At 43.9% G+C, this 56,467-nt stretch carries 61 protein-coding genes (2 of these 61 cut by a window edge); 19 read left to right on the forward strand and 42 right to left on the reverse strand.

Annotation, left to right across the window (positions count from 1 at the left end; translation table 11 throughout):
• The 7 genes from HYN59_RS06180 to HYN59_RS06210 all read right to left on the reverse strand — a co-directional run.
• A protein-coding gene (locus HYN59_RS06180) for a glycoside hydrolase family 130 protein (RefSeq protein WP_108777439.1) crosses the window boundary here: on the reverse strand, positions 1-31 show its 5' end (the start). 857 nt of this gene lie to the left of the window's left edge; only the first 31 of its 888 coding nucleotides appear in the window; the start codon lies at positions 29-31; its stop codon lies off the left edge, out of view.
• A complete protein-coding gene (locus HYN59_RS06185) occupies positions 28-816 on the reverse strand; it encodes an SDR family NAD(P)-dependent oxidoreductase (protein WP_108777440.1) in 789 nt (262 codons plus the stop codon). Before HYN59_RS06185 ends, HYN59_RS06180 begins: the two co-directional genes overlap by 4 nt.
• 138 nt (positions 817-954) lie before the next feature.
• Positions 955-2,034, reverse strand: a complete 1,080-nt coding sequence (locus HYN59_RS06190) for a DUF6438 domain-containing protein (protein WP_146185875.1) — start codon at positions 2,032-2,034, stop codon at positions 955-957.
• Between the two features lie 80 nt (positions 2,035-2,114).
• A complete protein-coding gene (locus HYN59_RS06195; protein ID WP_108777442.1) occupies positions 2,115-2,699 on the reverse strand; it encodes an alpha-ketoglutarate-dependent dioxygenase AlkB in 585 nt (194 codons plus the stop codon).
• Between the two features lie 219 nt (positions 2,700-2,918).
• Complete coding sequence (locus HYN59_RS06200; RefSeq protein ID WP_108777443.1) at positions 2,919-3,575, reverse strand: hypothetical protein; 657 nt, start codon at positions 3,573-3,575, stop codon at positions 2,919-2,921.
• A gap of 120 nt (positions 3,576-3,695) precedes the next feature.
• Positions 3,696-5,252, reverse strand: coding sequence for an Rne/Rng family ribonuclease (locus tag HYN59_RS06205; protein WP_245895711.1), 1,557 nt, complete (start codon positions 5,250-5,252; stop codon positions 3,696-3,698).
• A 375-nt stretch (positions 5,253-5,627) separates the two neighbouring features.
• Complete coding sequence (locus HYN59_RS06210) at positions 5,628-5,918, reverse strand: HU family DNA-binding protein (protein WP_108777444.1); 291 nt, start codon at positions 5,916-5,918, stop codon at positions 5,628-5,630.
• Positions 5,919-6,050: 132 nt separating this feature from the next.
• On the opposite strand from HYN59_RS06210, the gene mutY reads away from it, so the two are divergent.
• The 4 genes from mutY (at position 6,051) to gldD (ending at position 9,818) form a co-directional block, all read left to right on the forward strand.
• Positions 6,051-7,184 carry an A/G-specific adenine glycosylase gene (gene mutY, locus HYN59_RS06215; RefSeq protein WP_108777445.1) on the forward strand — a complete coding sequence of 378 codons (1,134 nt, stop codon included), beginning with the start codon at positions 6,051-6,053 and terminating at the stop codon, positions 7,182-7,184.
• Positions 7,185-7,498: 314 nt separating this feature from the next.
• A complete protein-coding gene (locus HYN59_RS06220; protein WP_108777446.1) occupies positions 7,499-7,942 on the forward strand; it encodes a single-stranded DNA-binding protein in 444 nt (147 codons plus the stop codon).
• A gap of 23 nt (positions 7,943-7,965) precedes the next feature.
• Complete coding sequence (gldE, locus tag HYN59_RS06225; RefSeq protein ID WP_108777447.1) at positions 7,966-9,249, forward strand: gliding motility-associated protein GldE; 1,284 nt, start codon at positions 7,966-7,968, stop codon at positions 9,247-9,249.
• Complete coding sequence (gldD, locus tag HYN59_RS06230) at positions 9,246-9,818, forward strand: gliding motility lipoprotein GldD (protein ID WP_108777448.1); 573 nt, start codon at positions 9,246-9,248, stop codon at positions 9,816-9,818. The genes gldE and gldD overlap by 4 nt, the downstream gene beginning before the upstream one ends.
• A 173-nt stretch (positions 9,819-9,991) precedes the next feature.
• Here gldD and HYN59_RS06235 read toward each other — a convergent pair whose 3' ends face one another.
• The 4 genes from HYN59_RS06235 to HYN59_RS06250 all read right to left on the reverse strand — a co-directional run bounded on the left by HYN59_RS06235 (position 9,992) and on the right by HYN59_RS06250 (position 14,641).
• The gene (locus tag HYN59_RS06235; RefSeq protein WP_108777449.1) at positions 9,992-10,546 is read right to left on the reverse strand and encodes a heavy-metal-associated domain-containing protein; all 555 of its coding nucleotides are present in this window, start codon (positions 10,544-10,546) and stop codon (positions 9,992-9,994) included.
• Positions 10,547-10,789: 243 nt separating this feature from the next.
• The gene (locus tag HYN59_RS06240) at positions 10,790-11,167 is read right to left on the reverse strand and encodes a hypothetical protein (protein WP_108777450.1); all 378 of its coding nucleotides are present in this window, start codon (positions 11,165-11,167) and stop codon (positions 10,790-10,792) included.
• An 80-nt stretch (positions 11,168-11,247) separates the two neighbouring features.
• The gene (locus HYN59_RS06245; protein WP_108777451.1) at positions 11,248-13,299 is read right to left on the reverse strand and encodes a M16 family metallopeptidase; all 2,052 of its coding nucleotides are present in this window, start codon (positions 13,297-13,299) and stop codon (positions 11,248-11,250) included.
• A 16-nt stretch (positions 13,300-13,315) separates the two neighbouring features.
• Positions 13,316-14,641 carry a M16 family metallopeptidase gene (locus HYN59_RS06250; RefSeq protein WP_108777452.1) on the reverse strand — a complete coding sequence of 442 codons (1,326 nt, stop codon included), beginning with the start codon at positions 14,639-14,641 and terminating at the stop codon, positions 13,316-13,318.
• A 135-nt stretch (positions 14,642-14,776) separates the two neighbouring features.
• Between HYN59_RS06250 and HYN59_RS18020 the strand changes: the two genes are divergently transcribed.
• The 3 genes from HYN59_RS18020 to rpmA all read left to right on the forward strand — a co-directional run bounded on the left by HYN59_RS18020 (position 14,777) and on the right by rpmA (position 15,717).
• Entirely contained in the window at positions 14,777-14,929 is a 153-nt protein-coding gene (locus HYN59_RS18020; RefSeq protein WP_181369518.1) for a hypothetical protein, read from the forward strand.
• Between the two features lie 127 nt (positions 14,930-15,056).
• Entirely contained in the window at positions 15,057-15,431 is a 375-nt protein-coding gene (rplU, locus tag HYN59_RS06255) for a 50S ribosomal protein L21 (RefSeq protein ID WP_108777453.1), read from the forward strand.
• A 25-nt stretch (positions 15,432-15,456) separates the two neighbouring features.
• Positions 15,457-15,717 carry a 50S ribosomal protein L27 gene (gene rpmA, locus HYN59_RS06260; RefSeq protein WP_108777454.1) on the forward strand — a complete coding sequence of 87 codons (261 nt, stop codon included), beginning with the start codon at positions 15,457-15,459 and terminating at the stop codon, positions 15,715-15,717.
• A 56-nt stretch (positions 15,718-15,773) separates the two neighbouring features.
• Here the strand turns inward: rpmA and HYN59_RS06265 are convergent, their stop codons facing one another.
• The 3 genes from HYN59_RS06265 to aat form a co-directional block, all read right to left on the reverse strand.
• Complete coding sequence (locus tag HYN59_RS06265) at positions 15,774-16,235, reverse strand: hypothetical protein (RefSeq protein ID WP_146185876.1); 462 nt, start codon at positions 16,233-16,235, stop codon at positions 15,774-15,776.
• Between the two features lie 86 nt (positions 16,236-16,321).
• Complete coding sequence (locus HYN59_RS06270) at positions 16,322-16,693, reverse strand: hypothetical protein (protein ID WP_108777456.1); 372 nt, start codon at positions 16,691-16,693, stop codon at positions 16,322-16,324.
• Between the two features lie 79 nt (positions 16,694-16,772).
• Positions 16,773-17,408 (reverse strand): leucyl/phenylalanyl-tRNA--protein transferase, encoded by a 636-nt coding sequence (gene aat, locus HYN59_RS06275; RefSeq protein ID WP_108777457.1) that lies wholly within the window; start codon positions 17,406-17,408, stop codon positions 16,773-16,775.
• A gap of 116 nt (positions 17,409-17,524) precedes the next feature.
• Here aat and HYN59_RS06280 point away from each other — a divergent pair, with 116 nt between their 5' ends.
• Together HYN59_RS06280 and HYN59_RS06285 are read left to right on the forward strand one after the other, a co-directional pair.
• The gene (locus HYN59_RS06280; RefSeq protein WP_146185877.1) at positions 17,525-18,148 is read left to right on the forward strand and encodes a hypothetical protein; all 624 of its coding nucleotides are present in this window, start codon (positions 17,525-17,527) and stop codon (positions 18,146-18,148) included.
• Between the two features lie 70 nt (positions 18,149-18,218).
• Positions 18,219-19,169 (forward strand): hypothetical protein, encoded by a 951-nt coding sequence (locus tag HYN59_RS06285; RefSeq protein ID WP_108777459.1) that lies wholly within the window; start codon positions 18,219-18,221, stop codon positions 19,167-19,169.
• An 88-nt stretch (positions 19,170-19,257) separates the two neighbouring features.
• Here the strand turns inward: HYN59_RS06285 and HYN59_RS06290 are convergent, their stop codons facing one another.
• Together HYN59_RS06290 and HYN59_RS06295 are read right to left on the reverse strand one after the other, a co-directional pair.
• The gene (locus HYN59_RS06290) at positions 19,258-19,653 is read right to left on the reverse strand and encodes a DUF3127 domain-containing protein (protein ID WP_108777460.1); all 396 of its coding nucleotides are present in this window, start codon (positions 19,651-19,653) and stop codon (positions 19,258-19,260) included.
• Positions 19,654-19,703: 50 nt separating this feature from the next.
• Positions 19,704-20,588 (reverse strand): flavin reductase family protein, encoded by an 885-nt coding sequence (locus HYN59_RS06295; RefSeq protein WP_108777461.1) that lies wholly within the window; start codon positions 20,586-20,588, stop codon positions 19,704-19,706.
• A 156-nt stretch (positions 20,589-20,744) separates the two neighbouring features.
• On the opposite strand from HYN59_RS06295, the gene HYN59_RS06300 reads away from it, so the two are divergent.
• Positions 20,745-21,902, forward strand: a complete 1,158-nt coding sequence (locus tag HYN59_RS06300) for a sensor histidine kinase (protein WP_108777462.1) — start codon at positions 20,745-20,747, stop codon at positions 21,900-21,902.
• 58 nt (positions 21,903-21,960) lie between these two features.
• Here the strand turns inward: HYN59_RS06300 and HYN59_RS06305 are convergent, their stop codons facing one another.
• The 5 genes from HYN59_RS06305 to greA all read right to left on the reverse strand — a co-directional run bounded on the left by HYN59_RS06305 (position 21,961) and on the right by greA (position 24,498).
• Positions 21,961-22,368, reverse strand: a complete 408-nt coding sequence (locus HYN59_RS06305) for a lipocalin-like domain-containing protein (RefSeq protein WP_108777463.1) — start codon at positions 22,366-22,368, stop codon at positions 21,961-21,963.
• 173 nt (positions 22,369-22,541) lie between these two features.
• On the reverse strand, positions 22,542-22,952 hold the full coding sequence (locus tag HYN59_RS06310) for a hypothetical protein (RefSeq protein WP_108777464.1): 411 nt from the start codon (positions 22,950-22,952) through the stop codon (positions 22,542-22,544).
• Positions 22,953-23,055: 103 nt separating this feature from the next.
• Positions 23,056-23,481 (reverse strand): lipocalin family protein, encoded by a 426-nt coding sequence (locus HYN59_RS06315; protein ID WP_108777465.1) that lies wholly within the window; start codon positions 23,479-23,481, stop codon positions 23,056-23,058.
• A gap of 134 nt (positions 23,482-23,615) precedes the next feature.
• The gene (locus tag HYN59_RS06320; protein ID WP_108777466.1) at positions 23,616-24,005 is read right to left on the reverse strand and encodes an HIT family protein; all 390 of its coding nucleotides are present in this window, start codon (positions 24,003-24,005) and stop codon (positions 23,616-23,618) included.
• A 16-nt stretch (positions 24,006-24,021) separates the two neighbouring features.
• The gene (gene greA / locus HYN59_RS06325; protein WP_108777467.1) at positions 24,022-24,498 is read right to left on the reverse strand and encodes a transcription elongation factor GreA; all 477 of its coding nucleotides are present in this window, start codon (positions 24,496-24,498) and stop codon (positions 24,022-24,024) included.
• A 161-nt stretch (positions 24,499-24,659) separates the two neighbouring features.
• Here greA and HYN59_RS06330 point away from each other — a divergent pair, with 161 nt between their 5' ends.
• From HYN59_RS06330 to HYN59_RS06345, 4 genes are all read left to right on the forward strand, one after another.
• On the forward strand, positions 24,660-25,088 hold the full coding sequence (locus HYN59_RS06330) for a Rieske (2Fe-2S) protein (RefSeq protein WP_108777468.1): 429 nt from the start codon (positions 24,660-24,662) through the stop codon (positions 25,086-25,088).
• A complete protein-coding gene (locus HYN59_RS06335; RefSeq protein WP_108777469.1) occupies positions 25,089-25,565 on the forward strand; it encodes an SRPBCC family protein in 477 nt (158 codons plus the stop codon).
• Between the two features lie 292 nt (positions 25,566-25,857).
• On the forward strand, positions 25,858-26,382 hold the full coding sequence (locus HYN59_RS06340) for a hypothetical protein (RefSeq protein WP_146185878.1): 525 nt from the start codon (positions 25,858-25,860) through the stop codon (positions 26,380-26,382).
• Positions 26,383-26,430: 48 nt separating this feature from the next.
• On the forward strand, positions 26,431-27,048 hold the full coding sequence (locus HYN59_RS06345) for a hypothetical protein (RefSeq protein WP_108777471.1): 618 nt from the start codon (positions 26,431-26,433) through the stop codon (positions 27,046-27,048).
• A gap of 241 nt (positions 27,049-27,289) precedes the next feature.
• Here HYN59_RS06345 and HYN59_RS06350 read toward each other — a convergent pair whose 3' ends face one another.
• The 5 genes from HYN59_RS06350 to HYN59_RS06370 form a co-directional block, all read right to left on the reverse strand.
• Positions 27,290-29,479, reverse strand: a complete 2,190-nt coding sequence (locus HYN59_RS06350) for a TonB-dependent receptor (protein WP_108777472.1) — start codon at positions 29,477-29,479, stop codon at positions 27,290-27,292.
• A gap of 289 nt (positions 29,480-29,768) precedes the next feature.
• Complete coding sequence (arfB, locus tag HYN59_RS06355) at positions 29,769-30,170, reverse strand: alternative ribosome rescue aminoacyl-tRNA hydrolase ArfB (RefSeq protein ID WP_108777473.1); 402 nt, start codon at positions 30,168-30,170, stop codon at positions 29,769-29,771.
• Between the two features lie 123 nt (positions 30,171-30,293).
• A complete protein-coding gene (locus HYN59_RS06360; RefSeq protein ID WP_108777474.1) occupies positions 30,294-32,195 on the reverse strand; it encodes a DUF4301 family protein in 1,902 nt (633 codons plus the stop codon).
• On the reverse strand, positions 32,156-32,791 hold the full coding sequence (gene pnuC, locus HYN59_RS06365; RefSeq protein WP_108777475.1) for a nicotinamide riboside transporter PnuC: 636 nt from the start codon (positions 32,789-32,791) through the stop codon (positions 32,156-32,158). Before pnuC ends, HYN59_RS06360 begins: the two co-directional genes overlap by 40 nt.
• Entirely contained in the window at positions 32,791-33,435 is a 645-nt protein-coding gene (locus HYN59_RS06370) for a 4'-phosphopantetheinyl transferase family protein (RefSeq protein ID WP_108777476.1), read from the reverse strand. The genes pnuC and HYN59_RS06370 overlap by 1 nt, the downstream gene beginning before the upstream one ends.
• A 132-nt stretch (positions 33,436-33,567) precedes the next feature.
• Here HYN59_RS06370 and ahcY point away from each other — a divergent pair, with 132 nt between their 5' ends.
• The 3 genes from ahcY (at position 33,568) to HYN59_RS06385 (ending at position 36,571) form a co-directional block, all read left to right on the forward strand.
• Positions 33,568-34,884: an adenosylhomocysteinase gene (ahcY, locus tag HYN59_RS06375; RefSeq protein ID WP_108777477.1), complete on the forward strand. Its 1,317-nt coding sequence runs from the start codon at positions 33,568-33,570 to the stop codon at positions 34,882-34,884.
• Positions 34,885-34,979: 95 nt separating this feature from the next.
• Entirely contained in the window at positions 34,980-35,231 is a 252-nt protein-coding gene (locus HYN59_RS06380) for a hypothetical protein (protein ID WP_108777478.1), read from the forward strand.
• A gap of 188 nt (positions 35,232-35,419) precedes the next feature.
• Positions 35,420-36,571 (forward strand): WG repeat-containing protein, encoded by a 1,152-nt coding sequence (locus HYN59_RS06385; RefSeq protein ID WP_108777479.1) that lies wholly within the window; start codon positions 35,420-35,422, stop codon positions 36,569-36,571.
• A gap of 293 nt (positions 36,572-36,864) precedes the next feature.
• Here the strand turns inward: HYN59_RS06385 and HYN59_RS06390 are convergent, their stop codons facing one another.
• The 4 genes from HYN59_RS06390 to HYN59_RS06405 all read right to left on the reverse strand — a co-directional run bounded on the left by HYN59_RS06390 (position 36,865) and on the right by HYN59_RS06405 (position 39,185).
• A complete protein-coding gene (locus HYN59_RS06390; RefSeq protein WP_108777480.1) occupies positions 36,865-37,425 on the reverse strand; it encodes a DNA-3-methyladenine glycosylase I in 561 nt (186 codons plus the stop codon).
• Positions 37,415-38,083, reverse strand: coding sequence for a queuosine precursor transporter (locus HYN59_RS06395; RefSeq protein ID WP_108777481.1), 669 nt, complete (start codon positions 38,081-38,083; stop codon positions 37,415-37,417). The genes HYN59_RS06390 and HYN59_RS06395 overlap by 11 nt, the downstream gene beginning before the upstream one ends.
• Positions 38,084-38,188: 105 nt before the next feature.
• Entirely contained in the window at positions 38,189-38,758 is a 570-nt protein-coding gene (locus HYN59_RS06400) for a hypothetical protein (protein WP_108777482.1), read from the reverse strand.
• Positions 38,759-38,765: 7 nt separating this feature from the next.
• A complete protein-coding gene (locus HYN59_RS06405; protein WP_108777483.1) occupies positions 38,766-39,185 on the reverse strand; it encodes a hypothetical protein in 420 nt (139 codons plus the stop codon).
• Positions 39,186-39,330: 145 nt separating this feature from the next.
• On the opposite strand from HYN59_RS06405, the gene ald reads away from it, so the two are divergent.
• On the forward strand, positions 39,331-40,425 hold the full coding sequence (gene ald, locus HYN59_RS06410) for an alanine dehydrogenase (protein ID WP_108777484.1): 1,095 nt from the start codon (positions 39,331-39,333) through the stop codon (positions 40,423-40,425).
• An 85-nt stretch (positions 40,426-40,510) separates the two neighbouring features.
• Here ald and tsf read toward each other — a convergent pair whose 3' ends face one another.
• The 12 genes from tsf to HYN59_RS06470 all read right to left on the reverse strand — a co-directional run bounded on the left by tsf (position 40,511) and on the right by HYN59_RS06470 (position 55,828).
• On the reverse strand, positions 40,511-41,335 hold the full coding sequence (gene tsf, locus HYN59_RS06415; protein ID WP_108777485.1) for a translation elongation factor Ts: 825 nt from the start codon (positions 41,333-41,335) through the stop codon (positions 40,511-40,513).
• A 109-nt stretch (positions 41,336-41,444) separates the two neighbouring features.
• On the reverse strand, positions 41,445-42,257 hold the full coding sequence (gene rpsB / locus HYN59_RS06420) for a 30S ribosomal protein S2 (RefSeq protein WP_108777486.1): 813 nt from the start codon (positions 42,255-42,257) through the stop codon (positions 41,445-41,447).
• Positions 42,258-42,424: 167 nt separating this feature from the next.
• Complete coding sequence (rpsI, locus tag HYN59_RS06425) at positions 42,425-42,811, reverse strand: 30S ribosomal protein S9 (protein ID WP_108777487.1); 387 nt, start codon at positions 42,809-42,811, stop codon at positions 42,425-42,427.
• The gene (gene rplM, locus HYN59_RS06430; protein ID WP_108777488.1) at positions 42,812-43,267 is read right to left on the reverse strand and encodes a 50S ribosomal protein L13; all 456 of its coding nucleotides are present in this window, start codon (positions 43,265-43,267) and stop codon (positions 42,812-42,814) included.
• A gap of 470 nt (positions 43,268-43,737) precedes the next feature.
• Positions 43,738-44,226 carry a hypothetical protein gene (locus HYN59_RS06435; RefSeq protein WP_108777489.1) on the reverse strand — a complete coding sequence of 163 codons (489 nt, stop codon included), beginning with the start codon at positions 44,224-44,226 and terminating at the stop codon, positions 43,738-43,740.
• Positions 44,227-44,351: 125 nt separating this feature from the next.
• On the reverse strand, positions 44,352-44,642 hold the full coding sequence (locus tag HYN59_RS06440) for a helix-turn-helix domain-containing protein (RefSeq protein WP_108777490.1): 291 nt from the start codon (positions 44,640-44,642) through the stop codon (positions 44,352-44,354).
• A gap of 20 nt (positions 44,643-44,662) precedes the next feature.
• Positions 44,663-44,794: a T9SS type A sorting domain-containing protein gene (locus HYN59_RS18440; protein ID WP_181369519.1), complete on the reverse strand. Its 132-nt coding sequence runs from the start codon at positions 44,792-44,794 to the stop codon at positions 44,663-44,665.
• Positions 44,795-44,802: 8 nt separating this feature from the next.
• A complete protein-coding gene (locus HYN59_RS06450) occupies positions 44,803-47,085 on the reverse strand; it encodes an alpha-amylase family glycosyl hydrolase (RefSeq protein WP_181369520.1) in 2,283 nt (760 codons plus the stop codon).
• A gap of 85 nt (positions 47,086-47,170) precedes the next feature.
• Positions 47,171-49,993, reverse strand: a complete 2,823-nt coding sequence (locus tag HYN59_RS06455; RefSeq protein ID WP_108777493.1) for an alpha-amylase family glycosyl hydrolase — start codon at positions 49,991-49,993, stop codon at positions 47,171-47,173.
• A 53-nt stretch (positions 49,994-50,046) separates the two neighbouring features.
• Entirely contained in the window at positions 50,047-51,177 is a 1,131-nt protein-coding gene (locus HYN59_RS06460) for a SusE domain-containing protein (RefSeq protein ID WP_108777494.1), read from the reverse strand.
• 17 nt (positions 51,178-51,194) lie between these two features.
• Positions 51,195-52,739, reverse strand: a complete 1,545-nt coding sequence (locus tag HYN59_RS06465; protein ID WP_108777495.1) for a RagB/SusD family nutrient uptake outer membrane protein — start codon at positions 52,737-52,739, stop codon at positions 51,195-51,197.
• 17 nt (positions 52,740-52,756) lie between these two features.
• Entirely contained in the window at positions 52,757-55,828 is a 3,072-nt protein-coding gene (locus HYN59_RS06470; protein WP_245895673.1) for a SusC/RagA family TonB-linked outer membrane protein, read from the reverse strand.
• Positions 55,829-56,054: 226 nt separating this feature from the next.
• Here HYN59_RS06470 and HYN59_RS06475 point away from each other — a divergent pair, with 226 nt between their 5' ends.
• Positions 56,055-56,467 carry the 5' end (the start) of a LacI family DNA-binding transcriptional regulator gene (locus tag HYN59_RS06475; protein ID WP_108777497.1) on the forward strand. It continues 619 nt past the right edge of the window, so 413 of the gene's 1,032 nt are visible here — the first part of the coding sequence; it begins with the start codon at positions 56,055-56,057; the stop codon falls past the right edge of the window.

Consider the following 56,467-nt stretch of genomic DNA (forward strand, 5'->3'; position numbering starts at 1 on the left):
GCTCGATCTTTTTTACGGTATACCTGCTCATGCTCCCTGTCCTAAATTTAAGCTCAGTCCGCCGTCGAGCGTGAAGGTTTGCCCTGCCGCATACGATGCATCATCCGAAACCAGATACGCCACAAGCTTTGCTACTTCCCAGGGTTCTGCTGCCCTGCGATATGGGATGTTCTGCTCGGCATTTTTAAGGTATTCCGGGTCGTCAAGGGCCTTTTGGTTCATAGGGGTAAGCACCATTCCGGGCGCTACGTTGTTTACGTTGATGCCGAACGGGCCAAGCTCCAGTGCAAGGGAACGCGTCAGGTTACGCACTGCACCTTTGCTGGCACAATAATCGGCACCACCTGCACGGGCCACTTCTTCGTGTATCGAGGAGATATTGACGATCTTGCCGCCGTTGCCATCGGCTTTACGGGCTTTTATAAACTCCCTGCAGGTGTAAAACGTCCCATACAAATTGGTACGCAGCGTGCGGTCGAACATTTCGATTTCCATGTCATCCACAAATATGCCCGATTCGTTCAGGCCTGCGCTGTTAACCAGTATCCACGGACTGCCGAATTGCTCTTTTGCCGTAGCGAACATTTCTACAATTTGTTTATAGTCGCCCACATCGGCTTTGTAGGTCAGCGCCCTGCTGCCGTTGTTTTTGACCTGTGAGGCGGTTTCGTTAGCGCCTTCTTCATCGCTATGGTAATTGATCACGATATTCGCACCGCGTTCGCTGAGTTCTATGGCACAGGCTCTGCCGATGCCCGAATCGCCACCGGTTATAATGGCTGTTTTACCTTGTAAAGGTTTGAAAGATTGTTCCATGCTTTTTTCATTAAGGCCTTTAAATTACTGAGAAATTTAAGGTTAATGATTTAAAGAAAGGATAATTGGCTTTGTGTTAACAGAAGACACCTGCACGGGTAGTATTCGAATGGGCGTAAGAAAGTTTTATAATGAATATTAATACTCTTTCAGGCGCGGTACTATATGGCCAACATTTTCAATTTTTATACCGAATATTTTTTCAACTTTAGTCCATTTTTGATTAAATCTAAGGTTACGAAACAGGTTGTAGGCAGCCATCAGGCCATATGTTCCTTTCATGCCATAATCATTAATATATTTTATTTTTCCGTTATCATATGTGATCTTTATTATACCGGTTGGAGCATCCGTATGCCCTACAGAATAGCTCTTGTCTAAATTTTTAAAATCGATGTAATTAAGGAGTTCCATTATTTGGTCATATTCGTTATCTTTAATCGTGGCGGTATAAACTCCTTCCATTTCAATATAATTATCAGGAAGGTCATTCCTGTTGTATGCAATTGCGATAAGTGTTGCAAACCTGTTTTTATTAATGGTCAATAGGAAATAAGGACAACTTCCAAAACAAGGATCTGATTCAAATTCTATCTTTTCTATTTTACTGTCAACGGGACTTTCATTGTATTCTGTAAACAAACCGAATTTTCCTGTAAGCTTAATTTCTTTGATGTCGTTGCCTCTTATAAGTCGATTTATAAGATATGGCTCTCCATTAGCGTAATGAATCTCAGGCATTAAAAAACTTCGAAGGTCATATATATTTTCTGGTTTATTGCCAAAATTCATTACAGCATAGGAGTGATACTCTAATCGCTCTCCTTCGTAGGCTGTTGATGTTGAGCCCCAACCTCCGAGTACTACAAGATCAGTATAGCTGTTATTATCAAGATCTGCTTTATAAAAGCTTTTTTTTATACCTGAACTTTTTATCCTTGCTTTCGTGATACTGTCCATTTCGGGATTTTTTAATGCATCCGAATAAGGTGATCTTTCTAATTTAAAATTGGTAAAGCCGCTGTCGATTGTTATTAAAAATTTCGACACATCTTTGTCTGTGGCTAAGCTGTCGACTTTTGACAGCCTTATTTGCGCTTTTACATATTTCTCTTGTTTCAGAGGTTTATAGTGTATAGTCGGCTCAGTGACCTTTATGGTATTTTCGTCTTTACAGGCAACAAATAACAATAGCAGGGGAATAATCAAAAGTCTCATAGGCTTGGATTAATTGGTTATTATTATAACTGCCGATGCGTAAAATTATTACGCCAAAGTAATACAATGCAACTTTTGACCTATCGCTCTAAAATGGTTTTCCTGAAAGTGAGCGAAATCCTCCTGCCCCTTTGATAGGCATTGCCGTCAAATTTATCTGTTTTCCGTGCGGCAATACCATGCATCCAACCGTACCTGCTATCACCTTTCAGGACGACCATGCTGCGTGGGGCGAGCAGCATCGGTATCTTTTCACCGGTTACTTTATTCGTAAAATCCATGACGCAGGGAGAACCTAAAGAAATGGAAACAATAGTGCCCTCAAAGCATGGCTCACAGTCGATGTGCGGAGTGATACCCTGCCCGGGCAAATATTCATTGATGATGAGCTGGTCGGGCACCACATCAAAATATCCTTCCGAATGCAGCCTGTCCGCAATGGCTTTCGCCCAGTCCGGCAGCGCGCCGATGTGCATGCCCAGGTCGATTCTCCTGGCTTTGTAATCGTACTTAAAGCCATAATGCTGCACCCTGCGTTTCAGGTCGCCAAGCCATTGCTGTTTATCAATAGTTGCTATTAAGCCCTCCTGTTCCTGTGCCGTAAAATAGTTCTCTATATATTGGAGGCCTGGGATGATTTGGGATTGTTGCGTAAATAGTTCCATAATGCCGTGAAGGTAGGATATTATCGGAATAACTAAACAGTAAATGAAAATATGGAGTGTATAGTTGTATAAGCGGGTATGTTATGATGAAATTCGTTTTATTCGGAAGCATAAATGATTGCTAAACAACAGCTATACTTTACTTCTGTAAGAATTTATTGTTATTTTTTGAGGAAGTAACGTAAACTAAATGGTAGTGTTAATTTTACTATACTCGGTCTAAATTGTTTTGAAAGTGCTATTAATTGGTTGCTTCGGTTTGTGTTTAAATGAAGTCACCAATGAATTTAATTCTTCTTGAGATAAAGACTGATTCTTATCGAAGGCATACATAAGCATAATAAACTCTTCAAATTTCAATGTTACAATTCTCAATCGCCAAAATTCACTAACTAAGTTATTTATGAAATTACAATCAAATAAAATATCACTCGACTGACAATATTCATAAAACTCATGCTTTACTATTTTAGGTTCGTTAATAGGAGCACTCGTATAGTTTATGAAATATCGTATATCCATTTGTTCAAATTTATTTATACTTCTGAGGTGCAACAAAGTGTTACCTGTTAAAAGTTCCTTTGGATATAAAGCTAAGGCAACCCGAACATTATGGTCTTGTTCCACTTTTGTTAAAAGTACTTGGGGTTTAGGGAAGTTATTTCTTACCCGATCCTTATCTTTTTGTTTGAACTCTTTATGATTTGGAAAGTTATAGTGTGAAATGAAATTATCGAATTCATCTAAATTACAGATTTGCCACTCATTAAGAAATAGAACAGCATTTATATCTTGAAAAACAATACACTCTTTACGAATATCAACATTTTTAGATTGTCCAAATTTTTTATGAATAAGTAAATCAGTTAATCTCATTTCGTTATTATTGATGGCTTGAGGAACTAAAGATTAATTTGATTAAAGATATAAAATTCTACTCATTCAGCACTGATGCAAACAAAAAAACCGCCCCTACATCTGTAGAAGCGGTTCATGTTATTCTGCGATAGCATTTCCTTCGCTATCAAAAAAATGGTATTCTAAATACGTGTAAGCGTCACGTGGTATAACTTTTACCCATTTCCGGTGCTCTAAAAACCATTTGGAGCGTATGGATGGGAAGCCTTTTGTTAAATAGGCTGCCACAAAAGGGTGTGCATTAAGCACAATCTTTTTGTGGGTCTTCATAATTCTTTCAAGGTCGGCCGTAATCCGGTCAATCACCAGTATCGGCGCTTCTATTTCCCCGCCGGTAGCATTGGGGTTGTCTTCGCGCGTCTTGATGTTCACCTCGGGCCTTACCCGTTGACGAGTGATCTGGATAAGTCCAAACTTACTCGGAGGCAGGATCTTGTGTTTTGCTTTATCGTCGCTCATTTCGTCCCTTAGGAAGTCGAATAGCTTTTTGCGGTTATCAGGGTTAGACATGTCTATGAAGTCCACCACGATGATGCCGCCCATATCCCTGAGGCGCAGCTGGCGCGCAATCTCTGCGGCAGCAATCATGTTCACCTCCAGGGCGGTATCTTCCTGGCTAAGGGCCTTGTTAGAGCGGTTACCGCTGTTCACGTCGATAACGTGCAGGGCTTCCGTATGCTCAATGATAAGGTAGGCGCCTTTGCTCATGGATACCGTTTTACCGAATGAGGTCTTTATCTGCCTTTCGATATTGTATTTCTCGAAGAGCGGCAGGTCCCTGTTCTGGTAGTACTTTACGATATTCGCTTTTTGAGGGGCTATCTCCTGCAGATAGTCCTTCGTTTGGTAGAAGAGGTCCTCATCGTCCACATAAATTCCCGTAAACGTGTCGTTGAACACGTCGCGCAAAATGGAGGAAGCCTTGTTGACCTCTCCCAAAACCTTGCTCGGGTGGTGTGCGCTTGGGAGGCGTTTACACATTCCTGTCCATTTGTCCAGTAAATTCTGCAAATCGCGGTCCAGCTCTGCTACCTTTTTCCCTTCGGCTACCGTTCGCACGATAACGCCGAAACCTTTTGGCCTGATCGACTGTACAAGCCGTTTCAGGCGGTCCTTTTCTTCTTTGGATTCTATCTTTTGTGAGATGGAGATCCTGTCGGAGAACGGTACCAGTACCACATACCTGCCGGCCAGCGAAAGCTCAGAGCTTATCCTTGGGCCTTTGGTCGATATGGGTTCCTTGACTACCTGCACAAGCACGGATTGGTTGGCGCTCAGCACATCGGCTATGGCCCCGTCTTTGTTGATCTCTTTTTCGAAAGGGAAGTTCTTAAGGGAATAATCTTTTAATTTACCTGCGCTTACAAGTTTCATGAATTTCAGCAGGGAAGGGAGGTTAGGCCCGAGGTCGTGGTAATGCAGGAATGCATCCTTCTCGAAGCCTACGTTGACAAAGGCGGCGTTGAGGCCGGCAACTGGCTTCCGTATCTTGGCAATGAATATATCGCCTACAGAGAACTTGTCCTTGTCTTCCTTTTCCTTGTGTAATTCAATTAGTTTTCCATCTTTTAATAAGGCAAAATCTACTGCGTCAGAACCTGATCGAATAATAAGTTCTTTATTCACACTGTACATTTTTATCCATACCAGTTGTTGGTTGTCGGTTGTCGGTTGTCGGAAGCTTCCATCAACCATCAACTATCAACTATCAACCAAAGTACAGATGGATTAAACAAAATTTAAACAGGTATTTTGTGTACCCGGAATTCAGTTGTCAGTCGCAGTCGCAGTATTTAGCGCAGTGCAGCTAAATCTGAAATCTACAATCTAAAATCTGAAATCATTTTTCAATGAACGTTTTGAAAAAAGAAAAAGTAGTATTACACTACTTTTTCTTTTTGTGACGGTTAGCTCTCGCTCTTTTTTTACGTTTGTGAGTTGCTACCTTATGTCTTTTTCTTTTTTTACCACTTGGCATAGTGTCTAAGGGTTAGGGTGGTTAATAATTAATTACTTAGCTTCTGTGTTTGTTTTTACACCGTCAACAAATATTTTTGCAGGTTTGAATGCAGGGATATTGTGTGCAGGTATTTTGATAGTAGTATTCTTAGATATGTTCCTGCCTGTTTTTTCAGCACGCGTTTTGATAATGAAGCTTCCGAAACCCCTTAGGTAAACGTTGTCACCTGTTTCAAGAGAATTTTTCACTTCTTCCATAAAAGACTCAACTGTTGCCTGTACATCTCCTTTTTCCAGTCCTAGTTTTTCGGAGATTTTCGCTACGATGTCTGCTTTCGTCATTTTCTTTCTAATTTATTATTGTGTGTATTTTTTTAAGTGTGCAAATATAACAATTAAAAAAACAATAATTCAAGGTTAATCTATTAAAATTTAATAACATAAACTTTACTTTTGCCTGACTGCATAATTATGATGGAATTTTCTAAGTCTTTAATTCAATGGTATTTACAGAATAAGCGCGATTTGCCCTGGCGTAAAACTATTGCACCTTACCGGATATGGCTCTCCGAGATCATGCTCCAGCAAACGCGCGTAGCGCAGGGTTTGCCGTATTTTTTGAAGTTTACCGAAGCGTTTCCGACCGTGCAGGATATGGCCGCCGCGCCCGAAGAGCAGGTGCTCAAGCTATGGCAGGGACTGGGCTACTACTCCCGCGCCCGCAACCTGCATGCCACGGCCAAACAGGTAGCTTTTGAGATGGATGGGAAGTTTCCCGATAGCTACAAGGGGCTCCTTACATTAAAAGGTGTGGGCGATTATACCGCCGCTGCCATTGCCTCCATTGCCTATGGTGAACCCGTGCCTGTGGTAGACGGAAATGTGTACCGTGTACTGGCGCGGTATTTCGGTATTGAAACCGATATCTCCTCATCCGGCGCTAAAAAGCAGTTTACGGAGGTTGCTGCGTCCCTGCTGCCTAAAGATGATGCTGCCACATTCAACCAGGCGATGATGGAATTCGGTGCGCTGCAATGCGTGCCAAAAAACCCAGACTGCGGCGTATGTATTTTTAATAAAGATTGTGTTGCCTTTAATACCGGCCGTGTGAACCAGCTTCCGGTAAAGCTAAAGAAGACAAAGGTGACCGACAGGTTTTTTAATTACCTTATTGTTAAGGACGCTGCCGGGAATACGGCCGTAAATAAACGGACAGCCAAAGGTATCTGGCATAATTTATATGAATTTCCGCTGATCGAGACGGAAGGGGAGCTTTCTGTTGAAGAGATGAAACAAATGATCATAGCATACTTTAAACCACCCCGCCATAGCGGGACAGGCTCTCCAGAGGAGGGGAAGGCCACTCAGCCGGATACTGGTTTTGTTCCTGCAGATATAACACTCCTTAATCGTGAGCGCATACTGCACAAGCTGTCGCATCAGCATCTCAGCATCCGGTTCTGGGAGATAGAGGCAGATGTTGCACTGCCTGACGCAATCAGTAGAGAAGAAGCCATGAAATATCCATTCCCGATAGTGATCTATAATTTCATGGAACGCTACTGGGCATTAAATGCAAACGACCTGTTTTCTGCTAACCGGAATTAAGTAACTGTCTAAAATTTTATAAAATCAATTTTAACCACATAGATACATAGGATTTATAGGGATTTATAGGGATTTTTTGAGTGAAGGTGACATATTCGCACATAGTAAAGCGAAGCTTCATGCTCTGTGTTACTTTTGAGAGCCTTAAAACTACCTTTTAAAGCTATGTATCTATGTGGTTAAAATTCTTCTTTTTAAAGTTAGACAGTTACTAATTTTAAGTTTCATTCTTTATACCATGCGTGAAAATTTTGCCCAATGCAATTAATAAGTCAGGTTTATATAGTATATTTGAGTGAATAAACACCAAAGCCATGAACGGTACACTGAATAAAGTCCTGCTTATAGGGCATTTGGGCGACGATGTAAAGATACACTACTTCGAAGGGGGCAACTGCATTGGGCGCTTCCCGCTGGCTACCAACGAAGTTTACATCAACAAGCAGACGAACGAGAAGATTACTTCGACGGAATGGCATAACCTTGTGGTACGCAACAAGGCTGCCGAGATATGCGAAAAATACCTTAGCAAAGGCGATAAGATTTATGTGGAAGGCCGCATCAAATCACGCCAGTGGCAGGCTGAGGACGGTACAACAAAATATACCACTGAGATACAGGTGACGGAATTTACCTTCCTGAACACCAAGAAAGAACTGGACCACAACAGGCAGCATTTTTCGGCAGTGGCCGAGCCTGCAAAACCGAATTATGATATACAGAACGTGCCGGCGCCGGATACCGACCTGCCGTTTTGACCGTTTAACCAATACCCAGAATTTTGGACCCCGACCCCTCGAGTTTCACAACGATAGATTATAACCTTGTCATAGGATTTACAGGGATTGCTATCCTGCTGCTGTGTTCTGCATTTATCTCGGGTACCGAGGTAGCCCTGTTCTCGCTTACCCCGCAGGATATTGAAAAAATAAACCAGAAAAGCCCCGGGAAAGGCAGTATGATCGCTTCGCTGCTCGAAAAGCCCAAGAAGCTGCTGGCCACTATTACAATTACCAATACATTCATCAACATTGCCATCGTTATCCTGTTCTTCAGGCTAAATGCGTTCTCGGCAATACACATCCCATGGCTGCGCTTTACAGCAGAGGTATCGCTAATCACGCTGCTTATCCTGCTTTTTGGCGAGGTGCTTCCTAAGATATATGCCGTGCGCAATAACAAGCGCTTTTCGAAAAAAGCCGCCCTTCCGCTCGTGGCATTAAGCAGGGTGCTTTCGCCTTTAAGCGTCCCAATGCGGGAAGTCACCGTCAGGCTGCAGAAACGCTTTGGCGAACAGAAAGCCGGGCTCTCGGTAGACAGGCTTTCGCAGGCGCTCGAGCTTACCGACTATGGCGATGCTACCATAGAAGAACAAAAGATACTCGAAGGCATCGTGACCTTTGGCAATACCGAAGTAACGCAGGTCATGACACCGCGCATCGACCTTTTTGCACTGGATATAGGAGCTTCTTTTGGTGAAATACTTCCAAAAATAATAGATATGGGCTTTTCCCGCATTCCGGTATTTAAAGACAATATTGACAGTATAGAGGGCGTTCTGTTTACTAAAGACCTGCTGCCGCATATAGACAACGAAGGTTTTGAATGGCAGTCCATCATCCGGGAGCCGTTCTTTGTGCCCGAAAACAAAAAGCTGGACAACCTGCTCAAGGAATTCCAGGGCATGAAAAACCACCTGGCCATCGTGGTCGACGAGTACGGTGGCACATCGGGTGTTATATCGCTGGAAGATATCCTGGAAGAGATCGTAGGGGACATCAGCGATGAGTTTGACGATGAGGACATCATTTACTCAAAAATAGACGACCGGAATTACCTCTTCGACGGAAAGATAAACCTGAAGGATTTTTACAGGATAACCGATATTGAGGAAGACGATTTTGAAGCTGCCAAAGGAGAAGCCGAAACGCTTGCCGGGTTCCTGTTGGAGCGATGGGGGAATTTTCCGAAAAAAGGGCAGAAAATTACCTTTAAGGGTAATATCTTTACCGTCGAATCGGTAGACAGGAGAAGGATAAAACAAATCAAGGTTACGCTTAAATGAAAAGTATAAAAAAAGTTATCGCTGCCGGAATGCTGTCCGCGATCGCAGTTTTAGCCATAAGCTGTAAAGAAGACACTGTGCCAAAGCCCCAGGCTTACCTGAGGCTGGAATACCCTATGGGCAAATACATCCCTTATGATGGGGACTGCCCGTACACCTTCGGCTACAATTCGCTGGCGCGTATCAAGGACAAGGGAAATTGCAACCTGACCATCGAATACCCTAAAATGAAGGCGACTTTATACCTTACTTATAAAACGGTAGAAGGCAACAACCTTGAGGCACTTTTACGCGATGCCCAGAAGCTGACCTATGAGCACGTGATAAAAGCCGATGCTATACAGGAACAGCCTTACCTGAACCCTGAAAAGAAAGTCTACGGGATGTTTTACCAGGTAGGAGGGGATGCTGCTACCAATGCCCAGTTCTATGTAACCGACAGCACGCGCCATTTTCTTACCGGCTCCATGTATTTTTATGCCAAACCAAACTTCGATTCCATAATGCCGGCTGCAAGCTACATCAAGGACGATATGCGCAATATCATGGAAACCCTAAAGTGGAAGTAGATATTTTACCGCAAACTTGTCCTGTGACAAAAAAGTGCGTCAACTTAATAAATAATGGTGCGTTCATGTCAATTTATTGATGTTAGCTATAAAATCAATAGGATTCAGGTAATCCGTTGCAAAAAAAAAGCACCTGCTTTCACAGATGCTTTCAAAATTGTATAAGCCTTATATTACATGCTTCCGGCTTTATCATGCCCGCAAGAAGCTTTTCCGCCACCTGAGCAGCATCCGCCTTTTTTCTCGCCACAGCCCTCTTTAGCTGTTTTGCCTTTGGCTTTTTTATCCTTCTTAGTGTCTTTCTTTTTCTCTTTTTCCTGCTGTACAGAGTAGAAAGCCTTATCACCCGAAGACTTCACATCAGATACTTTATAAGCGCCATCCGCGATTTTCTCAACAGTTTCAACAAGCTTTTCAGGGGTTTGCTTTGCAGCATCGAACGATACGGTAGCCGTTTTCTTTTCGAAATCTACTTTTGCATTCTCAACACCGTCAAGGCCGGCCAGTTTCTTCTCAATAGTTTTGGCACATCCTTCAGGGCATGTCATGCCGTCTATCTTAAAGCTGGTAGTCTCAAGATTGGCGGCCGTTTCTTTGCTCATGGTGCTGTCAGCAGCCGTGCTGTCTTTTTCAGTGCCTTCAACGTTGCCGTCTTTAGAAGCGTCCTTGCAGCTTACGAACAGTACAGCCGATAATGCGATAAGGGATAATGTCTTTGCGAATTTCATGGTATATCTCTTTATTTGGGTTAATAAATTCTTTTAAAACAGGTTACAAATTTATACAAAACGGTTTGTAATCATGGATAGTATAATGATTTATTTTTTTGTCACTAATTATTTATGATTATTCATTATAGCTTATTGTGTATGGTTCGCCAAGCAATAGTGCATGGTTTATAACATCCATAAAACTTTTTGAAAAATAGGTGTAATTATAGAGCTCGGTAAAGATTTTGTTTTCCGCGCTGATCAGGCCAAATCTTTTGACAAATGCAGGGCCCTGATCAATTTTCGCTTGTAAATTTTCCCACCTCCCAAAATCAGGATCATATCATCAACTGTTTCTGATTCTAAAGACGGGATTAACTGATCGATAATAAACTTTATCACTTCGGAGAGAGCAACAGTATTCCAATAAGGAGTATTACTTTCGTCATATTCCAAACCTTCCATAGGAATATTTTTTTCATGTCGGTATATATATTCTGTCTCTCCTGCAAAATAGAATTTTTCTCCAAGTATTGGATTTAGCCTCATTGCGTAATGTACGAGTATGAAAAATTCTTCCCTGCTAAAATAAGCCCCATATGGACCAGATTCATAATCTATCATAAATTTTCTTGCCATAATTTTTGCTTTTCATCAAAGTTAAAACAAAAAGGCTCCCGCAATGCAGGAGCCTTCTCTATCAAAAACAATTATTATTCTTATTGGAAGTCAGCAGCTGTTACGCCTTCGTTGATTTTTGCCTCAGTTACTGTAAGGTTAAGCTCAATGCCGATATTCATATTGATCTTGTGCGGAAGTTTAACTCCTTTAACTTCTTTGTAATCATCATAATAAGTGAACATTGGGACTTTTTGTCCATCAGGACCTTCCTGCTCATGGGATTCAGCTATCTTTAACCCTGTAGCTACGTCATAATAGTAAGCGTCTGTACCTTTTTTAACTACGTACGCATCTTTACCATTAATAGCCTCTATAGAAGTAAGGCTTACTCCCGGAGCAGTTGCCATCGTAAGTTCCTCAAATGGTACCGCAGTTTCTTTCGATTCTTTAAAATCAGCTGGCTCCATTGGCATTTTTTGACCCTGCTGCACAGAGTAGCCGCTAGTTTCGCCAACTACCTGTTTGAACATTGAGCCCATACCTGCAACGCTGATCTCTACCGCCTGTTTCTTATCAGAAGATACTTTGCTCGTAAATACAACCGACATGCCTTGTGCAGATGCGGTAGATTTTGTCATAACTGTTTTAACAGCTTTAAGCGCTTTCTCGCCGCCTACTGCTTTTATGTAGTTATCAAGAACTGTCTTAGCAGTAACACCAGCAGGTACCGGCTTATTTACAGTTGGTTTTTCTGTCGGCTTACCGAATTTGTCGAAGTAGAAGATCGGCATGCCGCTCTTCTCAAGGCCCGGCAATACGTCGGCCGCTTTACCTACAACTACTACCCTCGCATTGTCTGCAAGGAAATATTTTTTAGCTGCGTTCCTGATGTCTTCAGCAGTTACAGCGTTGATATTCTTGATGTAGTTTTCAAAGAAATCGGCAGGAAGCCCCTGGGTCTGCGTAAGCAATGCATAACGCGCAATAGTGCCCGGTTTTTCCATGTTCATTACGAAGCTTCCGATATATTTTGCTTTGGCATTCTTAAGGTCTTCCTCGCTAACAAGGTCGTTCCTCATTTTTTTAAGCTCGTTGAATATCTCTACAACAGCACTGTCGGTAACGGTGTTCCTTACAGAAGTTGAAGAAGAGAAATCGCCTACATATTTGTCGCCGCCAATAGAAGAATACGCGCCGTATGTCCAGCCGTGCGCCTCACGAAGGTTAAGGAAAAGCCTTCCTTCACCGCCGCCGCCAAGGATCTGGTTGGCAAGAAGCGTTGCAAAGTATTCTTTGTCGGTCATTTTAAGGTGGCTCACATTGATTACCGATATCTCAGATTGTACTGCGTTCGGCATATCAACAAAGTTGATTTGTGAGAACTGTACATCTTTAGGGTCGCTGTAGCTCTCTGTAGGGGCAGTACCTCCGGCCCATCCTCCGAAAAGCTTCTCAACCTGTTTTTTAACGTCTTTTAGTTTTACGTCACCTGTTACAACAAGATAAGCCTTGCCCGGTACGAAATAAGTAGCATAGTTATTCTTAACATCGGCAAGCGTTACATTGTTAAGGGTCTCTTCGCTAAGGTATTCGCCGTTAGGGTGGTTTTTGCCGTATACAAGAACATTGTTTACCCTTGCTGCTACAGAAGGTACACTTTTCTCATCAGCTTTCAGCCCTTCAAGGATCTGTGCTTTCTGTTTGTCGAATTCTTCCTGTGTGAAAACCGGGTTAAGGGCGCCATCGGCCATTAGTTCCAGTATCCTTGAAGAATATTTTGACAATCCGCTTCCGTAAGCCGATTGCGAGCCGAAGCCGATATTGGCTCCTAAAAAGTCAACCTCTTCGTTAAAAGCGTCTTTCGACATTTTTTTGGTGCCGCTTCCCATAAGGGCTGCAGTCATATCGCTAACGCCTTTTTTAGCGCCTTCGGCATAAGGGGCGTTGTCCATAGTAAGGCTGTATGACACGCGTGGCAGCTTGTGGTTTTCAACAACCAGTACTTTAAGCCCGTTCTTTAGGGTGAATGTTTCAGGCTTGCCAACGTTTATAGTAGGCGAAGGCCCCGGCTTTGGCATTGGTATTACTTGTGCCTGCGTAGCGGAAATAGATAAGAACACGCCGGCTAATAGATATATTACTTTTTTCATGATGTTGTTTCTGTGCTTAGTTTTGTGCTTTGTCTTTAGCTCCTACATAATCAAGTGTCATCCTTTGGTTCGGGTTAAGGTATTTCTTAGCCGCGTCCATGATGTCCTGCCTTGTAATCTTACGGTAGATGTCGATCTCGGTATTGATAAGGTTTACATCGCCATAAAGAAGGTAGTAAGAAGCAAGGTTTTCAGCAATGCCCTCTACGTTGGAGTTGTTGCTCACATAACGGCTTTCGAACTGGTTCTGAAGTTTGGTAAACTCCCTTTCAGAGATAAGCTCTGTCTGCAGCTTCACGATCTCGGCATCCGCTTCCTTCATGATATCTTCGGCAGTAAAGCCCGGCATTGGTATGCCGTACACTATGTAAAGGCCTGCATCTTCCTGTGTGTAGTTAAATGCACCTATCTGCATTGCCATTTTCTTTTCGTCAACGATTTTCTTGTACATCCTTGAGCTCTTTCCGTCGCTAAGGATAGAAGAGATCATGTCAAGAACCCTGGCATCTTTTGTTTTCATTGATGGTGTCCTGTAAGCGGTCACTACCATCGGAAGCTGTACGTTAGGATCTTCGTAACGTGCTTTGAAAGCTTGTGTTATCGGCTGCTCCGTAAATGTCTGGCGTGTAATAGGCGTACCTTTTGGAACTACAGAGAAATACTGGTTGATCCATTTTTTAGCCTGTGCAGGGTCAAAATCACCTGCTACTACAAGAACGGCATTGTTAGGGATATAGAATTTTTTGTTGAAAGCCTGGAATTCCTGAAGCGTAGCGGCATCAAGGTGCTCCATAGAGCCGATGGTTGCCCAACGGTAAGGGTGTACCTTAAACATATTCTTTTTTACTTCGGCAATAAGGTTTCCGTAAGGCTGGTTGTCTATACGAAGCCTTTTTTCTTCTTTTACAACTTCGTTCTGCGTGTCAACACCTATCTGGTTGATTACCGGGTGAAGCATCCTTTCGGCTTCCATCCAGATACCAAGCTCAAGGTTGTTCGAAGGGAACACCTCATAATAATAGGTCCTGTCGTCAGAAGTGTTGGCATTGTTGTTACCGCCATTGGCTGTAACTATCTTAAACCACTCACCGCGCTTGATGTTCTCCGTGCCTTCAAAAAGCAAGTGCTCAAAAAAGTGTGCAAAACCTGTCCTCTCCGGGTTCTCATCCTTAGAGCCTACGTGATACATTACAGAAGTAATGATTACCGGCGCCGATTTATCCTGGTGAAGGATAACATGCAGCCCGTTGTCCAAATTGTATTCTTCGAATGCCACTTTCTGGGCAGAAGCTGTTCCGCCAAGCATAAGGAGGGAACCCAAAGCGATTAACGATCTTTTCATAAAATTTAATAATTATTTTGATTTAGGTATTGGTGTGCAATTTCGGGATTTTGTTACAATAAAATTATATTTTTTTTAGGAAATGATTTTCAGGGGGCGCTTATATTGAGGAAACAGCATTTAAACAGATACTATATGCCCTTTATTTTTGAATTTCACGCAAAGTCGCAAAGACTCATGCCGGAAACAGTATGGAATAAGGCACCGAGGTATTACAATGAATACCGCGGTGCTCCTGGCTTTGCGTCTTTGCGCCTTTCCGTGACCATTAGCCCTGTTGGCGCATAAAGCATCGCGGATCTTTGCGTGAAATTATCTGGCAGTGAATTTTTTAGAAAATTTATTTACGCGGGTTGGCTGATAAATAATAAGTTGTATATTTGCACACTTAAAAAATTAATTAAACCATATTGTTATGTACGCAATCGTAGAGATAGCAGGGCAGCAATTTAAAGTTAGCAAAGACCAAAAGGTATTTGTTCACCGTCTTGAAGGCAAAGAGGGCGACGCGGTTACATTCGCGAAAGTTCTTATGCTTGATGACAACGGAGCAATCACCCTTGGCGCCCCGGCTATAGAAGGTGCTTCAGTAGAAGCCAAAGTGCTGCAGCACTTAAAAGGAGACAAAGTAATCGTTTTCAAAAAGAAAAGGAGAAAAGGCTTCAAAAAGAAAAACGGACACCGTCAGGCTTTAACGCAGATCCAGATCTCTGGCATCATCGGAGCAGGCGCAGCGCCAAAGAAAAAAGCTGCTGCTAAAAAAGCGGACGCAACTGAAACTGCAGAATAATATTAACAATTAAAAACAAAACATCATGGCTCACAAGAAAGGTGTCGGTAGTTCCAAGAACGGTAGGGAATCGGAGTCGAAACGTTTAGGCGTTAAGATATATGGCGGCCAGGCTGCTATTGCCGGAAACATCATCGTAAGGCAACGTGGTTCTAAGCACAACCCGGGCGAGAACGTGTACATGGGCAAAGACCATACACTACACGCTAAAGTTGACGGAGTTGTTAAGTTCCAGAAGAAAGGTGACAACAAGTCATTCGTTTCTATAGTTCCATTCGAAGCTTAAGAAATACGCTTATACAATATAAAAACCCACTCAGCCGAGTGGGTTTTTTGCATAATCTATTTCCGGATTGCCTCCTGTAGTATTCCCTGCCATTTTTTTAATAAAATCCATTCGTCATTTATTTGCATGGATACTTCAGGATTGTAAAATTCAAGCGCTATATCGAACTCTTTTCCTCCGGCATGCACCATTAGCAGCTCCAGTTTTTCGGAAGCCACAGGGTCCGGATCCCCATTACTATAGGCATCATTAATAGCTGCAAGGTGTACTTTTTGCAACGAATTCGCGCCATCGGTATTTTTTACGAAGAAAACACATTTCGCATTTTCATCGATCCCGATAGCCGTGTTTTGCCACAGGTCGTGTTGTGTGATCTTGCAGGAATACGATTCCGCCAGGCCTGTTAACGCTTTTAAAAGCTGTTGTTGTTTTTTCTTTTTTTTATTGTGTGCCAGTACTAACGGCACAAGGCAGATTGCCAGTAAGGCAACTCCTATGATAGTTGTCGATAAATCCATTTTTTTGTTTTTTATAAATAATAATGATCCGGGCACTGCCAAATTGCAGCCCCGCTTACATTTTCCCGCAGGCGTTATAAAAACAATTACCAAAAAGAATGGAAGGGATAAATGATATCAACGTTTGTAAAAAAGAGCAGGTTTTGCGATCTTTTTACAAATTGCGAAAACGACTGTGCTGCTACATGCCCGGCTATCGGGGTATAGCCCACCAGCCCGCTGAAAGAAAGCTTAAGGAATTTGGGATGCCCGGCTTTTGCAAAAAACTTTGCACCGGCAGGCTGAACGATATGGTGCGATAATTCGGCCGTTATTTTTGAAACATTTTCTGTTTCAGGCCCCGACGATTTTAAAAGAAAAGTAACTGATTCTGAAATACCATTGCCGGACATACCAATCCCGAAACAATACAGGATGGCGATAGCTATTACTATGGTATTTTTAAATCTGTTCTTCACACGGCAAAGATACCACTTTTATTTATGGCGTTCCGTAAGGCAGCACAGGCGGAGAAATTCGTATTTCCGCGTCAACAAATCAACCCTGCAGCACCTCTAAAAAATCCTCCCGCAATATCTCCCGCGCGCCAAGGCTTTCGAGGTGGTCGTTGTGTACCTGGCAGTCCAACAGCCTGTAGTTTTCGGCCTGCAGCTTTTTGCATAAGGCTATAAAAGCTACCTTGCTGGCATTGGGCATTTTCGAGAACATACTTTCCCCGCAAAAGATGTGACCAAGATCCACGCCATACAATCCGCCCACAAGGGCATCCTCATGCCAAACCTCTACCGATTTGGCAAATCCTAATGAGTGCAGGGTGCAGTAGGCTTCGGTCATAGCATCAGTTATCCAGGTGCCCTGCTGCCCGTCGCGTTTTATATCGCGGCAGTTGGCAATAACATCGGCAAAAGCGGTATTGAATGTAACCCGAAACATATTCCGGTTCAGGATGTTTCGCATGCTCTTTGATATCTTTAGCTCGTCAAAAAGTAACACCATCCGCTCCGGCGGACTCCACCACAATATTGGCTCGTCATCCTCAAACCACGGGAAGATGCCGCTGCGGTAGGCCAGCAGCAGGCGTTCGGGCGAAAGGTCGCCGCCAATGGCCACGATGCCTTCCGGCGAAGCCTCGTCAACAGGGGGGAAATACAGTTCGCGCGACAGAAAATACATCCGTTATTCGTTATAGTAGGTATTCAAAGTTAGGAATTGAAAATTAAAGTTAAAACAATCGTACCGCTAAAATGATTTTTTACCTTCGCTTCTTAATTGCTAAACGAATGCCGGTTATGAAATATTTTCTTTTTATCCTGTTTTTTTGGAGCGTTTCTGCTACTGCCCAAAATTTTATCGATATGGAAAAAGACACCATACAGATGCAGGAGGTGATAGTGACCAGCGGGAAGAAGCACAAAATGAAAACGCTGCAGCTCACAGGGCCGTGCTATTCTCCCGAACCATTTAAGGATGCCGATGAGATCCTGACACTTGTCGAGAACCTTCCTGCGGGCTCACTCGAATCGGTGTCGTTTTATTTCAATGGGGTTTTTGAAGGGACAAGGAAGGCAGGCGAGCAATCCTCCTTTGGTGTCCTTATCTATACCGTAGAACAAAACGGGGAGCCGGGGCAACGCATTGCCTACGATAAAAAAGCCCTGCTTATGGATGATAAGGCAAAAGGCAAAGTAACTATAAACATTGCGGGGCTCGACCTTCAAAGCCAGTCCAGGTTGTTTATAGGATTGGTAAAAGAATCCGGCCCGGCCGTGATAGACGACCTGTTTTTCGACTGCCTCTGCAACGGCCATGACAAGTACAAGACATTAGCCCGAACATCCGAAACCGCTCCATGGGAACGCAGGTGGGTATGTGCCGCGATACGCGTTGATGTGCGGGTGCTGCTGAATAAGTAAGCCGTAATATTTTAATTTTAATTAATTTTATTTATTATATTTAACATAATATTAGTAAATAATTTTATAAATGGAAAAAGAAACAGAAGGTGAAGATTATAGATACCGTGGATTATTTTGGATAATAACTAGTAATAAAATATTAGAAATTTATGTTTGGATACTTTTAAGTTTTTTAGTTGCTGGAAGACCATTGTTTTATGGATTTAATTATGGTTTTCAAGAAAAGAATTTTTTTCTTGAATTCTATACAGAAATATTGTCATCAATTTTAGTTCTATTATTTCCATTTTTATTCAAGCTTATTTATGATGAATTTCCTTTTGAATACATAAGAAATAAAAAAAAACAAAGTTTAAAAATAATAAAAAATCAAGAAACTTCAAAAGACTCTAAAAACGATGAAGAGTTAGATCAAGGGGCATATGATGATATTGCTCTAGATAATAATGATCAAATCATTATAGATTCTGTTGCATATCCAGAAATCGAAGACTTGCATATTTTGAATACATATCTAATAAATGCCCAAAGAGTATCTGATAAAATATATAATAGAACAAATGCGTATTTATTAATTGGATGTCTTATAGCCTTTGCTGGAGTACTGTTCTTTTATTTTCAAGCAGCGACTATTCACACGACTATTAAACCTGATGACGATAATTTTTATTCGAAGTTATTCGTAGAATATTTGCCCAGAATAGGAACTTTAATATTTGTTGAAACTATAGCTTTTTTCTTTTTAAGGCAATATAGGCTAACAATGGAAGAGTTTAGGTATTATGAAGCAATTAAACGTCAACGTGAAAACCAATATGCTGTTTTTAAATTAATTAATGATTATAAAGATAAGCCTGAACTTTTCGAAAAACTTATTAGCTATTGTGAATTTACTTCTAATCCAAATAAATTTATGCAAGGAGAGACAAATTCAATAATTGAAGTAGAAAAAATTATACCAAAGGATACAGAGATATTTGATAAATTTTTAGAATTATTTAAACTCTATAAGAAATGACATAGGTTCTTGTTATAAAAAAAAGAGACATGCATTATAGCTAAAGTATAAGCATGCCTCATGGTATTTGGTATTTGCCTTTTGGAATTTAAAAAGGAAGGTCGTCGTGTTCTTCTTCTTTATAGTTGCTTGCCGGCTGGAAAGAATCGTGTGCCTGTGGCGGCGGTGCCTGCTGGTACGATGGTGCTCCTCCCTGCGGTGCTTCAGGCTGCAGCTTTTCTATCCTCCATCCCTGGATCGAGTTGAAGTATTTTGTCTCTCCCTGTGGGTTCACCCACTCGCGGCCCCTCAGGTTTATGGAAACTTTTACAGGCTCTCCTGCCCTGTAGTTGTTCAGCAGGTCGCATTTGTCCTGCGTGAACTCTATCATTATATGCTGGGGGTACTGCTCATCTGTAGTAACCACCATTTCCCTTTTCCTGAAACCGTTAGCGCCAAAGGCTTTGGTCTCGTCAATCATCTTGATCCTTCCTGAAACTTCCATAATTTGTCTGTTATTTTCTGCCGCTATGGGCAGCTATCGTTAGTAAATAATTAAAAATCTTTCTTTGCCAGCAGCACTTTCCATGCCTGTGTTACCTCGTTATTATCAAGCAGTTCCTTTGCCATCCTGAGCTTTTTTTCCTCATCGTCAGCGCTCAGTACGGCTTTGGTTTCAAAGCTGCCTTTTACAAATATAGCAACTTCTTCGTCAGTGGGCAACGTTTCTACATTGCCTAATTTGCCAAGGTCATTTCCGTCAAATATCCCGCTCTCTTTTATGAAGGCCGGAATGGAGTCGACACCTATTCCCAGTGTGGTGAGTGGCTTTTCCACTTCAAAAAGCCCTGCATTGGCACGGCTGTACCAGTTTCCTCCCATACGCGCCACAAGGTCGATCTTGTCCTGGTCGATACCGCCTTTATCGGGCGTCATAATGTCTTCGTTAATGTGCATTTTCACCACTTCGCAGATGATCAGGTTGCCGGCCCCGCCTTCGGTGCCAAGGTTTACGATGTTCAGTACCTTACATTCAAACTGTACGGGCGACTCTTTTACCCTGAAAGGCTTTACAATGTCCGATGGCAACATGGTAAGGCCTGCTTTCTCGAATTCGTTTACCCCATCGGCATATTCGGTACTCGATAATGATGCCTGCTGTACGATGTCGTAATTTACGACGTTAATAACCACCTCGCGGTTCAGTTCGGCATTGATGAGCGTGTGCTTTACAGTATTGTCGCGAACCCTCCGCGCCGGCGAGAACACCAATATCGGGGGATTGGAACTGAACGCATTAAAAAAGCTGAATGGCGATAGGTTAGGCACGCCGTCCTTGTCTAATGTGCTTGCAAAAGCGATAGGCCTTGGGCCGACGGCGCCCTGCAAATAGCCCTGAAATTTAGCAGTGGGCATTTCTTTTGGGTCGATACTGAACATTACCGGTTATTGTTTTTACAAAGATAATCGTTTGCGCCAATGCCCGATATTTTTAACTTAAGGAAAAGCCATAAAATATCAACAGTTAAATTGCGTTATACTGCCAACCGTCCGGCTAACTAACTTTTAGTATCTTTAAGCCTCAAATTTAAATTTATGCAAATTACCGATAAAAGGGCTGTAACCCGATGGTTCATTATTATAGCTTCTTTTCTTATTGTGGTGCTCATTGTTTGGAATACCTATTTTATGTTCCAGACCTTTAAGGATGAGGAACGCAACAAAATGAAATTATGGGTACAATCGCAGGAAGCTGTAAACCGGGCTGATGAGAATACCGATGTTACCCTGCCACAGACCATTATAGAAAGCAACAATACCATCCCGATCCTCCTTGTGCAAAAAAATGAAGGCAAAGATGTTATTGTAGCCAACAGGAACCTGCCGGAAGAGATAGCCCGTGACACGACAGCATTGCGAAAGATGTTCGAAAAAATAAAAGAAGAGAACACCCCTATAGCAATGCGTGGCGCATTCGATAGTATGCAGTATATCTATTACGGCAATTCTACCCTGCTCAACCAGCTAAAATATTACCCAATAGCGCTGGTGCTTATTATTGTGCTTTTCGGTGCAGTGGTATATAACTTTTACCGTGCTACCAAAATGAGCTCGCAAAACCGCCTTTGGGCCGGTATGGCCAAAGAAACCGCCCACCAGATAGGTACGCCGCTGTCGTCGCTCCTGGGGTGGATCGAGATCATGAAGGCCGATAATGTGGATGAGACAACGATCGAAGAAATAGAAAAAGACGTGAACCGCCTGCAGACCATTGCAGAGCGCTTTTCTAAAATTGGATCGGAGCCATTGCTTGAAGAAAGGGATATCGTAGCCGAGACCGAAAACGCGTTCGATTACCTCAGGGCCAGGGCATCGAGCCAGGTGGAGTTCAATTTCCGTTCGCCCAACCATCCTGTAATGGTGATGCTTAACCCCGAGCTGCACAGCTGGACCATAGAAAACCTGGTGAAAAATGCCATAGATGCCATGAAAGGGAAAGGCAGGTTGGACATTGTTGTGGATGAGCGCGAAAAATTTGTAAAGGTAAAAGTAAGCGATACGGGGAAAGGCATACCGAAATCCCAGTTCAGCAAAGTGTTCGAGCCGGGCTTTACCACCAAAAAGAGGGGGTGGGGACTCGGGCTTTCGCTAACCAAGCGCATTGTGGAAGAATACCACAAGGGCAAGATAAAAGTCCTCAATTCCGAAGTAGGGAAGGGAACCACCATGCAGGCCAGTTACAAGAGGGTATAAATAAATCCCATGCCGAAAACGACATGGGATTTATTTTTTTACAGGATTTATATTCCGCTTAGGGAACGCTTGTGTAGGTATGAATTACTTCCTTACCGTTTACCGTTTCAGAAATCGTTAAGATCGAATCTTTTATGGATTCTACGTTAACTACCCAGTCAGGCTCGCCGTCTAATTTAATGGTTACAACTCTTCCCTCTTTTGTGTAGACTCCCGATTTTTTGTTGACAGCGTTTACCTGGGAGCCATCACATTCAATAACCTTATAACTCCTCACAACATCACTTGAATTGAAGTCGAGGTAATCTTTCGCGCAAGGCTTATGCTCGTAAGGGGTGGTTACACTGTTTTGAATTGTTGCTACATTGTACCATCGTGCATATAGCTTGCTTTGTTTTGATGAACCTTCCGGCTCACAGGATGCAAAAAGCATAACCGTAAGAAACAGGCTTAGTAAATTTTTCATGTTTTTAGTAGTGTTAATAGTTTACTGCAAAAATACTAAAATTCACCGACTGATTAATATTTCTTAATTTTTTGTATAAAAAATGTTTAAAATTTAAAAAATAAATTTTAATTTTTAGAATTTGGCAATTGCATTAGAAAGATTATAACAAGCGGGGCAGTTGCCCCGCCTGGTTATGGTGTACTGGTATAAATGTAGGTTACAGTTGCCCCGTTTAATGTGGCCTCCATTTCCAGGTCTTTATTTGTTAGTTTTTTAAGGGTATAGGTATTCGTTACACCATCAATTGTAGTAGTGAGCATTTCTGTAGTAGCGGTATAGGTGCCCTCGTCTACATCCGGGTCTTCCTGGCAATCATAATAGTCAACATCCTTAACGGCATTGCCGGCAAGGAACTGGATATAATCTTTACCGCAGGGCAGGTTGCCCGTATAATCTACCGTTTGGTTACCCAGCTTATACGATACATAAAACCATCTTTGCTGCAGGTGGTCTAAGTTAACCGCCGGCTCAGAAGGGCCGTCATCATTAGAGCAGCCGGACAGGCAGAGTACTGCCATAGCCAATCCGAATAATTTTTTCATACAATTTTGTGTTATGTTACTATACAATGATATGAAATATTATGACGGACAGGCGTTAAGGATATTATAATAAAAACGCGGCCATCTGGCCCCGTTTTAAAATTTATGGTGTGCTGGTGTAGGTTTCTATTACCTTTTCTTCATCTCCATCTCCATCCCAATCATCCTGATAGGATATTTTAAGTTCGTTTGAATTAAGCTTCTCAACAGTAACAGAGCCTGTGTTTGAACCACTGCCAACGGTGATTGTATGTCCGCTTGTTGTGTAAGTATCTGTGCTTGTATCCATTAATGGCATTGTTCCGTCACAGTCATAAACATCAACCGATTTGAACGTGCCGCCGGAGATGAATTCAATATAATCCTTTCCGCAAACTTCGTTTTCGTCATAAGGCTCTGTTTCACCATTTGCCTCTGTGGAAACCTGGTACCATTTTCTTGTAAGTTTGCCCATGTCTACAGGTCCATCATCATCAGAACATGAGGCAAAAAATGCCAAAGCAAGGCTTAAGCCTAATACTTTTTTCATAAATTGTAAGTGTTAATTGTTTGTTGTGCAATAATAGGACTTTCTGTTTCGAAATTCAAAACAAAACTGCAAGACTGCGCCATTTTAACGCCACTTTAAGATATAAAAAAGCCGGAAATTATTCCGGCTGTATTTTAAAGGTTTGAGGCAATCGCTTTTGCCAGCTCCTCAAATTCTTCTTTTTCCATTTTTACCTTATTGGAAAAACGAATTTCATCCATTTCACTCAGAGGTATAAGGTGCACATGTGCATGCGGGACTTCAAGACCTATCACAGCCATACCTATGCGCTTGCAGGGCACGGTTTTCTCCAGCGCCTTCGCTACTTTTCGGGAAAACTGCATCAGGCCCAGGTAGTGCTCTTCCTCCATGTCGAACAGTTTATCGATCTCCTGTTTGGGAATACAGAGTGTGTGGCCTTTTGCATTGGGGTTCACATCCAGGAAAGCGAGGTAGTTGTCGTCCTCTGTTATTTTATAAGCCGGAATCTCGCCGTTTATTATTTTGGTGAATATAGAGCTCATGGCAATGATGAATTAATTAGTCTCTCGATATTTCAAGCACGTCAAATTTCAGTGTACCGTTAGGCACCTGTATCTCTGCGGTCTCGCCTACAGATTTGCCAAGAAGTCCCCTTCCGATAGGCGATGTTACCGATATTTTCCCTGTTTTCAGGTCGGCTTCGCTTTCGGCAACAAGGGTATATTTCATTTCCATGCCATTAGCCTGGTTCTTTATTTTTACGGTAGAAAGCACCAGCGCCTTAGACAGGTCTAGCTGCGATTCGTCTATAAGGCGGGCATTGGATACCAATTCTTCCATCTTGGCTATCTTAAGTTCAAGAAGGCCCTGTGCTTCTTTAGCGGCATCATATTCGGCATTTTCAGAAAGGTCGCCTTTATCCCTTGCCTCGGCTATGGCCTGGCTGGCTTTTGGGCGTTCTATGCTTTTAAGCTGGTCCAGCTCGTCCCTCAATTTTTTTAGTCCCTCTGCTGTGTAGTAAGATACTGTACTCATAACTTCATCGTTTATATAAATAGAAAAAATCCCATCAGGACGGGATTCTTTTTACAAAGATAGTATTTTTATGTTAATTCAATTTTTAATTGTGCGATAGCATTCACCAAAGTTAATTAAATTAACTTTGTTTCATAATTCTCACGACAAAATTTTACGCTATGAAAAAATATATTTTATTGCTGGTTGCCGTTGCTTTTCTCTCAGGGTGCGATAAGGACAATTACAACAACAATAACAAATACCTGCCTAACTATAACTTTTCTATAGACATCGACATGAACCTGCCGCTGTACAGCCCGCTGCAGTTCACCGCAAATCCGGTGCGCATCTCTCAGGCCGGCATAGGCATCAATGGCATTATAGTGATGAATACCGGCAGCGGCTATACGGCTTTCGAGGCAAGCTGCCCCAACCAGGCCCTTGGTTCCTGCTCTGCGCTTACTATAAATGGTGTCAATGTGGTGTGCGGATGTGATAACGTAACTTACAGCCTTTTTACCGGACTTGCCACTACCCCGGTGCAGTACCCGCTGAAGCCCTACAGGGTACAGGTGGTAGGCCAGAATACCTTAAGGGTATACAACTAAATGCCGCGCATCGTACTCAAAACACTTATTAATGCACCTTCTGGGGTAGTTTTCGACCTTTCTCGAAGTATCGACCTGCATAAGATTTCCACCTCGCATACCGGGGAAGAAGCTATTGCCGGCACAACATCCGGGCTTATAGGCATGGGCGAAAGCGTTACCTGGCGGGCAAAGCATTTCGGTATCTGGCAGGAGCTCACCTCAGAAATAACGGCCTTCGACCCGCCCCGTTATTTTGTCGACGAAATGAGAAAAGGCGCTTTCAGGGGATTCCGTCATGAGCACATTTTTACCGAAGAAAATGATGCTACCCTTATGACCGACATATTCGACTACCAAAGCCCCTATGGGATTTTTGGCCGGATAGCCGACGCGCTTTTCCTTGAAAAGTATATGCGGAACCTACTTGCCGAACGTAACCGTATCATAAAAGAATTTGCAGAAGACGAAACGAAATACCGTACGGTTTTAATGTAATACTATAATTCGGGCATTATGCTGTAATGAATCTATACCGATTCAAACTTGAGACGATTTATGATGAACAACCGCTGTAGAGGCGTTGCACTGCAACGTCTGGCATAAATCCATCAATCTGGCCGTCTTAAAATCCCTTCTCTTATTTTACAAATTTTCACTTTACTGTTTCAAATATTCGGGCATCCTGAACGAATATTCATTTGCTAAAAATGATGCTTTTCTGTGTCCTACATTTGTCCCCGTTAAGCAAGAAACAAAAAATTTATTAACCAATTACAAAACAAAAATTATGAGAATTTTAATGAGAATTTTAGGGATTATCGCAGTACTGGCTGCATTAGGAATGGGCTCACTGGGCGTGGTAAGGAATTTTAAAGAAGCCAAAGAAATGCAGTCCTCACCGGAGGTATTAGAGCAGGCCCATGCGGAGCTCGACAGCATGAAGGAACAAGTTAAACAATTGTCCGGGGTAGAGGCAGACGAGATGAATGACCAGATTGCCGACTTAGAAAAAATGCTCGATCTGCCTTCTGCAGGGACATTTACTTTTATTGGGATCCTGATGGCGGTACTAGCACTTGTAAGCCTTGTGGCAGGGGTGTTCTTATTCAAGCCGGGCCACAAGATTGCCACAATACTATTGGGTACAGCCATAGTTGCAGGTTTGATTGCCATATTCCTTTCACCGGGTAATAGCAGCGAATACGGGCCGGCGAGCTTACGCACATTGTCTACGATCGTTACGATCCCTGCGGTTCTTGCCACTTTCTTTGCCTTTGTAATGCGCAACGGAAAAAAACCGGCACAGGCATAATACGAAATATCATCTTACTAAATTATTAATTCAACCAAACCAATTAGAATGAAAAAAATGATTATCATGGCACTGATGCTGTCATTAGCGCTACAGTCCTGCAAAGACAAAGAGGTAGCTGATAATACAGTAGCCGGGACCGAAGCTGAAGCTCCTGCAGCAGAGGCAGCAAAGACTCCTGTTTATGTTGTAAACGAAGCAGACTGGGTTGAGACCGACCTGAGCGGCACTTCATCGCTAACGCCAATTACTGTAAAGCTACCTAAAGGTGCCGTATTAGAAAAAAATGGCAACGGCGGTGTTGATGTAAAGATAAACGATGAGTATGTGATCTCTGTATACGCACAGGCGGTAAGCACGATGGAAGAGCTTATCAAAGGCAATAAGGACCTGACCGTAGGACGCACAACCCAATACGTTGATATAAAGCTGCCGAAAGACGAGCCGACAGGTTTTGTGTACACCTATACCATGAAGCCTGAAGCAAACGGCTTTAAATACAACCCGGAATCGCACTTTTTCCATGCATTGCAGACCAAAGGTGGTGCGTTTTTCAGCCTTTCCGATGGTAATTCAAGCACCATGGATGCTAACAAGGTTTACACCGAAGAAGCTGCTTTAAAAGCCTATGAAATAATCAAGGCTTCGGCGAAAGTCAAAGAATAAGTATACGCCAAATAACCAATAAAACCAACCAATTTAGTTTTTTGCTGAGGCTCCCGCAAGGGAGCTTTTTGCTTTTAATATGATGCCCGGTATTTTAATATAAGAGTAAGATACCCGAGTGTAGCCGCCCCCTCTCCTTGGGAGAGGGGTTGGGGGTGAGGACTTTTGAGAGTGTTAGTGAAACAAAAAAAGCAGGAGCGTTAGCCCCTGCCTTAATAGTAGTAAGTTCTTTAGTTGCGTGTTAAAACTTCAACGTAGCCCCCACAAGGAAATTAGTGCCTGCCTGCGGGTAATAGTAAGGGTCGCCATACATATAGCCATTGGATACATATTTCGCATCGAAAATATTATTCACAAGGCCGTTTAGTACGATCGATTTAAATATCGCTTTCGGCTTAAATTCGTAGCTGATGTTGAAATCGGTGGTGGTATACGCTTTCAGTTTTGCATTATCCGACTCCATGTTATCCATGAACTGCTCGCCCACATATTTTGTAGCCAGCATGGTCTGGAAACCTTTATGGTGATAAATCAGCTGGCAGGCACCGATAACATTCGGCGAAAAAGCAATTTCCGTTTTGCCCAGGTTTTGCACTCCGCTATCTGTCTCATTAAAAAAGTCGATGTTTTTATTGTCGCTTACAGCAATGTTTGGCCTTAGGGTAAACCTGTCGGTCAGCGCAATCGTGGCATCGGCCTCAAGTCCCATCCTGTAGCTGTCGCCACTGTTGGCATATACGGGAGCCCCCACGCCATTCAGCGCACCTGTAAGCACCAGCTGGTCTTTGTAGCGCATGTAATACGTGTTTATATTCACGCTGGTATTTCCGGTTTTAAAGCGCCATCCTAATTCAAAATCATTAAGGCTTTCCGACTTGGTGCTGCCATTTTCATAGTCATCGCGCCTTGGTTCCTTGTTGCCGCGGGCATACGAAAAATAAAGGGTGTTTTTTGTGTTTACGGTATAAGTAAGCCCTGCCTTCGGATTAAAGAAATTAAAGGTGTCGTCCACCGGGGCGGCAAGAATGCCCTGTGCCTTATAGTTTACCGTGCGGTATTGCAGGTCTCCAAAAAGGTTCAGCTTCTGCGAAATGCTGTAATTGGCTTTTGCATAGGCATTGAAGTCGGTTTTAGCGGCATAGTCGTTATAGTAATGGTCGCCCGGCTGTGTGTTTTGCGAATACCTCGACCATATCACCTGGCCGTAATGGTCACCTTCATACTTGTTGTACGCCCCGCCAAAAACCACATCGAGCGCGCTGCCTTTATAGTTGGCCGAAAAAGTAGTACCGTAAAAATTGTTGTCCAGCCATTTGCGGGTTATAAGGTCTTCCTCGGTAATAGTTACGCCATTCACATTTACAGGCTGCAGGCCATAATCGGCAAAAGTGGCGTTGTCATTATAGTTTTCATAGTAGCCTTTCCCTTTGGTGTAATGAAACGCCAGGTTGGTACTCCACACATCGCTGAGGCGTTCGTTCCAGTGCAGCTGGTAATGGTCCTGCTGGTAGTTGTCGGTTTCATTGTCATAAAAACGGGTATTGCCGTCAGCATCGGTATACATACCCGAATAGTTGAACTGCCTGTCCTGTGCCAATGTCGCAGCATCAATACCATTCCAGGCCTGGTAGGTTTTTTCGTTTCCGCCAAAGACCAATGCCTTTATCAATGTGGTATTGCCGACGTAGGTTCCCTGTAAAAAGTACGATTTAAGGTCCGACGACGCACGGTCGATATACCCGTCGGATGCGATGTTCGACAAACGCCCGGCTAATTCAAAACGGTTGTTCATAAGCCCTGTACTGAACTTAACAGTATGCTTGCGCGAATTGAAGCTGCCATACGAGTTGGATATCTCACCACTGGAATCGTGTTTGAAGGCATCTGTCAGTACGTTAAGGCTTGCGCCAAAAGCACCTGCACCGTTGGTAGATGTTCCGACGCCACGCTGTAGCTGTATGTTCTCTGCCGAAGAAGCGAAATCGGGCATGTTTACCCAGAATGTCCCCTGCGATTCGGCATCATTGTATGGGATACCGTTGATGGTAACGTTTACCCTGGTAGCATCGGCGCCACGCACACGGATACCGCTATAGCCTATCCCGTTACCGGCATCGGAGGTGGTAACAACAGAAGGGAGGTAGTTGAGCAATGCCGGGATGTCCTGCCCGAGGTTGCGCGGGGCAAGCTCTTCTTTGGAAACATTGCTGAAGGTTACCGGTGTTTTGCTTCCGGCACGTACGGCCTGTACCAGTACTTCGTCGAGCTTGTAATCCTGTGGTTTAACAGAGTCCTGCACGGCAGGCTGCTGCGCAAAGGCATTCAACGAAGCAAATGCGGGTATTGCAATAAATAGTGTTTTTCGGCAGAAGCCTTTAGCACCTAAGTGCCTCAGTACCTCAGTACCTGTTTTTTGGAATAAAGTTTTCATCCGTAAAATATTTTACGAATAAAAGGGGCAATTATTCTTTGGTTATAAATTAAAAATTGTTTTTGGCAATATACCGCAGCGTGCACTCCGCAATAGTCTTGCCTTTTCCCTTGGCGGCATTACCCGCCCAGGTTCTTTGGGTATGATCTCAGCCCGATTATTTAGGGCACCCCTTTGAGACGGGGCAAATGTAAGGAAAAAGATTATTAGATCGCCGGATTTTTAGATTTTTGGACAGAGCTTATCCAGACAGGCAGTCTGGTGGTCTAAAAATCTAATATCTAACAGTCTAAAAATTTGGCCTCCTCCGCGATTGCTTTATTTCCGATTGCCGCCTCTTATTTTCGATGCGCTTCTTGATGACCGCACGTGGTATTTTCGTAGGCTTTCTGGGCTTTACTTCCTTAAGCGCGTTATCCATCATTTCGAAAAAGCGCTTTATTACAATGTCTTTATTACGGAACTGGCTGCGGTCTTCGTCGCATTGCAGGACTACTACTTTCTCGTTTGTAAGTCGTGATGCAAGGCGCATTTCGGCAAGCGCTTTCTCTTCATCGGTAAGCGACTGCGAATTAGCCAGGTCAAAGCTCAGCACTACCTTGGAGGCGACTTTATTCACGTTCTGCCCCCCGGCGCCACTGCTGCGCACGGCCTTAAAGGTGAGTTCTTGTATTATTTTATCTTTGTCCATATTTATTTCAGATTTTAGATTTCAGTTCAGATTGAGCTACACTCATTCCAGGTTAAACTAAATCTCGTTTTTTTACACATAATTCCACTTCTAAATCTGAAATCTACAATCTAAAATCTGAAATTACACTGGCTGGTGCGCCGGTTTCAGCAAATCATTAACGGTTTTTACGGGGTTGAAGGTTTCGATAGGCACTTCGGTGAACACAGTGATCCATCCTGCCATAGCGCCATTCCAAAGCCCCGGAAGCTCATAGCCCTTAAGGTCTTTGCCCATTTTGTTCTTATAAACGATAAAGCCTGTAGAAGGGTCGATGAATTCCTCAAGGTCGAATTTCTCTCCCTTGTAGTTCTTGAGCCCGCACACAAGGTCTACCGGATTAAAGTGGCTCGATGCGGCAAGTATCGCTGCCTGTTCCGGGTTTTCAAGGTCGATCTGTGAGCTTTCCACGATCTGCAGCGAAAGGCTTCCGCTGTCGTCTTTTACCCAGAAAGGCCCTCCGCCCGGCTCGCCTTCGTTACGTACCATGCCGCAGATGCGTATCGGCCTGTTGAATATTTTTTTAGCAAATTCAAGCTGGTGTTCCTTCGTAAATTTCATGATCTCCCGCGGTATGTCGATGGACAGTTTCGCCATTGCGTATGCGAACATGTTCTTAAGCTCCTGTTCGGTTACGTTGCCCTGCTCAATTTTTTTCAGGCACTCGAATACCTGTTCCTGCAGTTGTATCAGCTGCCCGGCAAGCGCTTTTTTGTAACGGCCAATCACTTCGATATTGTTATGGCTCACATTGTCGATATTCTTCACAAAAACAATGTCGGCATCCAGTTCGTTCAGGTTTTGGATGAGCGCCCCGTGCCCGCCCGGCCTGAAGAGGAGCGAATTGTCCTCATTGCGGAAAGGCATGTTGTTCATGTCTACCGATATGGTATCGGTCTGCTTGTGCTGATACGAGAAACTGTAGTTGATGGAGATGCTATATTCTGCTTCCACTCTTTTCCTGGCATCTTCAATGGTGTCTAAAAAACCATCAAGGTGCTCTTCGGATATGGTAAAATGCACATCCGCAACACCATTGGAGGTAGCATAGGCAGCGCTTTCCTTCAAATGTTCATATACAGGCGTGGCCGCAAAGCCTTCGTACTGGTGAAAGGGCAGTATTCCTTTTGGCTTATTCACATAGTCGAAAGCTTCATGGGTAAGCATGGTCTTTACAAAATTGAAATAGCGCAGGTCTTTCGGCAGGCTTGCATATTCCGGATTTTCTTTGGTAACCTTCAGTATGTCATTGAAGAAAGGGAACTTATCGATACCCACAAAGAACACCTTGAGCGCTTCGTCCTTACGGCGGTTGATGTAAGCATTAATGGTCTCTTTCTCCGCATCGAAGTCGGCCAGGAACTCGCACACAAATTTAAACATGCGGCTGGCTGCCCCCGAAGCCGGGACAAATTTCATCAGTTTCAGGCTATCTTTTTTAGTGTCAAAATAAGCGGCAAGCTCATCGGCTTTAGACGCATAAAGGTCAACGATGCCGTCGTTCAATGTAGCAGGCCTTTTTAGCACTATCTTACCTATCCCGTTCCGGAAGGTGATAAGGTGTTTACGCACCTTTTCGATAGGGATACCCAAACGGTTCATCTGTACAAAATCGCTTACGGTAAAGCCCAGGTCAAGGGTTTTTTCGAGCGCTGCAAGTGATTTTTTGGAATTATCAAGGAGCGCTTCACCTTCTCCGGTTACTACAATATGCTCATTACCTTTCTTTTCCAGCAGCTGTACCAGTTTGTCCATATCGGCATCACCTTCGTTACCGGCAAGGATATACAGTTCCGTATCAGGTGCAGGGTTTGCCAGCCCGTCTGCGAAGGATCCGGTACGGAAAACAAATTCACGCGCATCATTGCCATCCGGGTCGATGAAGTCGTGCAGCGCTTCGGACATAGTTTTACTATCGGTGGCGGTGTTGCTGTAAAGGGTAATAGCTATTGTATTTGCTTTTTGCTTTGTAATGTTTTCTTCCATGACAGGTAGCCAATGACGGCGATTACTGTTAAAAATATATTTAAAATACTGGTGAGGGTATAGCCCTTGATAAAAAATAATGGCACCGCAATAATGTCGCCGGCGATCAGGAAAAGCCAGTTCTCGATCTTGCGCCTTGCCATAAGCCACATCCCAACAAAGAACAGGCCTGTGATAAATGTATCAATATAAGCCCATTGGGCAGTAAATTTATCAAAATAAATATATACTACTGAAATAAATGCAACAGAAGCGGTAAAAATTATCAAAGATTTAATCTTATCATCTTTCGTCATTGTAGTGATTTGGAGCAAGTCGTGGTGCTGGCTGTCTTTCCTGCTCCACAATATCCATCCATAAATGCTCATATAGAAGTAATAGGCATTGATTATCGTTTCGCCATATAAATTCCATTGAAAAAGAAGATACACATATATAATAGTGCTGATGAGGCCTGTGGGATATACCAATACATGATTTCTTGCCGAAAAGATAACACTAAGTATACCAAAGACTATGGCGATAAACTCAAGCGTTATGTGCAGTGTGCTGTAATCTTTGTACTGCCCGAAAAGAAGATCGTAAAATTCGCCCATTACCCATTGCCGTTATTATCGAGGCAATACGCCAGCGTGAAGCCTTCGATCTCTTCGAAGCAAAAAGAATATACATCGTCAATCTCCGCAAAATGTACCCCGGCCTTGCCGGTGCCGTCTTTCATGTCGAAAGCATGCACATTGATATGCTGCTTAAAGCTGAGCTGTTTCCGGGATATCATTTTGTAAACCGCCTCTTTTACGCACCATATCACGATGAGCTTCCGCATATACTCTTCCAGGTGCAGCGGGTCGAGGAAGGAGAATTCCGGCTCGATGAACTTGTCTGCAATGGTAATCACCTTTTCCCGTTGCAGCTCAATGTCGATGCCGGTATTACTGCTGCCTATGATAACCGCCGAAAAAGCATAGGAATGCGTTATGGAAATATGGGTACCGTCTTTCAGGTGGGGCTTGCCGTCGGGGCCGTAATACAGGTCGAAATCAGTATAGCCCATTTCCTGGATCAGCCTGCGCACGCTCAAAAGCGCTTTGCGATGCTGTTCGGATTTCATTTTATCCATCTTGACGGTGCACCTGTCGTTCAGCAGAACGCCTTCGGCAAGTTCCTCAAGGGTTTCGGTTATTTTCCAGATAAGCAATTGTGTACCCGGGGCTATGGTGACAGATCTGTATAAAGGCATGGCAGTTATTAATAAGCAAAAGGGCGTCGAAATGTATCGGCATCCCTTATAATTTAATTTTTAAAGTGCCTGATTAAAAACCAATTCACTAAATTTGCAAAAATTTTTTGCTAATACAAATATACGATATTCATGAGTACTACGACATTACCTTATGTAGCTTATAAAGTTAAAGACATTTCGCTGGCGGAATGGGGAAGGAAAGAAATCAGCCTGGCTGAGGCTGAAATGCCGGGATTAATGGCGCTTCGTGCAGAATATGGCGCTTCTCAGCCCCTTAAAGGCGCGCGTATTGCAGGATGCCTCCACATGACCATCCAGACAGCAGTGCTTATAGAAACCCTTGTTGCCCTTGGCGCTGAGGTTACCTGGAGCTCATGCAATATTTTCTCTACACAGGATCATGCCGCCGCTGCTATTGCTGCTGCCGGTATCTCTGTATATGCATGGAAAGGTATGAACGAGGAGGAATTTGACTGGTGTATCGAGCAGACCCTTTGGTTTGGCGAAAACCGCGAGCCGCTTAATATGATCCTTGATGACGGTGGCGACCTTACCAACATGGTATTCGACCGTTTCCCTGAACTTGCGGCAGGCATCAAAGGCCTTAGCGAGGAGACTACTACAGGTGTGCACCGCCTTTACGAAAGGATGAAAAACGGCACGCTTGTTATGCCGGCTATCAACGTAAATGACTCGGTTACAAAATCGAAATTTGATAATAAATACGGCTGTAAAGAGAGCGCCGTGGATGCTATCCGCCGTGCTACCGACCTTATGCTTGCAGGTAAGCGCGTGATCGTATGCGGTTATGGCGACGTGGGTAAAGGTACTGCCGCTTCTTTCCGTGGTGCAGGCTCTATCGTTACGGTTACCGAAATCGACCCGATATGTGCGCTTCAGGCTGCTATGGACGGTTATGAGGTGAAAAGGCTGGATACCGTTATCGCTACTGCCGATATCATCATCACTACTACCGGAAACAAAGACATCGTTGTGGGAAGCCACTTCGAAAAAATGAAAGATAAGACCGTTGTTTGTAACATCGGCCACTTTGATAACGAGATCGATATGGCATGGCTTAACAAAACCCACGGTGCAAGTAAGATCGAGATCAAGCCGCAGGTTGATAAATATACCATCAACGGTAAAGACATCATCATCCTTGCCGAAGGCCGCCTTGTAAACCTTGGATGCGCTACAGGCCACCCCAGCTTTGTAATGAGCAACTCGTTCACGAACCAGACGCTTGCACAGCTGGAGCTTTGGGCAAACAGCGACAAATACGAGAACAAAGTATACATGCTGCCGAAACACCTTGACGAAAAAGTAGCATCGCTTCACCTTGCCAAACTGGGCGTGGAGCTTGAAACACTTCGTGAAGACCAGGCTGCTTACATTGGTGTGGAGGTACAAGGGCCATACAAGCCGGAGTACTACCGTTACTAAGATCTTTGGACTATTAGATTTTAGACTACAATACAATATGACCCTCGCTTTATGACGAGGGTTTTTTGTTTAAATTTGTGGAAACAATATAGAATATGACTAAAAAAGATTTAAAACCTATTCTGATAGAGGCTTTGAAGTATTATGGTGGGGCTGCAAATATAATTGAAGTTTGTCAATACATATGGGATCATTATGAGCAAAAACTGAGAAAATCAGGAAACTTATTTTTTACATGGCAATACGATGTGAGATGGGCAGCCACAACTTTAAGAAGAGACAAGACTCTAAAGCCTGCCGGATTGCAAACTAATAAAAGATGGGAATTAATTGATAAAGAAATCTAGTATCCATTTTAAAATAACTTGGAAATAATAGAAAATTATATGCAGTTTAATGCTGTAATTATTGAAGTTAACAATATTATTACTAAAAATCCTCGCTGACCGGCGGGGGTTTTGTTTAAATATGTGGGTGTTTATACATTGATTTTATATTTAACTTAGCGCTGAATAATTGAAAGAAAAAACCTAATATGTTTACCAATAAAATAATAATAACACTGCTGTTATCAGCCGTCTTCTCAGGTTGCGGACATAGTAACACGACTAAAGAAAATGTGGAGATTGTTCAGAATCCGGACAGGGAACAAAGCAGCAGCGACCGATCAGCCTACGATCATTTTTATCCTTTCAAAGATGGATTTGCAATGGTGGTAACGGCTAAAAAATATGGCTTCATAGACAAAAAAGGGAAGAATGTAATACCGTGCCAATATGAGGATGCACATGATTTCAGCAACGGACTTGCGATGGTCAAAAAAAATGAAAAGTACGGATTTGTCGATGTTACAGGCAAAGAAATAGCGCCATTAAAATATGACTTTGCGATTGATTTCCAAAATGGCAGGGCTTTGGTAAAGCTGAATGGGAAATGGGGTTTTATTGATGAAAAAGGCATTGAGATCATACCTGTAACATGCGACAGGGCCAGTGATTTTATGGAAGATGTAACAACAATAAAAGAAAACGGGCACTGGTTTATCGTTGATAAGATGAATAACAGGAAACCTGTCCGCCATGAGTGTGAGGGCATCTCTTCGTTCAATGACGGGCTGGCATCTATAACAATAGGCGGAAAAAGCGGCTGTATGGACAGGCAGGGAAATATTGTGATCCACCCCAAATACAACTATGTGTTTTTTTTCAACGATGGTTTGGCAATGGTCGAACTGGATGATAAACACGGTTTTATCAACCGCAAAGGAGAAGAGGTTATTCCATTATTGTATGATGGTTACCCTCATTTTAAGGACGGGCTGGCGGCGGTAAGCCTAAATGACAAGTATGGTTTTATCGATAAGACAGGAAAGATGGTTATTCCGATACAATACAGTAATGTTTATAGTTTTTATGATGGCCTTGGACGCGTTAAAATAGGAAATAAGTTAGGCTGTATCGATAAAAAAGGTAAAGTAGTCATTCCACCGGTTTACAACGAGATACAGGTCGGTGAAGGCATCCTTGGCGTTATAAATGAAGGCAAAGGACAATTTTTAGATTTAAAAGGGAACGTATTGTTTCCCGAAGTGTATGAAGACCTGTACGGCTTTAGCGACGGCGTAGCTCTGGTAAAGCAGAATGGCGACTGGTTCTACATTGATAAAAAAGGACACAGGTTGTTTTAAGAGATTGGCGTAACTACGATTTTTGGACTATTAGATAGTAGACTACAAGACGATATGAACTCGCTGAACGACGGGGGGTTCGTTTTAAGTTTTGCAGCAACAGTGGCTTCCCCTCTTTTAGAGGGATGCCCGAAGGGTGGGGTGTTTAAAATACTAGAAAGAACCACCCCGGCTTTCAGCCACCTCTCCAAAGGAGGGGAAGTATGGATGCGCTTACTCTTGCGGGAGTAGCGAATTTTTTAGAAGCAAAGAGTACGGCTATCTAAAAATCCAACAGTCTAATATCTAAAAATCTATCCCCTTGTCCAGCACTCCATAATATGGTCGTTTACCATTCCGGTGGCCTGCATGTTGGCATAGATAACGGTAGAGCCCACAAATTTAAACCCGCGTTTTTTCATGTCCTTGCTTATTGCGTCAGAAAGGGGAGTGGTGGCTGGTATCTGCCCCATGGACGTGAATTTATTGTCTATAGGCTTGCCATCGGTAAACTTCCAATAGTAGTTGGAGAAGCTCCCGAATTCTTCCTGTATCTTCATAAAGGCCTGCGCGTTGGATATGGCAGCGGCTACCTTTAGCCTGTTGCGGATAATGCCGGTATCCTGCAATAATTCGTCACTTTTTTCCTGGCTGTAACTGGCGATTTTCTTATAATCGAAATCATCAAACGCACGACGAAAGTTCTCGCGCTTGCGCAAGATAGTAATCCAGCTTAGTCCCGCCTGGAAGGTTTCCAGCAACAGGAACTCGAACAGCTTGTGGTCGTAATAAACAGGCCGGCCCCATTCTTCGTCGTGGTATTTTTCGTAAAGCGCATCGCCCACGCACCACCTGCATCTTGTTTTATCGCTCATATTCGTTCATTGTGTCTTTAGCAAGAAATTTATCGATCATGGCATGCGCAAGGTAGATCACCGGGGTAAGGCCTATAGCAATAAGCAGTTTTACAAAATAACCGGTAAGGCCGGAAGCTATGAATTGCTCGGTGTTCATTTTGCCTGGCAGGTAAAAAGCGATGCCCAGCACGATGAAGCTGTCGAAGAACTGCGAGATAACTGTCGATCCCGTACTGCGCAGCCACAGCATTTTGTGCCCGGTCTTTTTCTTTACGAAGTGAAACAGCGTAACGTCTATAAGCTGCGAAACCAGGAATGCTGTGATGCTGCCCACAATGATGAGCATCCCCTGCCCGAATATAGCAGTAAACTGGCTGTCGGTTACAAAATTATTGCCTGTTGCCGCCGGAATCTTAATGGCAATCAAAAGCAGCACAAATACATAAGCGATAAGCCCTGCTGTAATAAGGGAGAGCCGCTTTACGCCTTTTTCGCCAAAATATTCGTTGATGAGGTCGGTTGTAATAAACACTACCGGCCACGGTAATATCCCCACGCTCATCAGCGCTGAGCCTACATAGATGAGCTTTGGGCCAATGAGTTCTGCCACAACGGCATTGGTAATAAAAATCCCGGCAAGGATGGTATAAATAAGGTGTCTTCGGGTTTCGAACATACTGTAATATTGGTAGTTTCAAATATACTAAAATAGTATCATTTAAAAGGTTTTGTGTAAGGCTTGTCCCGGTATTAATAGTATAGTACTATGCTCATGAGCCTTCTATAGCTTCACGTCTATAGGATTCTTTTTAAAGTCCTCATCATTCACATCGGTTTCCATAATATAGACTTTGCCGTTTTCTTTATAAACCAGCTTCTCCAATTCTTCTTTTGAAATTTCATCGCACCCTGTAGGGACAAGAAAAGGCCTGAAAAGCTTTTGCCATTTTCCGTTGCGAAAAGTATAGGTTGTCATAGTATGTACGCAACCGTTCATGGGCGACTGGAAAACGGATAGCTCCGCAGCGCCATCCCCATCGAGGTCGCCTTCCGGTATGATTGTTGCTTCACAGCATCCAATAGGAAGTTGTGCAAATTTTTTGTTGTTGAAAGCTATGGCATATTCCGATGGTGTGTCGTCCTCTACAGGATTGCCTTCACCTTCTTTTACAAGGATTACTTCGGCTTCATCTGCAATACCATCGCCGTCATAGTCGTTTACGGGCCGTGATATAGGTTGTGTTGGTACAGCAGTAATCGCAGGTGGAGTTGCTATTGTGTCTGTGCTTTTTTCTTTTTTGCATGAGGCTAAAGAAAAAGCTAAAAGCAGGGTAAACAAACCTTCCTTCATTGCGTATTTATAATCGCTTTTTGTTTTTGAAGTCCTTCTTCGCTTCCCTTATTATCCCGATGAGGACAATTACCATGAGCGCGGACGCATAAAGCCAATTTCTTTGCCAAAGCTGAAAAATAATTATTCCTAAAATGCAATCGCCTATAAGTACAGCAACCTTTGATAGGATATTGATATTCTCCTGTGTCCTGTCCGAAAGTCGTGCATAAACTTTGTTCCATTGCTTTTCCAGGAAAGTTTTCAGTATATAAACTGTGACCAATGCAGCCATTAATAAAACAATGTCGCTTATCATCCCAACGAACGTAGTAATATTTTTAGCAGTTTGGTATAGAAGGTATATGATAAACAATGATATCATTATGACAAGCGCAGGCCTGAAATAACGTCTCCAAAGCTGTATAAAAAATTCTTGCCTGTCCATGAGATCAAATATAGCAAAAATTTTTGCTTAAAATTAATGATGTATTTTAGGGTGTTCGAATAAATAATATAAAAATATTTAGATACACCCCTAAATTTAAAAGGGTATATTATTATATTTGGTAAAAATATTAAATTTATTAACCATGAAAATAGGGGTTCCAGCTGAAATTAAAAACAATGAGAACCGTGTCGGGCTTACCCCGGCAGGAGCTTTCGAACTGGTAAATTACGGGCATGAAGTTTTTGTGCAGGAAGAAGCAGGTGTTGGCAGCGGCTTTTCTGATGAAGATTACCGGGATGCCGGTGCCGTCCTTCTCCCCACTATTGAGGCTGTATATGCCCTTGCTGAAATGATCGTTAAGGTAAAGGAGCCGACTCCTTATGAATACCCGCTTATCAAGAAAGGGCAGGTGGTATTTACCTATTTTCATTTTGCGTCGAGCGAAGCGCTTACACGAGCCATGATCGCGAGCAAGGCGGTATGCATTGCCTACGAAACCGTGAGCGATGAGGATGGTTTCCTGCCATTGCTTACGCCCATGAGCGAAGTGGCAGGCCGCATGGCGATACAGCAGGGTGCGAAATACCTTGAGAAGCCCATAAAAGGCAGGGGAGTGCTCCTGGGTGGCGTTCCCGGTGTGCCTCCCGGTAAAGTGCTCGTACTGGGTGCAGGGGTAGTAGGTGTGCAGGCTGCAAAAATGGCGGCAGGGCTGGGAGCGCATGTCACTATACTCGATATCAATATGAAGCGCCTGCGGTATGTGAACGACATCATGCCGAACCACGTGGTGACCGAATTCTCAAGTGTTTTCAATATCAAAAGGCACATAAAGAACCACGACCTTATCATCGGGGCGGTACTGATACCGGGAGCAAAAGCGCCCAATCTCATCACCCGCGATATGCTGAAGGAAATGCGCCCCGGCACGGTGCTGGTAGATGTGGCGGTCGACCAGGGCGGATGCTTCGAGACTACACGTCCCACCACCCATGAAGATCCGACTTTTATAATTGATGATATTGTGCATTACTGCGTTGCTAATATGCCGGGTGCAGTGCCTTATACCTCTACGCTGGCGCTGACCAACGTGACGCTGCCTTATGTGCTGAAACTGGCCAACCTTGGCTGGGAAGCTGCTTGCGAAAAATACCCCGACCTCGGCCGCGGCCTGAATATCGTAAAAGGTGAAGTGGTAATTGACGAAATAAAAAAAGCTTTTGAGAGTGCGTTGGTTTAAACTGTTTGCTATATATGTTTGTTTGTAAAGAAAAACCCCGCAACTTTTCAGGAGCGGGGTTTTTAATATGATAAAAGTGGTTTACTTATGCAAGTGCAACCCTTTTGAAACCTGTAACAGTAAGGCCAGCATCAACAGACTTGATGTACTCGCTTACGCTAAGTTTACTGTCTTTGATGTAGTCCTGGTTGATAAGGGTGTTGTCTTTGAAGAAACGGCCCAATTTACCTTTTGCGATATTGTCAAGCATAGCCTCCGGCTTGCCTTCCTGGCGAAGCAGGTCTTTTGCGATCTCGATCTCTTTCTCAACGGTAGCAGCGTCAACGCCTTCTTCGTTAAGGGCAAGTGGCGCCATAGCGGCAGCCTGCATAGCCACGTTGCGTGCAGCTTCTTCGCCGCCTTCAACGTTTGCAGAAAGTGATACAAGTGTAGCGATCCTGTTACCAGCGTGGATGTATGAGCCAACAAAAGCGCCTTGTAGTTTTTCAAAAGCACCGATTTCTATTTTCTCACCAATAACACCTGTCTGCTCAGTAAGTTTCTCAGCAACAGTAATGCCGTTATAGTCTTTTGCAAGAAGGTCTTCAAGAGAAGCGCTTTCCAATGCAAGGGCAGCGAAATCGTTAGCCATTTTCACGAAAGTATCGTTTTTGGCAACGAAGTCAGTCTCACAGTTAAGGGAGATAACCACACCTTCGGTTTTGTCAGCATTAACAACAGCGATAACAGCACCTTCAGAAGATTCCCTGTCAGCCCTGTTTGCAGCTACTTTCTGTCCTTTTTTACGAAGCACTTCGATAGCTTTGTCAAAATCGCCTTCAGCCTCAACAAGGGCTTTTTTACAGTCCATCATACCGGCACCTGTAATTGTTCTTAATTTATTTACGTCAGCAGCAGTGATATTTGCCATGTTTAAGTCGTATTTTAATTTGTTGTTTTAATAAATGATAAAGCCGTCATCCGGTTAATGCTACAAAAGTAAACATCACCCCGCACAACGGCTTTATTGTAATGTTAACTTATTCTTCAGTAGCAGCTGGAGCTTCTGTTTGTGCAGGAGCTTCTACAGCAGCAGGAGCAGCAGCTACAGGAGCAGCTTCAACTGCGCCTTCAGCGTCATCCTGGAAGTCTTCCTTGTCAGATTTCCTGTCAGAAAGGCCGTCAACTACAGCGCCTGTTACAAGCGATAAGATTTTTTCGATAGATTTTGAAGCGTCATCATTTGCAGGGATAACATAGTCAACCTGGCGTGGGTCAGAGTTGGTATCTACCATTGCGAAAACCGGAATGTTTAATTTCTGAGCTTCTTTTACTGCGATGTGTTCAGCCTTGATGTCTACTACGAACAACGCGGCAGGAAGCCTTGTCATGTCGGCAATAGAGCCAAGGTTTTTCTCAAGCTTAGCACGAAGACGATCAACCTGAAGACGCTCTTTTTTCGAAAGTGTCATAAATGTTCCGTCTTTCTTCATTTTATCGATAGAAGCCATTTTCTTAACGGCTTTACGGATAGTAACGAAGTTTGTAAGCATACCGCCTGGCCACCTTTCAGTGATGTATGGCATGTTTGCTGCCGCTGCTTTTTCAGCAACGATGTCTTTTGCTTGTTTTTTTGTGGCTACGAAAAGGATTTTTCGGCCTGAAGCAGCGATCTTTTTAAGGGCTTCGTTAGCCTCTTCGATCTTAGCTGCAGTTTTATACAGGTTGATAATGTGTATGCCATTACGCTCCATGTATATGTACGGGGCCATGTTAGGGTCCCATTTCCTGGTCATGTGTCCGAAGTGTACACCTGCTTCCAGTAAGTCTTTAACTTCTACTTTATTTGCCATTTTTGTAATAGTTTACGTTCTGTTGAGTAAGCGCAATGTTCAGGTGGCGCACTATGGCTGGCCCTGCCCATTTAGATGCTAAACTAACCCCTCGCCTCAGCGGGGCAACAACAACTTTTGTTTTTAAATTTTTAATCAAATCCCTTATAACAAGGGCATACAGAATATTAACGTTTAGAGAACTGGAATCTCTTACGGGCTTTCTTCTGGCCGAATTTCTTACGCTCAACCATACGTGGGTCCCTTGTCAATAGTCCTTCAGGCTTCAGGATGCCGCGGTTCTCAGCATCAACCTCGCACATAGCGCGGGCGATAGCCATACGTACAGCTTCAGCCTGTCCTGTGATACCGCCTCCGTATACGTTTACTTTCACGTCAAAGTTCTCAGCGCTGTTCGTCATAGAAAGCGGCTGGCGTACTTTGTACTGTAGCGTAGCGGTTGGGAAGTACACTTCAAGTTCTTTTTTGTTTACCGTGATCTTACCAGTGCCTTCGCTAAGGTAGATACGGGCAACAGCAGTTTTTCTCCTGCCGATTTTGTGGATAGTTGCCATTTACTTCAGGTCGTTTAAGTTAACGGTTTTAGGCGACTGAGCAGCATGCTTGTGGTCAGGTCCTACATATACATTTAAATTGCGGAATAGCTCAGCGCCAAGCTTGTTCTTAGGCAGCATTCCTTTTACAGCTTTCTCAACAAGGATAGCAGGGTTCTTAGCCTGCATCACCTTAGCGGTAAGCGTCCTTTGTCCTCCTGGGTAACCGGTATGACGCATGTAGATCTTGTCGTCAAGTTTGTTACCTGTAAGGTTGATTTTTTCTGCGTTGATAACCACTACGTTATCGCCACAGTCAACGTGCGGTGTATAATTTGTTTTGTATTTGCCCCTTAAAAGCATCGCAACTTTAGAAGCAAAACGGCCCAAATTATGCCCTTCAGCATCGACAACGATCCACTCTTTCTGAGCAGTCGCTTTGTTAGCCGAAACTGTTTTGTAGCTTAATGTGTTCACAATAAATAATTTTAATTAAACATTCCGTCCCCAATAAAGGGGTTGCAAAAGTACAATTAATTCTTAGAAATTCAAATATGTAGAAAAATTATTCTTGAGAGAATGATTTTTAACAGCCGGAGTACCGTAAAGATAGGGTTTTTAATGGAGCAATGTGCTAATAATTCAATGTTCCAATTGCTATTATGAGTATATAGTCCATTCCTTTCCGGCAGGAGTGCAGCTCTTCCCCTCCTTGTAGGGGTGCCTGAAAGGCGGGGTGGTTATTTGATATAGTATATATGTAAGATAATAAATTTTCAGGAGCAGCAGTCTAAGCGCACTTTTACCATCGCCGGTCCTGCTGTCCGCTTTATCTGCCTCCTTCGTCGGCAGGATACCGCTTCCATCAGTGCTAAAGGGAAAGTTGGCTTTGTTTCAGTAATGGCAAATCGGTAGAAGTAGAGTTTCTCCTTAGGAGATGGGAAGGCCTACTCCAATGGCCTTAGCGTATTACTGTACGTCACCGTAAAAGGTGTTTTCGATCCCGGATTTTTCATCACATAGATGAATTTATATTTCTGCGCTTCTTTGGCTTCTATCACTACTTCGTGGTTATCCGACTTGTCGTATAGGGTAGTATCAACAGTATTATCGATCCTGGTTTTATCTGCAATGCCGGTTTTCAGGTTGGATATGGCATAGCCGCTGTAAAACTGGCCTTTTGCGTTGCCTAAAGTGATTTTCTCGCCTTTATAGTTCTGCGTGAGTATCACCACCGAATATTTGGCAGCAGTGGCCTTCAGCCCTTTCAGCACTTTTGTTCTTTCCTTATCGGTTGCCGCCCTGAAATCGTCGCGGTATTGTACTTCAGCAGGTTTTTCAACTTTAGCTTCTGAGGTGCCTGATGTTGCAGTCTTATGGCTTTTGCACATTGTAAATAGCAATGCTATAAATACTATAAGTGTTATCTTTTTCATATTTTATAATTTAAGCAACTTTAAAAATACATCAGCAATAGGGGATATGCTATGTATTTATGATAGTGATAACAAAAAAAAGAGGCTGCCTTTTGTGACAACCTCTTTATGATTTTATGAAATATTTATAGCTCGATTTGGATTTTTACCTTACCGCCTAAACCTTTTTCTACAATGTCGAAAAGCGTTTTAAGTGTCAGGTTATTTCCATTATTTTCAATTCGCGAAATATATTCCCGTTTTTTGTCTACTATTTCGGCTAATTGCGATTGGGTTAAATTTTTTTCTTCACGGGCTTTTTTTAGCATAAGACCAATCTTAAAGCTCTCAAAATCTCTTTGAAGCTCTTCGCGTCTTTCAGTCCCCTGAACACCGTACACAGCATCTTTTATCTCTTTCCAGCTTTTAGTTTCCATTTTTATTATATTTTAATTTCTTACTCCTTCACCAATTTCATTGTACTCATACGCCCAATACCATGCGTTACCTTCACCAAATATAATCCTTTGTCAAGGCTGCTGATATCAAAAGCAGTTTCCGCACTGGCAGGGCCGAAACTTCTTACCAATTGTCCCGTTATGGTATATACCTCTGTTTTTCTGAAGCAACCGTAATGCTGAAGCTGTTGCCTGCCGGGTTAGGATAAAGGCTCGCTTTGACGATACTGTTATCCGCCATACTCAATGGCGCGGAAAACTTATATATGGTTACTCCTTTTGCGGCAAGAGGCTGGAGCGGCATATTAATGAAACCTCCGTTGCTGTCTATGGTAAAATCCATCGCGCCGCCGCTCAATAGCTCTGTGCCGGAATAGATACCCGGCGTTATCCCGCCGTACGGCAGTGATACCGTCAGGTTCGCGAGGGTGGCATAGCCCATATTTACCACCACAAGGATATTCTCATCCTGGTACTGCCTCAGGAAGGCGAAAGCCGCAGTGGAAGATGTTGTTACCCCTTTAAATGTACCTTTTGTCAACGCATTCTGACCCTGCCTCATCGCGATCAGGTTCCGGTAGTGGTTCCATAACGATGTGCTGCTGGCCTGCTGTGCCGCCACGTTTTTGGTGGTGTAATCGGCATTGACTGCCTGCCATGATGTCCCTGTAGTAAAGCCTGCACCGCTTATAGGCGCCCACTGCATCGGCTTCCTGATTAGCTCATCCGGTTTCACGCCCGTCATGCCTATCTCTTCACCATAATAGATGTAAGGTATGCCCGGCAGGGTAAGCAGCAGGGCAGAGGCTGCCTTCATCTTCGGCATATCGCTGCTAAAAGTGCTCATTACCCTGTTGGTGTCATGGTTGCCCAGTATAGTGCCAAATTGCAGGAACGGGTACGACTTCATTACGTCTTCCATCTGGTTGGTAAGATCGGTGGCGCTGCCGCTGTTCAGGCCATTCAGTATCGCGTCGGCCAGCTCAAATTCAAAGCAGTAATCCAGGCCGTTGTTGTTTACATACTCTGCGGCAATGCTGGTAACATCCCAAGCCTCGCCCACAGCAAAGGCATCTGGATTTACCGACTTATAATAATTCCTGAACTCCTGCCAATAAGCTATTGTCTGTGGTGCATTCTGGGTTTCGGTAGCGGTTTCGTATAAAAACTTCACAGCATCGAGCCTGAAGCCATCCACGCCCATATCGTTGAGCCAAAATTCAGCCACATCTTCCATTGCCTGGTGTACTTCCTGGTTGTTGAAATTCAGGTCGGGCATGCTCCCGGTAAAAGCGCCGTAGTACCAGTCGCCATTGTAAGCATGCCATGGGTCATTGTCGAAAGGGCCGGGAGTGTTCGGGTCAGTGTCTTCCCAAATGTACCAGTCGCGCTTGTCGCTGGCCGGGTTCCTGCTCGAAATGAACCACGGGTGCTGGTCGCTGGTGTGGTTCATCACCATGTCGATGATCACCTTTATGCCGCGTGCATGAGCCGCCTGCATGAACTCGATGAATTTTGGGTTGTTGCCGTAATCCTGCTCCACGGTCATGTAGTCTGTCACGTCATACCCATGGTAGGATGGCGACTGCTGTACCGGCATCAGCCAGATTCCTGTAATGCCAAGGTCGGTGGTGGTATTCGGGTTGCCATCGTTCAGGTAGTCCAGCTTATCAATAAGCCCCTGCAGGTCGCCTTTGCCATCACCATTGCTATCCTTAAAGCTGCGGACGAATATTTCATAAAATACACGGTCGTTCCACCAGTGCGTCTCCATGGCATCTACCCTTATAAAATTGGTAAATGTCCGGCTTGCCGATTCGCTATCTGCATTTGTAACGGTTAGCGTTACATTATAATTTCCGGTTGAACCATAAGCTACAACTGGGTTTTGCAGGTCAGATGTCCCGGGAGTTGCACCGGGCATAGACCATTGCCACGAAACTGGGTTGCCTGCCGAAAAGTCTAAAAATTGTACGGCTTCGCCGGGTTGCACTACATAGGCATTGGCCTTCGCGTTTACATTTAGCATATCGGGCGGCAGCACATCGTTGTACCAATAGGATACTATCCCATTTGCAACAACGGTATAGCTGCGGTTCGGGCCGCCTCCGGAAAATTCTTCCGTGCCGTTCCACTGCGCATTGATACGGGTCTTGAATTGTACGGTGGCACCAACCGTAAGCGTTATGGTCCCGGTATAAATGCCATCAGCATCGGTATCGGAAAGTACGGTAGTAGGGGAGCCCCAGTTGTTGAATGTCCCGGCGATATCCACCGTTTGCGTGGCAGGGTTAAAATTCCCCAGCGCTATCTGCTGGTTCATGTTCACCTGAAACTGTACTCCTGTAGTTTGTGCCTGCGCTGTAGCTGCCAAAAGCAAGAGTAGGAGGCAGGCCGTGATTTTTTGCAACAATTTTTTCATAGCGTAAATGTAATAATGATCTAAACAAAAGGCCTGCTGTTTAACGCAGGCCTTAAGAAACATAACTTATAAAAACTAACTCAAACTATTCTTTTACAAGCTTCATGGTGCTCTGGCGGTTAGCTGCATCGGTAACTTTTACCATATACAGGCCGTTGCCCAGGCTGCTCACATCAAATGATGTGTTGGCCTCTGCCGCACCAAAAGACCTTACCAGCTGGCCGGTTACAGCATACACTTCTACCTTTTCGGCAGCAGTGCTCAGGCTGAACTGGTTTTTCGCAGGGTTAGGGTATAACGCGATAGTAGTAGTACTGAATTCTTCATTGCCAAGCACTATGGCCGCCTGGTTGCCAAATATCCTGAACTCGCCCGGCTGAAGCGTAATGCTTGTTATAGAGCCGTCAAACGGTGAGTTGTCCATAAGGTTGTACCATGTGCCTCCAAAAGGGAAGCTGGTGTTAACCGATTGCGCTGTAAGGTTAAAGTTGGCAAGCACGATAACATTTTTCAGTTGTGTTGCAGGTATAGCGTCACTCCATATGTCGAGCCTTGGCAGCAGGTTGCCCGATGCCACGGTAAAGGTATTGGTATGGAAAACTGCATTCTCCTTACGCAGTTTTAGCATTTTTGCCCAGGTGTTGTACAGCGACATCCTTTCAGCATTCGTATCATATCCAAGCTCAAAAGCTATGGGCTTAGGATTGGTACGGCAGCCATTGTTGATGCTTCCGTCCTCGCAGCGGTTGATGCTGAATTCGTAACCAAGCTCGCCAAATTCCCAAATCATTTTTGGTCCCGGTACTGTCAGGAATACAGACCCGAAGGCCTTCATCCTGTCAAGTGCCGTGTTAAGGTCTCCGGCATCATACGAGCCAGACGTTCCTCCGTACAGGATATTTTTATACATCAGCCTTTCTTCGTCATGGCTTTCTGCAAAGCCTACAAGCCTTGGCTGGCTGTAACCCCTGTTCTCAAAATCAATAGAACTGAAGTTGCTGTTTGTGGCATACCCCATGGTGTTCTGGTTATATGGGTCGGTTATTTTACCCCAAGGCATGATGCCTTTTCCTTCACCTACACGGTAGTTGGCCCATTCGGTTTCTTCAGCGGCAGAGCTGCCCGGCCCGCTTCCTACACCAAGATGTTCAAATATAACATAGAAGTTCGGGTTTAAAGCCCACTGCATATCGGCATAGGTTTTCAATATCGCAACCCTGTCGGCCTGGTAGTTGTTGGTGCAGGTTTCGTTATTGGTACAGTTTTGTGTAAAGCCTTTGGTAAGGTCCCAACGGAAACCGTCGATATGGAAATCGTTTATCCAGTGCTCAATCGTCCTTTGCACATAATATTGTGTAAGGGCCGACTGGTGGTTAAGGTCGGTGCCCACACTATACGAGTGTGTTGCAACAACATTACAATAGGGGTTTTCGGTTGTTGTGTTTCCATAACCATCACCGTCAGGATCGTTTACCCACATGCGTGCAAGGGGAGAGCGGCCATATACATGGTTCAGGGCAACGTCAAGAATTACAGCAATACCATTTTCGTGGCAAAGGTCGATAAATGCTTTCATAGAATCTGCTGTACCATAGGCTTTATCATTAGCCATGTGGAAAGTAGTATTGTAACCCCATGAAATATTGCCTTCAAACTCCATGATCGGCATAAGCTCGATAGCGTTGATGTGCAGGTTCTTGAAATAATCAATCTTCGCGCTTAATGCGTCCCACGTTTTACCCTGTGTAAAATCCCTTACAAGCAATTCGTAGATAATAAGGTCTTCTTTGGCCGGTTTCACAAAATTGGTAACCTGCCACGGGTAAGAAGGCTGCGCCGTTTGCAATACGCTAACGTCAAAACGCTGGCCTTCCGGATAAACTGGCAGCCCCGGATATGTAGCCGCAGTAATATAAGGGTCGTCGTCCGGCGATAGTACAAGTGTAGAGAACGGGTCGGCTACTTTTACAAGTGCTGGCGAGTTGGCAACAGGAGTCTGGTCTACTACCCAGTATTGGAAAGTATTTACCTGGCCCGATGTAAGCCCTGTAAGCCCCAGCCAGAATTTGCCTCCCGGATCTTTTTTCATGGCATACGCCGAAGTCGGGTGCCAGTTGTTAAAGCTGCCTGCTACATATACAAAGTCTTTGCCCGGTGCGTTAAGTACAAGCGTAGCCTTTGTCGCATCTCCCGCGTTGTAGTTGATGCCATCGCGCATACCTGCAGGCATTGCTTCGGTTGCTGTATTTGGGTTTACAATGGCAGAGAAATCTTTGGTGATCACATTCGTCCCCTGCGTAACTACCAATTCATAATTCTGGTTGGCCGTAATGCCGGTATGGTTATAAGTAAATGTCGAAACGTTGTTAGCGGTATTGATACTCACACCGTTTGACATGAGGTTGTAGTTAGCGGGCCCGCCGGTATTGTTAGCCGTAATGTTAAGGTTTCCGCCAGAGCTTAGTATGGTCGTGCTGTTTACGGCAGGTGCAGTGAGGTTCACCTGGAACGCTCCCACGTTTACCGAAATGTCAGGGTTGGTTTGCGGCCCCGAAGATCCCGCTGCACGGAATACGAACCACATTTTTGTGATCGTGCTCGTAGTAGGAACACCATAGAACGCATACAGGCTGGTAGGTATTTCCAGCTTGTAGGTTGTGCCGGAAACAAGCGTTAGCGATGGCTGTGCGTTAGAGCCCCATGTACCTATAACATTGCTCCAGTCGGTGCCGTTCACCGTAAGGCCGGTGTGTACGTAAATGGTGCCGTTATAACTTGCCAGGTTAGTGCCTGCCTTGTCAAAATAGATGGTCACCGGCTGGTCTGCAAGCACAGGGGTGGGGTTTGTGGTCACCTGCGCAAAACCGATGAAGCCTAATAGTAAAAATAGTATTGTAAATTTTTTCATGATAATGTATATAAGAAAAAGGGCTGACAAGCAGCCCTTTTGTATTTTAGGTATTATAGCCCTGTAACTGCTGCTGTGCCGTCAAAGTTCACTGTAAGCCCAATAGTATAAGATCCCGGGGTTATAGGGAAATTAGTTGAAGCAGGGTTGTAGGTCACCATCGGATCGCTGACACCAACGTTGAATTTCCATGCATCATTTGCAATAAACTGTCCTGTATTGGCGGTCCTGAATTTCAAACCACCTGTAGAAAGCGATGTTGTAATAGACCATTTGTTAGTTGCAAAGTCGTATGTCATTGGCGTTTCATCAGTCCATCCGCCCGGAGTTGCATCTCCTATGATACCCCACTGCATCTTAACAGCTTTGTATTGCATGTTGTCAATATCTACCCAAACATAGTAAAGGCCATCGGTATCTGCTACCTTAATGTCCTGACTGCCACCTGAATTTTCCAGGTTGCCGTCCTGGGCACCCCCTATAGTACCATAGTTACCGTTATCCCAGGTTCCCTGCTCGCCAATAAATTTAAATCCTTCACCTGCAGCGATCTTTACATAAGCCTCAAAAACTTTTGTAGTACCATCACCCAAATAGCGCATCGGTATAGCAGTAGCGTTGTCCCACGCGCTAAGACCGTAGTATGCCTGTGGCGCACCCACAAGGTAAAGCACAGGGTCTACTGGCTCAGGTACCCCGCCTGTACCAAAAACAATGGTCAGGGGTAATACGTCAGATACCATTGGCAGGTCGGCATTGTCGCCGATTGTCGCGGTAACACGTACTTCTATGTTTGCGTTTACTCCATCGGCAAGGCCCAATCCCGCAGGATTATCAGTAGGCTGCTTTATAAGGAAGTTTTTAAGTTCAGAGCCGGAAATAACAAGAAAACGGTCACCTGTGTTTGCAATAGTAATAGGAGCTGCAAAATTCGTCTCAGCAGCAGCTATTTCCACTTTATAATCAATTTCCGTATCAACGCTGTAAGCAGTATGGTCCCACACAAGGGTTAAGGCCACGGCATCAAGCGCATTTGGATTTATTACGATACTGGCGCTTCCTTCAGGTGCAATAAGCACAGGTTTCGTCGATTCGCTTACGACAATCTGGTTGTCGTCTGTAGTACATGACATTACCGATAAGAACAGCAATGCCACAATTGATAGATTAAATATTTTTTTCATTTCTTTAGTGTTTTGTGTTAGTAACCAGGGTTTTGTGATAAATTAGGGTTCGCTTCAAGCGCAATTTGAGGGATCGGGAAAACATTATAGGTAGAAGGGATTGCTACGCCACCCGCGCTATTGCCCTTCCATGGCCATACATAGCTTCCGCCGGTAAATTTCCCGAAACGGATAAGGTCTGTCCTCCTGTGGCCTTCAAGGTTAAGCTCGCGCGCCCTTTCATCAAGGATAAAGTCAAGTGTAAGCTCGCTGGCGGTAATAGCCGGCGCATGCGACCTTGTTCTTACATTGTTCACATACGTTAGTGCATCCGATGAAGAGCCGCCTCCGCCACGCACTACGCATTCGGCATACATCAGGTAAGCATCCGCAAGCCTGAACAGAGGGAAATCGGTAGGTGAAAATTGTGTGGCATTAGACGGGCCATTGAAATTGGTATTCCTGAATTTGGTAGATGGATACCCGTCTACCCATGTTTTATAATTTTCCATTTCATAGTTATGCCCGGTTGTCCAGAAAAGCTTAGCCCTGTCGTCAGGAGAGGTTTCAAGATCACCGTACAATGAATACCAGGCTTTCGTAGCCCTGTGGCCGGACCAGCCTTCGGTCGCGCCAAAAGTACCTATCGGCATCGTTTCTGTACCCAAAGAACCGTTCACGATATAAGTCGTGTTAGCAAAACTCTGGCTTACTACCGGATCAGCGATAAGCGGGAAAATGATCTCAGACGATGTATTGTTGTCGCCGCTAAATACGCTTACAAAATTAGGTGCAAGTGTGTATCCGCCCTCATTGATCACAAGAGAGGTGTAATTCAGCGCATCGTTCCAGCGTGCTGTTCCGGTATATACCTGAGCATTAAGGTACAGTTTAGCCAGCAGCATGCGTACTACTGCCTTGTTTGCCCTTCCGTAAGAATTTGTCACCGGCATAGAAGGTTCAATAGCGAGCAGCTCGCTTTCCACATAGTTAAACAACTCTGTTCTTGAAGCTTCAGGAAGCGGTGAAGTGGTGCCGTAATTACTTTCATTCACAAGAACGCCCTTGCCAAAGCAATCGATCATGTAGTAGTAAGAAAGCGCCCTGATAAAGCGAAGCTCGCTTTTTATCTGCTCTTCATTGGCCACGTCTACATTTTCAAGCGCTAATATGATGTTTGTGGTTTGGGGTACTATATAATACACCCTGTCGTACAGGTACTGGAAAAATTTGTTCCTTGAAGTCCAGTCAGATGCTGTGGTAAGCTGGTCAAGGCCGTCATCGCCCCAGCGGTTTTTCATACCGTCTGCTGTAAAATCCTGCAGGTTAATGATACCCCTAAGGAAACCTGTTTCACCGGCATTACCGCTGATATCAGAGCTTCCCGGGCCGCTTGGGCCGGACAATGCAAAGGTGCCATACATTTTAGAAAGCAGGCCTTCTACTGCCTGCGGGTCTTTAGCCAGCAGGTTCTCCAGCGACATCTCTACTTTTGGCTTCGTATCAAGGTCACTGGTACAGGATGAGATACCGAGAGCCAATGCGGTAAAGCCTAAAATTATCTTATTTCTGAAATTTTTCATGTTCAATTTTTTTTGTATTAAAAGTCAAGATTTACACCAAAACTGTAAATTCTCGGACGCGGATAAAAGTTACTGTCAATACTGTTGAAGTTTTCCGGATCCTGCCCTGAATATTTAGTAACAAGGAAGGCATTGTTAACTGTTCCGTAAATACGTACTGATGCCGATTTTACTACGTTGCTAAACCTGTAGCCCAATGTGATGTTGTCACACCTCAGGAAGGCAGCATTCTCAAGATAGTAATCCGATAACGGCACAGGGTCGGCGATCGTTTTGATCCTTGGGTCGGCAGCGCCATTATAAAAGTCAAGAACGTTGTTCAGGCTGTTCGAGTTGTTCGGTACCGGCCTGTTTGTCCATCCGCCCTGTAGTTTTACAGCGTTATATACCTGCCCGTCAAACTGTCCGTGGAAATTCGCCGAAAGGTCGAAGTTCTTGTAGGTAAAATTGGTGCTGAAACCAAAAGTATAGTTAGGGCGAAGCGCTTTGAAATAACGGTCGCTGTTGTTTATTATGCCATCGCCGTTACGGTCTTTGAAAGCCCCCGGAATAATGTGGCCGGCGCTGTCATACAATTGCTGGAACACATAGGCAGAATAAGGTTGCGAGCCTACGCTGTTGCTTGCCAGGTAGATACCCGTAGATACCGGAAGGCCGGAGTCGGTAGCGTCATTTCTTGTTACATCACCCAGGTCTTTTATTTTTCCAAAGTTATAGGCAAGGTTACCTCCAAGCTCCCAAGTGAAACTATCGGTTGTCACCGGCTTAAGGTTAAGGTTAACTTCCACACCCTGGTTTACCATGCTTCCAACGTTTTTAGTGATCTGGTTGGTAAGATATTGCCCCGGTGGCACACCAACTTTAGCAAGAAGGTCTTTAGTATCTTTCCTGTACACATCTACGCTACCGGATAGCAATTGGTTTTTGAATAATGAAAAATCAATACCGGCATTGTAAGTGGTGGTAACTTCCCATTTTAGCTTGTCATTGAATGGGTTAGGGCTGTAAGTGCTGATTCCCGGAAGGTACTGGCTGCTGGAAGAGCCAGGGCTGTAAATTGCCGATGTAGGGTAATAGCCGGCAATTCCTGTAATATCCTGCTGGCCTGTCTGGCCCACGCTAAGGCGCAATTTAAGGTTGCTTACAACGCTGTTGTCTTTCAGGAAGCTTTCATCGCTCATCCTCCAGGCAAAACCGGCTGCAGGGAAATAGCCCCAACGGTTGTCTTTCCTGAATAGCGACGAACCGTCTGCCCTTAATGTGAAAGTGAACAGGTAACGGTCATAAAGGTCCACATTAGCACGGCCAAAGAAAGACTCCAGTACTGTTTTGTTGTAATACCTGTTGTTTGGGTTTGCAGCATTTATTACTTCTTCTCGTACCCCTGTACTTGTATTGTACTGGTAGTTGGTTTTGTAACCATCGTTCACAAAACTCTGATACGAATGGCCTGCCTGAGCGTCAATACGGGTTACAGGTCCGTCAAAGTTTTTAGTGTAGGCCAGGTAAGCGTCCATCAGCTTGTTGGTAATGTGCTGTGTTTCCCTGTAGTTTACTCCGGGATTGAATATCCATGCGCCATTGGCATTATCTTTCTTGTAAGTTGCAAGAGCATACTGGCCGAACTTTTCAAGGATGTTAGAACGTGATGCGTCAACACCAAAATTCACAACCGCCCTCAGTTCAGGAAGGAAATGCATTTTATAATCAAGCTGCACATTTGCAAGCAGCCTGTTTACCTTGTTTGGCCTCCTTCTTTCGTTCAGCAGGTTAACAGGGTTATACTGCCCGTCAAGAATTGTCGGATCTAAAGTCGTTGTGTTTTGGTAATAACCACCAAAATTACCAACTGTACCTGTGGTGTAAATAGGCTTGGTAGGATCCATATTCAGCGACCCGGCAAGAGCGGGTGATTCGTCTATTTCATTTTTATCCACCCAGGTGCCTTTTGCATTTGCTTCGATTTTAAGGTGATCGTCAAACAGGCTTGGATTAATTTTTACAGATCCGGTGTAACGCTCATAATCGTTCGTTTTTACGATACCTTCATTATTAGTGTAACCAATAGAGGCACGGGCAGGCATTTTTCCAAAAAGGTTTGCCCTTGCGCTGAAGTTATGATCGGTGAAAAAGGAATTCCTTGTTATGGCTTTCTGCCAATTGGTGTTAGACAGTATCCGTCCTTCAACCTCTGGTGTTGCAGGGTTATCTACTAAAGTATTCGAAGGGTCGTCTATACCTAGATTATTGGTTAAATTTGGATGGTACTCCTGTATGAACTTTGTAAAAGTTGGGCCGTCCATCATATCTATCATATTGTTGGCTTTGCTCGAACCCACTGTAGCAGAATAGTTAAATTGCGGTTTGCCCGATGTACCTCTCTTAGTGGTGATGATAATTACGCCATTAGATGCCCTGGAACCATATATAGCAGTAGCAGAGGCGTCTTTAAGTACAGTAAACGATTCTATATCGTTAGGGTTTACCAATGAAAGCGGGTTAGCTACGCCCGCAGGTGAAACAAGATCCAGGGGGATACCGTCTATAACAATAAGCGGGCTATTGGTTGCACTTAATGAGCTTCCGCCACGAATCCTGATGTTCGGGGCGGCATCAGGAGATCCTCCCGCGCTGGTTATCCTTACACCCGGGGCACGGCCGGTAAGCAATTGGTCAACGCTCGTAAGGGCGCCTTTGTTAAAATCTTTAGCTGTTACAGATACCACCGACCCGGTAGCATCTTTCTTTGTCGTGCTGCCGTAACCGATCACTACAACCTCCTGTAATTGCTGGCTGTCTTCGGTCATTGTTACATCGATGGCGCCCTGTCCGTTGTAGGCTACTACCTGGTCGGCATAACCGATAAAGCTAAACACGATCTGGTCGCCGTTTTTTACTCCGGACAGCGTAAAATTACCGTCCATGTCGGTGGAAGTGCCGTTTTGTGTGCCCTGCACAATTACATTGACCCCGGGTATGGGCTGCCCGGAAGCGTTATCACGGACGGTTCCCGATAAAGTGCTCTGGGCCAGCGCACTTATCGGAAGCATCAGTAACAAAAGTAATAACTTTGAGTACATTGTTTTCATACAAGTTGTTTAGGTTAATTTTGCGTTTTGTTTTTGCTTATAATCCACTTCGAATGTTAAAATTATGTAAAAAATAATATCAAAAAAACGTTTTCGCAATTATACCCAAGCGAAAACGTTGTCGTGTTGAAAACTTTCTTCATTTCTCACATTTTCAGTAAGATAATTGCTATTAATAAAAATAACGTTTACCTTTATTTTCGAATCACTCATTTACATATTCGCAATGAAGAGAAAAGTTACCCTGAAACAGATTGCAAAAGAACTTGACGTATCCATTTCAACTGTTTCAAAATCGCTTCGCAACAGCCCCGAAATCAGCGAAGATACCCGCCAGAAAGTACAGGCATTCGCAAAGCTGTATAACTACAGGCCAAACAACATTGCATTAAGCCTTAAGAATAAGAAAACCAAGACGATAGGAATAATAATCCCCGAGATAGTGCACCATTTTTTCGCAACCGTGATAAGCGGCATAGAGCAGGTGGCCAACGAGAACGGGTACAACGTGATCGTATGCCTTTCGGACGAATCTTTTGATAAGGAAGTGATCAACATGGAAATGCTTGCAACAGGCAGTACCGACGGCTTTATCATGTCACTGTCTAAAGAAACCGAGCAGAAAAAAGATTTCCACCA

This window comes from Flavobacterium album, from assembly GCF_003096035.1.
Lineage (GTDB): Bacteria > Bacteroidota > Bacteroidia > Flavobacteriales > Flavobacteriaceae > Flavobacterium > Flavobacterium album.

Bases quoted from the DNA above. Each gene is read 5' to 3' on its own strand.
- HYN59_RS18020 (WP_181369518.1), top strand. From the start codon at position 14,777: ATGCCCTTTATTTTTGAATTTCACGCAAAGTCGCAAAGACTCATGCCG.
- HYN59_RS06405 (WP_108777483.1), bottom strand. From the start codon at position 39,185: ATGGACAGGCAAGAATTTTTTATACAGCTTTGGAGACGTTATTTCAGG.
- HYN59_RS06185 (WP_108777440.1), bottom strand. From the start codon at position 816: ATGGAACAATCTTTCAAACCTTTACAAGGTAAAACAGCCATTATAACC.
- HYN59_RS06190 (WP_146185875.1), bottom strand. From the start codon at position 2,034: ATGAGACTTTTGATTATTCCCCTGCTATTGTTATTTGTTGCCTGTAAA.
- mutY (WP_108777445.1), top strand. From the start codon at position 6,051: ATGGAATTTTCTAAGTCTTTAATTCAATGGTATTTACAGAATAAGCGC.
- HYN59_RS06240 (WP_108777450.1), bottom strand. From the start codon at position 11,167: ATGGCAAGAAAATTTATGATAGATTATGAATCTGGTCCATATGGGGCT.
- HYN59_RS06345 (WP_108777471.1), top strand. From the start codon at position 26,431: ATGAAAAAAATGATTATCATGGCACTGATGCTGTCATTAGCGCTACAG.
- HYN59_RS06315 (WP_108777465.1), bottom strand. From the start codon at position 23,481: ATGAAAAAAGTATTAGGCTTAAGCCTTGCTTTGGCATTTTTTGCCTCA.
- HYN59_RS06280 (WP_146185877.1), top strand. From the start codon at position 17,525: ATGAAATATTTTCTTTTTATCCTGTTTTTTTGGAGCGTTTCTGCTACT.
- HYN59_RS06385 (WP_108777479.1), top strand. From the start codon at position 35,420: ATGTTTACCAATAAAATAATAATAACACTGCTGTTATCAGCCGTCTTC.
- HYN59_RS06465 (WP_108777495.1), bottom strand. From the start codon at position 52,739: ATGAAAAATTTCAGAAATAAGATAATTTTAGGCTTTACCGCATTGGCT.
- HYN59_RS06250 (WP_108777452.1), bottom strand. From the start codon at position 14,641: ATGAAAAGATCGTTAATCGCTTTGGGTTCCCTCCTTATGCTTGGCGGA.
- HYN59_RS06300 (WP_108777462.1), top strand. From the start codon at position 20,745: ATGCAAATTACCGATAAAAGGGCTGTAACCCGATGGTTCATTATTATA.
- HYN59_RS06400 (WP_108777482.1), bottom strand. From the start codon at position 38,758: ATGAAGGAAGGTTTGTTTACCCTGCTTTTAGCTTTTTCTTTAGCCTCA.
- arfB (WP_108777473.1), bottom strand. From the start codon at position 30,170: ATGGACAAAGATAAAATAATACAAGAACTCACCTTTAAGGCCGTGCGC.
- HYN59_RS06285 (WP_108777459.1), top strand. From the start codon at position 18,219: ATGGAAAAAGAAACAGAAGGTGAAGATTATAGATACCGTGGATTATTT.
- aat (WP_108777457.1), bottom strand. From the start codon at position 17,408: ATGTATTTTCTGTCGCGCGAACTGTATTTCCCCCCTGTTGACGAGGCT.
- ald (WP_108777484.1), top strand. From the start codon at position 39,331: ATGAAAATAGGGGTTCCAGCTGAAATTAAAAACAATGAGAACCGTGTC.
- HYN59_RS06195 (WP_108777442.1), bottom strand. From the start codon at position 2,699: ATGGAACTATTTACGCAACAATCCCAAATCATCCCAGGCCTCCAATAT.
- HYN59_RS06320 (WP_108777466.1), bottom strand. From the start codon at position 24,005: ATGAGCTCTATATTCACCAAAATAATAAACGGCGAGATTCCGGCTTAT.
- HYN59_RS06245 (WP_108777451.1), bottom strand. From the start codon at position 13,299: ATGAAAAAAGTAATATATCTATTAGCCGGCGTGTTCTTATCTATTTCC.
- HYN59_RS06290 (WP_108777460.1), bottom strand. From the start codon at position 19,653: ATGGAAGTTTCAGGAAGGATCAAGATGATTGACGAGACCAAAGCCTTT.
- HYN59_RS06440 (WP_108777490.1), bottom strand. From the start codon at position 44,642: ATGGAAACTAAAAGCTGGAAAGAGATAAAAGATGCTGTGTACGGTGTT.
- HYN59_RS06220 (WP_108777446.1), top strand. From the start codon at position 7,499: ATGAACGGTACACTGAATAAAGTCCTGCTTATAGGGCATTTGGGCGAC.
- rpsB (WP_108777486.1), bottom strand. From the start codon at position 42,257: ATGGCAAATAAAGTAGAAGTTAAAGACTTACTGGAAGCAGGTGTACAC.
- greA (WP_108777467.1), bottom strand. From the start codon at position 24,498: ATGAGTACAGTATCTTACTACACAGCAGAGGGACTAAAAAAATTGAGG.
- HYN59_RS06210 (WP_108777444.1), bottom strand. From the start codon at position 5,918: ATGACGAAAGCAGACATCGTAGCGAAAATCTCCGAAAAACTAGGACTG.
- HYN59_RS06295 (WP_108777461.1), bottom strand. From the start codon at position 20,588: ATGTTCAGTATCGACCCAAAAGAAATGCCCACTGCTAAATTTCAGGGC.
- gldD (WP_108777448.1), top strand. From the start codon at position 9,246: ATGAAAAGTATAAAAAAAGTTATCGCTGCCGGAATGCTGTCCGCGATC.
- HYN59_RS06460 (WP_108777494.1), bottom strand. From the start codon at position 51,177: ATGAAAAAAATATTTAATCTATCAATTGTGGCATTGCTGTTCTTATCG.
- HYN59_RS06335 (WP_108777469.1), top strand. From the start codon at position 25,089: ATGCCGCGCATCGTACTCAAAACACTTATTAATGCACCTTCTGGGGTA.
- HYN59_RS06200 (WP_108777443.1), bottom strand. From the start codon at position 3,575: ATGAGATTAACTGATTTACTTATTCATAAAAAATTTGGACAATCTAAA.
- HYN59_RS06435 (WP_108777489.1), bottom strand. From the start codon at position 44,226: ATGAAAAAGATAACACTTATAGTATTTATAGCATTGCTATTTACAATG.
- HYN59_RS06330 (WP_108777468.1), top strand. From the start codon at position 24,660: ATGAAAAAATATATTTTATTGCTGGTTGCCGTTGCTTTTCTCTCAGGG.
- HYN59_RS06370 (WP_108777476.1), bottom strand. From the start codon at position 33,435: ATGCCTTTATACAGATCTGTCACCATAGCCCCGGGTACACAATTGCTT.
- HYN59_RS06350 (WP_108777472.1), bottom strand. From the start codon at position 29,479: ATGAAAACTTTATTCCAAAAAACAGGTACTGAGGTACTGAGGCACTTA.
- rpmA (WP_108777454.1), top strand. From the start codon at position 15,457: ATGGCTCACAAGAAAGGTGTCGGTAGTTCCAAGAACGGTAGGGAATCG.
- HYN59_RS06380 (WP_108777478.1), top strand. From the start codon at position 34,980: ATGACTAAAAAAGATTTAAAACCTATTCTGATAGAGGCTTTGAAGTAT.
- ahcY (WP_108777477.1), top strand. From the start codon at position 33,568: ATGAGTACTACGACATTACCTTATGTAGCTTATAAAGTTAAAGACATT.
- HYN59_RS06390 (WP_108777480.1), bottom strand. From the start codon at position 37,425: ATGAGCGATAAAACAAGATGCAGGTGGTGCGTGGGCGATGCGCTTTAC.
- rplU (WP_108777453.1), top strand. From the start codon at position 15,057: ATGTACGCAATCGTAGAGATAGCAGGGCAGCAATTTAAAGTTAGCAAA.
- HYN59_RS06235 (WP_108777449.1), bottom strand. From the start codon at position 10,546: ATGAAATTCGCAAAGACATTATCCCTTATCGCATTATCGGCTGTACTG.
- HYN59_RS06360 (WP_108777474.1), bottom strand. From the start codon at position 32,195: ATGGAAGAAAACATTACAAAGCAAAAAGCAAATACAATAGCTATTACC.
- HYN59_RS06310 (WP_108777464.1), bottom strand. From the start codon at position 22,952: ATGAAAAAATTATTCGGATTGGCTATGGCAGTACTCTGCCTGTCCGGC.
- HYN59_RS06395 (WP_108777481.1), bottom strand. From the start codon at position 38,083: ATGTTCGAAACCCGAAGACACCTTATTTATACCATCCTTGCCGGGATT.
- HYN59_RS06340 (WP_146185878.1), top strand. From the start codon at position 25,858: ATGAGAATTTTAATGAGAATTTTAGGGATTATCGCAGTACTGGCTGCA.
- HYN59_RS06305 (WP_108777463.1), bottom strand. From the start codon at position 22,368: ATGAAAAATTTACTAAGCCTGTTTCTTACGGTTATGCTTTTTGCATCC.
- tsf (WP_108777485.1), bottom strand. From the start codon at position 41,335: ATGGCAAATATCACTGCTGCTGACGTAAATAAATTAAGAACAATTACA.
- HYN59_RS06455 (WP_108777493.1), bottom strand. From the start codon at position 49,993: ATGAAAAAATTTACAATACTATTTTTACTATTAGGCTTCATCGGTTTT.
- HYN59_RS06470 (WP_245895673.1), bottom strand. From the start codon at position 55,828: ATGAAAACAATGTACTCAAAGTTATTACTTTTGTTACTGATGCTTCCG.
- HYN59_RS06450 (WP_181369520.1), bottom strand. From the start codon at position 47,085: ATGAAAAAATTGTTGCAAAAAATCACGGCCTGCCTCCTACTCTTGCTT.
- HYN59_RS06265 (WP_146185876.1), bottom strand. From the start codon at position 16,235: ATGGATTTATCGACAACTATCATAGGAGTTGCCTTACTGGCAATCTGC.
- pnuC (WP_108777475.1), bottom strand. From the start codon at position 32,791: ATGGGCGAATTTTACGATCTTCTTTTCGGGCAGTACAAAGATTACAGC.
- rpsI (WP_108777487.1), bottom strand. From the start codon at position 42,811: ATGGCAACTATCCACAAAATCGGCAGGAGAAAAACTGCTGTTGCCCGT.
- HYN59_RS06205 (WP_245895711.1), bottom strand. From the start codon at position 5,252: ATGTACAGTGTGAATAAAGAACTTATTATTCGATCAGGTTCTGACGCA.